Source organism: Collinsella sp. BA40, assembly GCF_008014645.1.
Lineage (GTDB): Bacteria > Actinomycetota > Coriobacteriia > Coriobacteriales > Coriobacteriaceae > Collinsella.
Window position 1 is genome coordinate 173014 of record NZ_VOWY01000002.1, and the last position, 57671, is coordinate 230684.

The 57671-nt window shown below is 64.7% G+C and carries 28 protein-coding genes and 1 tRNA gene (2 of these 29 only partly in view); 23 read left to right on the forward strand and 6 right to left on the reverse strand.

Features of this window, described 5'->3' with window-relative positions; translation table 11 throughout:
- The 7 genes from E4J93_RS01835 to E4J93_RS01865 form a co-directional block, all read left to right on the forward strand.
- Positions 1 to 750: the 3' portion of an aminopeptidase gene (locus E4J93_RS01835; RefSeq protein WP_147587772.1), read on the forward strand. The gene continues 531 nt to the left of window position 1, outside the view; only the last 750 of its 1281 coding nucleotides appear in the window; its start codon lies off the left edge, out of view; its stop codon occupies positions 748 to 750.
- Positions 751 to 806: 56 nt separating this feature from the next.
- Positions 807 to 882 (forward strand) — tRNA-Lys (locus E4J93_RS01840).
- A gap of 309 nt (positions 883 to 1191) precedes the next feature.
- Positions 1192 to 2886, forward strand: a complete 1695-nt coding sequence (locus E4J93_RS01845; protein WP_147587773.1) for a phospho-sugar mutase — start codon at positions 1192 to 1194, stop codon at positions 2884 to 2886.
- Between the two features lie 307 nt (positions 2887 to 3193).
- The gene (locus tag E4J93_RS01850) at positions 3194 to 4669 is read left to right on the forward strand and encodes a prealbumin-like fold domain-containing protein (RefSeq protein ID WP_147587774.1); all 1476 of its coding nucleotides are present in this window, start codon (positions 3194 to 3196) and stop codon (positions 4667 to 4669) included.
- 115 nt (positions 4670 to 4784) lie between these two features.
- A complete protein-coding gene (locus E4J93_RS01855) occupies positions 4785 to 6389 on the forward strand; it encodes an isopeptide-forming domain-containing fimbrial protein (protein ID WP_222705672.1) in 1605 nt (534 codons plus the stop codon).
- 93 nt (positions 6390 to 6482) lie between these two features.
- Entirely contained in the window at positions 6483 to 7373 is an 891-nt protein-coding gene (locus E4J93_RS01860) for a sortase (RefSeq protein ID WP_187231560.1), read from the forward strand.
- A 13-nt stretch (positions 7374 to 7386) separates the two neighbouring features.
- Positions 7387 to 17886, forward strand: coding sequence for a Spy0128 family protein (locus E4J93_RS01865; RefSeq protein WP_147587777.1), 10500 nt, complete (start codon positions 7387 to 7389; stop codon positions 17884 to 17886).
- Between the two features lie 1110 nt (positions 17887 to 18996).
- Here the strand turns inward: E4J93_RS01865 and E4J93_RS01870 are convergent.
- The 3 genes from E4J93_RS01870 to E4J93_RS01880 all read right to left on the reverse strand — a co-directional run bounded on the left by E4J93_RS01870 (position 18997) and on the right by E4J93_RS01880 (position 26921).
- Positions 18997 to 24813 (reverse strand): alpha-N-acetylglucosaminidase TIM-barrel domain-containing protein, encoded by a 5817-nt coding sequence (locus tag E4J93_RS01870; RefSeq protein WP_222705673.1) that lies wholly within the window; start codon positions 24811 to 24813, stop codon positions 18997 to 18999.
- Positions 24814 to 25137: 324 nt separating this feature from the next.
- Entirely contained in the window at positions 25138 to 26373 is a 1236-nt protein-coding gene (locus tag E4J93_RS01875) for a cysteine desulfurase family protein (protein WP_147587778.1), read from the reverse strand.
- 182 nt (positions 26374 to 26555) lie between these two features.
- On the reverse strand, positions 26556 to 26921 hold the full coding sequence (locus E4J93_RS01880; protein WP_147587779.1) for a hypothetical protein: 366 nt from the start codon (positions 26919 to 26921) through the stop codon (positions 26556 to 26558).
- Positions 26922 to 27225: 304 nt separating this feature from the next.
- Here E4J93_RS01880 and E4J93_RS01885 point away from each other — a divergent pair, with 304 nt between their 5' ends.
- Positions 27226 to 27660 carry an Hsp20 family protein gene (locus E4J93_RS01885; RefSeq protein WP_147587780.1) on the forward strand — a complete coding sequence of 145 codons (435 nt, stop codon included), beginning with the start codon at positions 27226 to 27228 and terminating at the stop codon, positions 27658 to 27660.
- A 497-nt stretch (positions 27661 to 28157) separates the two neighbouring features.
- On the opposite strand, the gene E4J93_RS01890 is transcribed toward E4J93_RS01885, so the two are convergent.
- Positions 28158 to 29027, reverse strand: coding sequence for an MBL fold metallo-hydrolase (locus E4J93_RS01890; protein ID WP_229056395.1), 870 nt, complete (start codon positions 29025 to 29027; stop codon positions 28158 to 28160).
- 46 nt (positions 29028 to 29073) lie between these two features.
- Here E4J93_RS01890 and tilS point away from each other — a divergent pair, with 46 nt between their 5' ends.
- The 7 genes from tilS (at position 29074) to E4J93_RS01925 (ending at position 38220) form a co-directional block, all read left to right on the forward strand.
- The gene (gene tilS, locus E4J93_RS01895; RefSeq protein ID WP_187231561.1) at positions 29074 to 30636 is read left to right on the forward strand and encodes a tRNA lysidine(34) synthetase TilS; all 1563 of its coding nucleotides are present in this window, start codon (positions 29074 to 29076) and stop codon (positions 30634 to 30636) included.
- 132 nt (positions 30637 to 30768) lie between these two features.
- Positions 30769 to 31317 (forward strand): hypoxanthine phosphoribosyltransferase, encoded by a 549-nt coding sequence (hpt, locus tag E4J93_RS01900; protein WP_147587782.1) that lies wholly within the window; start codon positions 30769 to 30771, stop codon positions 31315 to 31317.
- 166 nt (positions 31318 to 31483) lie between these two features.
- Positions 31484 to 33577 (forward strand): ATP-dependent zinc metalloprotease FtsH, encoded by a 2094-nt coding sequence (gene ftsH / locus E4J93_RS01905; protein ID WP_255431869.1) that lies wholly within the window; start codon positions 31484 to 31486, stop codon positions 33575 to 33577.
- A gap of 448 nt (positions 33578 to 34025) precedes the next feature.
- Complete coding sequence (locus tag E4J93_RS01910) at positions 34026 to 34856, forward strand: hypothetical protein (RefSeq protein WP_147587783.1); 831 nt, start codon at positions 34026 to 34028, stop codon at positions 34854 to 34856.
- A 74-nt stretch (positions 34857 to 34930) separates the two neighbouring features.
- Positions 34931 to 35758 carry a phosphatase gene (locus tag E4J93_RS01915; RefSeq protein ID WP_147587784.1) on the forward strand — a complete coding sequence of 276 codons (828 nt, stop codon included), beginning with the start codon at positions 34931 to 34933 and terminating at the stop codon, positions 35756 to 35758.
- Positions 35759 to 35865: 107 nt separating this feature from the next.
- Positions 35866 to 36462 carry an FmdE family protein gene (locus tag E4J93_RS01920; protein WP_147587785.1) on the forward strand — a complete coding sequence of 199 codons (597 nt, stop codon included), beginning with the start codon at positions 35866 to 35868 and terminating at the stop codon, positions 36460 to 36462.
- 345 nt (positions 36463 to 36807) lie between these two features.
- Entirely contained in the window at positions 36808 to 38220 is a 1413-nt protein-coding gene (locus E4J93_RS01925) for a lipase family protein (RefSeq protein ID WP_255431866.1), read from the forward strand.
- A 568-nt stretch (positions 38221 to 38788) separates the two neighbouring features.
- Here E4J93_RS01925 and rlmD read toward each other — a convergent pair.
- A complete protein-coding gene (gene rlmD / locus E4J93_RS01930) occupies positions 38789 to 40009 on the reverse strand; it encodes a 23S rRNA (uracil(1939)-C(5))-methyltransferase RlmD (RefSeq protein ID WP_147587818.1) in 1221 nt (406 codons plus the stop codon).
- Between the two features lie 487 nt (positions 40010 to 40496).
- On the opposite strand from rlmD, the gene E4J93_RS01935 reads away from it, so the two are divergent.
- On the forward strand, positions 40497 to 42899 hold the full coding sequence (locus tag E4J93_RS01935; protein ID WP_147587786.1) for a M48 family metallopeptidase: 2403 nt from the start codon (positions 40497 to 40499) through the stop codon (positions 42897 to 42899).
- A 178-nt stretch (positions 42900 to 43077) separates the two neighbouring features.
- Complete coding sequence (locus E4J93_RS01940; protein WP_147587787.1) at positions 43078 to 45144, forward strand: translation factor GTPase family protein; 2067 nt, start codon at positions 43078 to 43080, stop codon at positions 45142 to 45144.
- Here the strand turns inward: E4J93_RS01940 and E4J93_RS01945 are convergent.
- Positions 45141 to 45356, reverse strand: a complete 216-nt coding sequence (locus E4J93_RS01945) for a hypothetical protein (protein ID WP_147587788.1) — start codon at positions 45354 to 45356, stop codon at positions 45141 to 45143. The genes E4J93_RS01940 and E4J93_RS01945 overlap by 4 nt on opposite strands.
- Positions 45357 to 45434: 78 nt before the next feature.
- On the opposite strand from E4J93_RS01945, the gene E4J93_RS01950 reads away from it, so the two are divergent.
- The 6 genes from E4J93_RS01950 to E4J93_RS01975 all read left to right on the forward strand — a co-directional run.
- Positions 45435 to 50588 carry a beta-N-acetylglucosaminidase domain-containing protein gene (locus E4J93_RS01950; protein ID WP_187231562.1) on the forward strand — a complete coding sequence of 1718 codons (5154 nt, stop codon included), beginning with the start codon at positions 45435 to 45437 and terminating at the stop codon, positions 50586 to 50588.
- A 757-nt stretch (positions 50589 to 51345) separates the two neighbouring features.
- Positions 51346 to 51723 (forward strand): GntR family transcriptional regulator, encoded by a 378-nt coding sequence (locus E4J93_RS01955; RefSeq protein WP_147587790.1) that lies wholly within the window; start codon positions 51346 to 51348, stop codon positions 51721 to 51723.
- Between the two features lie 2 nt (positions 51724 to 51725).
- The gene (locus E4J93_RS01960) at positions 51726 to 52679 is read left to right on the forward strand and encodes an ABC transporter ATP-binding protein (protein ID WP_147587791.1); all 954 of its coding nucleotides are present in this window, start codon (positions 51726 to 51728) and stop codon (positions 52677 to 52679) included.
- Complete coding sequence (locus E4J93_RS01965) at positions 52679 to 53389, forward strand: ABC-2 transporter permease (RefSeq protein ID WP_147587792.1); 711 nt, start codon at positions 52679 to 52681, stop codon at positions 53387 to 53389. Before E4J93_RS01960 ends, E4J93_RS01965 begins: the two co-directional genes overlap by 1 nt.
- A 504-nt stretch (positions 53390 to 53893) precedes the next feature.
- Complete coding sequence (locus E4J93_RS01970; RefSeq protein WP_147587793.1) at positions 53894 to 56359, forward strand: metallophosphoesterase; 2466 nt, start codon at positions 53894 to 53896, stop codon at positions 56357 to 56359.
- 362 nt (positions 56360 to 56721) lie between these two features.
- A protein-coding gene (locus E4J93_RS01975; RefSeq protein ID WP_147587794.1) for an FprA family A-type flavoprotein crosses the window boundary here: on the forward strand, positions 56722 to 57671 show its 5' portion. The gene runs 235 nt beyond the window's last position; 950 of the gene's 1185 nt are visible here — the first part of the coding sequence; it begins with the start codon at positions 56722 to 56724; its stop codon lies beyond the right edge, outside the window.

The following is a 57671-nucleotide window of genomic DNA, read 5'->3' on the forward strand; positions in this document are numbered from 1 at the left end:
GTTGCCGTCTACAAGCTGTGGCAGGCCATCCTCTCGGTGGCGCGCGCGGACGGTCCCGATCCGCAGAGCGCTTGGGAGCTGCATGATGCAACCTTCGAGAAGAACCTGCGCCTTATGAACGAGCGCCACTTCGACGCGTTGCGCTACACGGCCTCCAACGGCACCGACATCACGATCGGCCTTACAAGCAAGCACCTGTGGGCGGGCGGTAAGTGCGAGACGCCCGACGGGCATCCGTTCTTCCCCAACATCCCCACCGAGGAGATCTTCACCTCGCCCGACTGCGAGCGCGCCGACGGCATCGTGTACTCGGCGCTGCCGCTCATCCGCCACGGTAACAAGATCGACCGTTTCTGGCTGCGTTTCGAGAACGGTAAGGTCGTCGACTTCGACGCCGCCATCGGCCGCGATACGCTGGCGAGCATCCTCGATACCGACGAAGGGGGCCGCAGACTGGGCGAGGTGGCGCTCATTTCCAAGAACACCCCTATCCGCGAAAGCGGTCTGCTGTTCTTCGATACGCTCTACGATGAGAACGCCAGCTGCCACTTGGCGCTGGGCTCGGGTTTCAGCGAGTGCTACGAGGGCGGGTACGAGATGTCCAACGATGAGCTGCGTGCTGCCGGCATGAATATCTCGGCAACGCACGTGGACTTCATGATTGGCACCGATGACCTTGCGATCACGGGCATCGATGCCGACGGCAACGAGGAGCCGGTGTTCGTGAACGGTCAGTGGAGCTGGGAGTAAGGAGTGCCGCGTTCCTGGACCCTTGCTGCGCGTGACCGTGGTACAATGCCTGCTGCGGGCCGTTAGCTCAGCTGGCAGAGCAGGGGACTTTTAATCCCAAGGCCCAGGGTTCGAACCCCTGACGGCCCACCATCGCATGAAAACGCGAGGACGCATTCGTCCTCGCGTTTTTGTTTTTATATGGCGCTGCTCGTTGGGCGGGGCGCGTAGCGGTTTTGGGCGCAGGTGGCCTGCCTCTTGCTGCACCATCTGGTTGCGCAGCGGCCTTACCTGCCGACAACCTACCGATAACGTAACAAATAAAACGCCTGCGAGGACGCCGGTCCTTCATGGGATGCGTTGCCGTATCATCAAAAGCATGGGTGCTTGCGCATTCGGCAAAACCGCTGTCGCCTCTGCGGCGGCGATATGACTTTGGGGAATGAAGGGAAGGCAAAAGCTATGGTAGATGTGCATGAACTGCTTGATACCTGGATCGCTCACGTAACCGACGAGGAACTCCTTGCCGAGCTTCGCGCCATGAAGGAAGCGGGCGACGAGGACGCGATCACGGATGCGTTCTTCCAGGACCTTGCGTTCGGTACCGCGGGTCTGCGCGGCACCATCGGCGCCGGCACCAACCGCATGAATATCTACACGGTCGGCCGCGCTACCCAGGGCTTCGCTGACTACCTGGTCAAGAACTTCGAGAACCCTACCGTTGCCATCGCTCGCGATAGTCGCAACAAGGGCGAGCTCTTTGTAAAGACCACCGCCGCCATTCTGGCCGCCAACGGCGTGACCTCCTATGTGTATCCCAAGATCTCTCCGGTGCCCACGCTGTCCTGGGCCACCCGCTATCTTGAGTGCTCCGGCGGCATCTGCATGACGGCCAGCCACAATCCCGCGCCCTACAACGGCTATAAGGCGTACGGACCGGATGGATGCCAGATCACCAGCGAGGCTGCTGCCGCTATCTCCGCAGCTATGGAGGCATGTGATCCGTTCGCCGACGTGAAGACCATGGACTTCGATGCCGCAGTGGAGCAGGGTCTGGTCAAGTGGATCGACGACGAGGTGCTCGACGCTTACTACGACGCGGTCCTCGCGCAGTCCATCAACAACCTTACCGACGAACAGATCGCGGCCGCACCGCTCAAGCTCGTCTACACGCCGCTCAACGGCACCGGCCTCATTCCGGTTACCACCGTGCTCGCCCGCGCCGGCGTGACCGATGTGACCGTGGTTCCCGAGCAGCGCGACCCCGATGGCGACTTCCCCACCTGCCCGTATCCCAACCCCGAGATTCGCGAGGCCATGCAGAAGGGCATCGACCTGTGCGATGAGGTGCACCCGGACCTGCTGCTGGCTACCGACCCGGATGCCGACCGTGTGGGTGTGGCCTGCGCCGATGGCTATGACTACACGCTGCTCACGGGCAACGAGATGGGCGTTCTGCTGCTCGACTACATCTGCAAGATGCGCGCCGAGCGCGGCGAGGACCTCTCCAACAAGGTTGCCGTGACCACCATCGTTTCCTCCGCCATGGTGGATGCTTTGGCCGATGAGTACGGCTTCGAGCTGCGCCGCTGCCTTACGGGCTTCAAGTATATCGGCGATATCATCACGAGCCTGTCCGACGCCGGCGAGGTGGACCGCTACATGTTCGGCTTCGAGGAGAGCTACGGCTACCTGTCCGGCGACCATGTGCGCGACAAGGATGCCGTCAACGCGTCGCTGCTCATCTGCCAGATGGCCCAGTATTACAAGCTGCAGGGCAAGAACCTGGTTCAGGCCATGCGCGAGCTGTACGAGAAGCATGGCTTCTACCACAACCGCACCATCTCGCTGAGCTATCCCGGCGCCGACGGCGCAGCCAAGATGGCTGGCATCATGGCGGGCCTGCGCGAGAACGCCCCGGCCGAGATCGCCGGTTCGAAGGTCGAGGCCGTGGTCGACTACGCTACGTGCGTGAACGGCCTGCCCAAGGCCGATGTCATCGAGTTCGACCTCGAGGGCGGCAACAAAGCTATCGTACGCCCCTCTGGCACCGAGCCCAAGATCAAGCTGTATGTCTTCGCCAAGGGCGAGGATGCCGCTGCCGCCGATGCGTTGCTCGACGCGATCGAGGCTTCCGGGCGCGAGCTGCTGTCGTAAGGGAGCGCGTCTGATGCCTGCATGCGCGCTCGCGGCGACGGCGCGGTGTTGTAGCGCGTACTGCTATACAGGGTCCACCGAACTGGTGGGCCCTGTATTTTTATCCAATTGTTAAGGCTTGATGGAGGATCGGGCCTGAGCGGTAAAAAATCGGTACCGAATGGTTATTGCGGTTTATTTTCCGCATAACCCAGACGCTACCCCCTTCCCCCTCACCAAATGATATTGAAATTGTTTACTTATATCTGATACTGTCATGCGTAAGACAAATGAATCTGGAGAGCTCTAAGCTGTGAGGGGATGGCTTATGAAGCACTTGAGAAAGATCGTCGCCGTTGTCGCTGCAACGGTGATCGGCGTCGCGGCGCTTATCGCCGCCCCCGCCCCCGCGCGCGCCGGCGCGGGCTCGCTATACATCACGTCATCGCATGGTGGCGATGCGGCTGTCTACGATGCGTATCGCATCGCGGATGATGCCGCATTGCCCGATAACGCTCAATTTAATTGGCCTGGGCTTTCCGGCGTATCGCTCGACGGCTACGAAACGTACCCGGCGTACGACCCCGCATCTCCGAACTCTGCCCGGGATGGCCGCGCGTTGGTGGAGCGTGTGAGCGCAGACGTATCGGTGGACAACGCCGGCGTCCTCGCCCATGCGCTTGAGGGGTATGTGGTGCCCGGGGCCGCGCCGGTAGCGCGCGTGAAGGCTGATGGGCCTGCGGTTGCGGTACCTGACGGATGGTATCTGCTCCGGGCACATGGACGCCGCACGCTCTTTGCGTGGGTGGACGGCGGTCCTGTCGAGCTGGGCGATAAGTCCGATACCCCGGTGGTGGGCAAGCAGGTGAGCTCCGGCGCCGGCTGGGGCCGCTCGGCTGTTGCGGGCTCGGGCCGCGTCGTCTCCTTCCGCGTCGATGCCGCGCTGCCGCTGTCCATGGAGGCCGCCCGCGCCTATCCGCTCGCCATCGACGACTCCTGGGACGAGGGCCTCGTCCTCGATACCGATAGTATCCGCGTGGAGCTGCTGGCCAACGACGAGCCCGCCCGCGACCTGACGGACGCCGTCGAGGTCGAGGTATCCGATCGCTCTATCCGCGTGGGCTCCGATGATCTGCACGCCCTGGGCGCCGAGCCGGGCAACGCGCTGCGTCTCTCCTACAAGATGACCATCGCTCCCGGCGCCAAGGTCGGCGCCGCCGGCCTCTCCAACTCGGCCCATGCCGGCTACGAGGCCTGGACGGGCCACTGCCAGACGCCGGCCGCCGCGGCCCGCGTCTTCGCGGCCAACCTCAAGCTCTCCAAGGTCGACGCCTCCGGCGCCCCGCTCGCGGGCGCCGTCGTCGCGATCCGTCGCGGCGGCGAGTGGTTGCACGCCGACGGTTCCTTCGGCGCCGAGTCCGCGCGCCTCGAGCTCGCCTCGGGCGAGGACGGCGCGTTCCCCGCGCTGCCCGTGCTCTCGGACGGCTCCTACGAGGTGGTCGAGCTCTCCGCACCTAAGGGCTACCGCGCTGCCGATCCCGCCATCTTCCAGTTGGGCGTACACGCCGGCGAGGGTGACCTCACGCTTGACGCCTGGGCCTCCAAGCCGCTGCGCGTGGCCGGCGTGGACGCCGAGAGCGCCACGGCGAGCCTGGAGCTCGTGAACGAGAAGGCCGCCTCCGGCTGGCCCGGCTTCATCCCGCAGACCGGCGATACCGCTTGGTGGCTCGTTGCCGCCACGCTGGTCGTCGCTGGCGCCGCGGTTCTGGTGGCCGGTGCCCGCCGCAAGTGCCAGAGGGCGTAGGGGCGTCCTTCTATATACGGTGTCAGACGCGGATCGTGCTGTATTCCGCGTGGCATATAAGGTTCGGTACATCACTATCTCGAAAGGGGAGAAATACGTGATGGAGAAGTGCACGATGAATGGGTTGAAGCGCCGCGCCGCGGTGCTGGCCGTTACCGCCGCTCTGGGCGGTAGCGCGCTGCTGGGTGCCGCTGCACCCATGACCGCTTGGGCTGCCGGTGCGACCGGTACAGTGACGATCCACCCCGCTGCCGGCAACGAGAAGACGAGCTATCAGGCGTACCGTCTGTTTACCGCCGTGATCAATGACAAGGACAGCGCTGCTTCCAAGGTTGATTGGGATGCTTCGGTGGATGACGGTAAGAAGGATGCTCTCATCGCCAAGATCAACGAGCTCACCAAGAATGGCTATGACCAGTGGGTTGCCAACAAGGGCGACAAGAAGCTCGCTCAGAACGTGCTCGAGTACATCAGCGGGCAGATCACTGCTTCCGACAAGGTCGACATCAAGGGCCAGGGCTCGCTTACCGCTGGCACCTTCGGCATGAAGCTTGCGACTTGGATCGCCAACGAGAGTGGCATTCAGCCCGTTGCCGAGGTCAAGCCCGACGCCGCCTTCACCAATGAAGAGGGCTACTACCTCTTCGTGACCAAGGCTGCTTCCGGCGCTGTTGCCACGTCCCCCATCTGGTTCCCGCTCGGTGGCCGTGCCAACGAGGTCTTCGAGAAGGCCAGCGTCCCCACCGTCGACAAGACGATGGGTGGCGCCGAGGCCGGTTCCGGCCAAATCGGCGAGGAGCTGCCGTTCGTCGTTACCGCCACGCTGCCGGGTAACTACAACTCCTACAGCTCTTACGCCATGACCATCAAGGACACCCCCACCAACCTCGCTATCGTCGAGGGCTCGGTCGTGGTGAAGTCCGGCGATAAGACGATCACCAACGCCGAGGGCGTTTCCGTGAGCGTGACCGGCACCGGCATGACCGTGAAGATCAACGACCTTAAGAAGGCTGATCCCACTGCAACCAATGCTACAAAGGTTGTCGTCGAGTACAAGGCTAAGCTCACGCCCGCAGCCAGCAACAAGCCCGGCGCAAACGCGAACAAGGTCGAGTACGAGTACTCCAGCAACCCCGGTGTGACCACCGAGACCATCACCACCGCCGATCCCGAGGGCGCTGTGCCCGTGTACACCTTCCTGCTGAACCTCTCCAAGAAGGACAAACACACGGATGTGAATCTGGATGGTGCAGAGTTCATCATCAGGAACGAGGCTGGTAAGTATTACGACAAGGACGCAAAGACCTGGTCGCTCGACGAGGCCGCTGCCAAGGCCAAGCCGCTCACCACGTCCAACGGTACCCTGTCTGTTATGGGCATGGACGAAGGCACCTTCACCCTCACCGAGGTCAAGGCCCCGGAGAAGTACGAGCTCCCCAGCAATCCCAGCGTCACGATCAAGGTGACTCCCGACTATAACTTCGACGGTACCCTCAAGTCGCTCGCCGTCGAGGCCAAGGGTGACATCGTGAGTGCCAAGGACGAGGTCGTTGCCGACAAGGCCGAGGGCACGCTGTCCGTCACCGCCGTGAACGACAAGAACGTTGCGCTGGCTATGACCGGTGCCGAGGGTGTTGGCATGGCTGGTGCCGGCGTCGTCGCGCTCGGCCTGGTGTGGTACGCCGTGCGCTCGCGCCGCGATCGCGCCAACCAGCAGTAACGGAAGCCATCGAGTGCAATGGGGTATCAGGCTCGGCATACGCGGTATGAATCCGGAGCGGCATCGCATGGCGATGGCGTTCGCCGTGATGCGGTGAAGCGACCCTGCTCGGGTCGCCGCCGGCTGCTGCCGGTATTGGTGATCGTGGTTGGCGTGCTGATGTGCCTGGCCCCCATTGCGACCGATCTGTATTTCCGCCTTACCACGGAGTCCGAGGTCACTCAGATGACGGATACGGCGGGAACCGTGCCCTCGGAAGAGAAGGAGCGGCTGCTCGCCCAGGCGCGTGCGTACAACGCGCGCCTGGGCGGCTACGTCGATGAGACCGCTGCGGGTGTTACCGATATCCTGCCCTATGAGGAGCAGCTGTCGCTGAATGGCGAAGAGGCTATGGGCTGGATCGAGATTCCGCGTGCCAACATCCAGATGAAGGTGTACCACGGCGTTGGCGAGCCCGCGCTCTCCGCGGGCGTCGGCCACCAGCCCGAGACGTCGCTGCCCGTTGGGGGCGCTCGCTCGCAGTGCTTCCTTACCGGCCATTCCGGTATGCAGCAGCACCGGATCTTCGACGGTATCCGCGCCCTCGAGGCAGGGGACGTGTTTGCTGTGCATATCCTCGATGAGGTCTTTGCCTATCGCGTGACCTCGTGGGAGATTCTCGATCCGGGTTCGGTTGACGTGACGCCCCAGGACGGCGATCGCTGCACGCTGGTTACGTGCACCACCACTCCCGACGCGCTCAATCCCAAGGGGCGTATCGGCGTGAACGACAAGCGCCTGCTGGTATATGGAGAGCGCTGCGAATATGATCCGGCTGAATTCGAGCAGACGCAGCCGGATGTTTCGGCATATGTAAATGACAACACCAGGCCGGCTCTTGTGGGCGCCTGCCTGATCTTGGCATTTGCTGCCATGTTGCTTATTGGACGATGGATGCGCAGGACGGGCCGCGGCGGCTCGGCCGATCGCGCAGAGGAACGGTAAGGCGAGGTACCGTATGAAGAACGAGAAGAAGCAGCTGGAAGCTCCGTGGCGCGTGGCGATTTCGCGCGCGATGGGTGCGGCCAAAGACGGCGCCAAGCGCTATGCTCGGCCCGCGCTGAGTGGCTTTTTGGCGCTGACCATGGTGATCGGGTCGGTGCCCGCGCCCGCATACGCCGAGATGATGGACGAGGCGGCTCGCTCGATCGCGCTTATGGCGCAGGACGACGAGGACGCGCCGGCTGCAGCTGAGCGCGCGGATGATAAAGGCGCATCGACGGTTCAGGATACGAGCGAGCAGCCCGGCGCTGACGACCCGGGCGAGCGAGCCGCCGCAGATGAACCTTCCGTGAGCGCTCCGGCGGCGGACGCTGCTGCCGATGTTGCTGCGGATGAAGCGCCTGCAGCGCTGTTTAGCGCAAGCGACGACCTTAAAGCCGTTACCGTGGGCGGAGACGCGCTCGCCTCGCGTGCCGCCGCGGTCGACTCGCTCAAGGCCGTCGGTGTTTCGGCAAAGGACGCCGAAGAGGCTGCCGCCTCTGTAGATGCCGCCATGGATACCTTGCTGGCTCCCGCCGCCGGCAACCGCGCCACCGCGGAGGGTATTGTCTTGGAGTGGCTGAGCGAGGGCGACGTTCCCAGCGGTGACGCCAGCCAGCTCGTGTTCAAGCCGAGTGATGACGACGCGGTGTCCATGCGTTTGCGCCTCACCTACGCCATCATGGGCGAGCGCGAGCACCAGCCTGGCGAGGTTACCATCGTGGTGCCCGCGAACATGTTTATCGACCGCGCCGGCAAGCCCGAGGGCGGCATGGCGCTCGCAGTGCCGGCCGAGCCCGTCGAGACGGCGGGCTGGAATTACCGTCTGGTCATGAACGGCAGCGTTGCCGAGTACCATATCGTGAACACCAAGCGCCTCAATGCCGCCACGCAGGGCTTTATCGATTTCGAGATCAAGGACGTCGAGCCGATCACGCAGGTTGACATGAAGCCGAGCGCTCCGTTCGGGGTGAAGCTGCAGGTCGTTGAGTCCGACGGCTCGGAGAGCGCGTTTACCAGCAACGAACTCACCGCGGTGTTCGATACGCATGCCACGTTGAAGTACGCGACCAAGGGCGCGTCGGATAATCCGTACTACGTTGATGCGGCGGATGAACGCGTGGCCATCGCGCACGCCGCTTTCCCCAAGGCCGAGGGCTTCGTGGTGGTGCCGTGGTACTTGAGCGCCCGCATCGATGCGAACCAGCCGTTCGGCCTTACGTTCAACGACCAGCTTGCCGGCACGCTGGAAGGCGTGATCCTGCACGAGAACGCGACCGACAATGGACGCGCGGTCGAATTCAACCAGGGTGATGGACTGCTTTCCTTCCAGGTGGGCACCGTGCGACTGGAATCGGCCTATCCTGTGGAGCAGTTCGAGGAGAACGGCGAGTACGTTTTCAAGAACAAGGTGACCGCCGCGATTCGCGAGTCCGACGAGAGCCAGGACGGCACGCCCAAGCCCGAGCAGACCGATGATTACCTCGCCGAGCGGCGCTGGACGTTCCATAAGCCGCAGTTCGTCGATCCCAAGGACCTGTTCGAGCAGGTGCATATCGGTAACGACAACAAGGTGTATAGCGGTGACAGCTACATAACCCACGGTCGCGGCTCGGGTTCTCCTTACGGCGATCTTGACGCCTTGGATTATTCCTACGACGGCTACTACGGCCTGTACGGCAGGGGCCTCAATGAGCTTCGTGCCGGCCGCGACCTGGAGATCTCCTACACGTTCGGCATGGATGCCCGTGTGCTTCCGTGGACCTACGAGGCTCCTGGAGGAGCGGTCGAGGGCAACCCGTTGGGCGTGCTGGACAATTATAGTAAGAAACCGGTGACCGTTGCCGTTGAGGAGCAGGAGCTCCGCTTTGGCGATAAGGCGCTCGTCGCGGGCGAGGATTTCGACTACGCCTCCGTTGCCCTTCCTCGAATGCCGAGGGTATACCGGGCGAAGGCGATCAACCTGAAGCCCGATGGCACGGTTGACTTCAGCCAGCGCAAGGACGGTACGGTTTCATACGAGACCGATGATGTTGCCACGCATATTCCGACCGTCGGCATCGAGGTGAAGACCAAGGGCGACGCCGCTTGGCGTCCCTATGCCGTGGCGAACTGGACCAGCGGCAAGCTGGAAGTGAGCTTCGCCGATGGCGGCACGCAGTCCGATGCCGTGGTGGCGCTACCAGCGCAGACCGTGGGCGTGCGCTTCGCGAGCACCTCGAAGGCGGCCGCGCTGAGTTTTATGGGCCGCGTGGGCGTTCGCCTGAAGGCCGATGGCGCCTTGAAGCAGCTGGTTGAAGATGCGTTCGCGAAGAGCGAGAACCCCAGCCTCGAGCTTGAGGCGCTGGCTTCGATGGCCGTGAGCAACGCCGACGGGGCTTCGGTGTATAGCGATTCCGCATGGGCGACCGATCGCCTTATGGGATTCGTGGACGATATGCGCGCGTCGATGCGCACGGGAGTGAAGCGCTTCACGGCCGAGGATGTGGACAAGGCGAACAATCGCGTGAAGGTGACCTTCACGGCCCAGGTGCACAAGCGGAGCGTCGTGGAGGATGAGGACATCTACAAAGAGGCGCTCGAGAGCGGCGAGCTGAGCGCCGAGCGTTCGGGTGTGTGGTACGACCTGCTTCCCGCCGGCATGACGCCGGTGCTTGACTCGGTGAAGCTGCGCTGGGATGACAGCATTCGTTCGGTCAACGCGATCGAGGACTTCCGCGGTACGGGTCGTACGCTGCTGGTGGTCGAGGCTGACCTTACGCCTTTCGCTCAGCCATATCAGGCCGAATGGGGTCAAACGAAAACGACGTACTACGAAGATGTGCCGCGCATCACGTTCGACGCGTGGTACGGTTCGGGCGATATTGCCGATTTCGGCCGCGACTTCCATAACATCGCGATGTATCGCTCGGCTAACGAGGAGATCGGCACTGTTGACGGCTATCGCGGCGAGGCCGACGACCCGCGCGGTACGCAGAACAAGGGGACCGCAGGCGCCTTTACGGGCGAGGATGAGTCGGTTCTGGACGCGCTTACCGATATCGACGGGGTACAGCCCGAACACAACAGCATGCTTTACGCCGGCGCCAACGGCGAGGTCGATCCGCTGGAGCACGGCAACGTGGGCCTTACCAAAGCGGTTTCGGTGAACGCCGAGGATACCTGGGGCACGGGTAACAACGGCGACAAGGCGCGCAACGTATATGGCGGCGGCACGTATACGTACCGTCTCTCCACCACCACGTCGGATACCATGACCATGAAGGGCATCGTGCTGTACGACGCGCTTGAGAGCTATAAGCCGGGCGAGGATGCCGATGCCGCCGATAAGGAAGCCCCGCGTTGGCGCGGCACCTTCAAGAGCATCGACGTGTCGCAAATCGAGCGCCTGGGCGCGAAGCCCGAGGTGTACTACAGCACGGTGCGCTCGCAGGACGGCTGGGGCCCCGAGCTCTCCCAGGGCGACGGCGCCATCGTGGAGAACATCGATCAGACCGACCTCGGCAACACGGCGGTGTGGACCAAGACCACGCCCGCCGCGCTCAACGCCATGACGCCTGCCGAGCGCGAGCGGATTTCGGCTATCGCGGTCGATGCGACCAAGAAGGCCGACGGCTCCGAGTTCGTGCTTAAGGGTGGCGCGACGCTTTCCGCGTTCATTCGCATGGAGGGGCCGAGCATCGAGGAGGCCGATGCGCTCATCGCGTCCGGCGCACGTGCGCTCAACTGCGTCCACATGGCGAGCCAGGAGAAGATCGCTTCCGAGAAAGAATGGTCGGAGCGCCGCTTCGTGCGCGAGGGCTACACCACGGTGGGCGTCAAGCCGTACATTCTCTCGGTTTCCAAGACGTGGGAAGACGATGGCGACCGCGACGGCATCCGTCCTACCGAGGTGGGCATGCAGCTTGTGGCCAACGGCGAGGACGTTGCTGGCCAGCGCGTTATGCTGAACGAGGCGAACAGCTGGACGGCGAGTTTTAGCACCCTGCCGTATGTGGACGAGCAGGGCAAAACGATTATGTATACCGTGCGCGAGGAGCCCGTGGTCGCGGGCTACCGTGCAAGCGTGGCGTTCGACGGCGAGACGTTTGCGGTGACAAACGAGCATGGGCCGGAGCGCACGACGATCTCTGGCCATAAGGTCTGGAGCGGCGACAACGAGGACGTGCGCCCGCGCAGCATCGAAGTCGAGCTGCTTGCGAACGGCAAGCGTGTCGGCAAGCGCACGGTCCGCGGAAACGATTGGGCGTACTCGTTTGGGGACCTGCCCGTCTACGAGGGCGGTCGGCCCATCGATTACCAGATTCGCGAGGTGGCGATCGGTAACGATGCCTACATCACGAGCGTCGAGGGCACCGATGTGGTGAATACCTATCATCCGTACGGCGACCTGGTGATTTCGAAGAACCTGAAGAACGAGGAGTCGCTCGTGAGCGACCCCGACTTTACGTTCAAGGCGACGTTCGAGCGCGATGGCGAGCCCGTGTTCGACGAGCTCTCCTACGAGGTGACGGGTCGTGGCATCGATCCCGCCGCGCCCCGCACGGGCACCATCGCTACGGACGGGACCTTTACACTGAAGGCCGGCCAGACCGCGCGTATCAAGGACGTGCCCGCAGGCGTGTCCTATACGGTGCGCGAGATCGAGCTGCCCGCCGGCTACTCTGCGGTGGGCTCTTCTACCGCCACCGGAACGATCAGCGCCAATACGGACAACGAGCGAAACTTTGTCAACGAGTACGAGGCGCGCGCGACCGTGCAACTGGGTGCTACCAAGCGCCTGGTTGGCAAGGCCATGAAGAACCGTGACTTCGTGTTCGAGCTGCGCGACGAGACCGGCGCGCTGGTTCGCACCGCTGCGAGCGGCAGACCCGGCGAGCCGGTGCGCGATGACGCGGGCAACGTCGTGACCGAAGCGAGCGTTCGCTTCGGTGCGCTGCAGTTCGACGAGAGCGATAGCGGCACGACCTTCGTCTACCAGATGACGGAGGCCGATGGAGCCATGCCTGGCATGCAGTACAGCGATGCGGTCTACACCGTGCGCATCACGCCGCACGACCAGGGCGATGGCACCATGACGACCGACGTGGTGATCGAGGATGCCGAGGGCGTTGAGCTGACGGCCGATCAGAAGCCGCTGTTCGAGAACGTGTATGTCGCTACGGGCGAGGTGGCCATCCAGGCTTTCAAGAAGCTGAAGGGCGGTAACCTTGCCGACGGCCAGTTCGCCTTCGATCTCGATGAGGTTGTAACCGCCGAGGACGGCTCGACGTCGCTTGTTTCCGTGCAGCGTGGCGTTACGAACAATGCAAAGGGCGCCGTGGCGTTTGCTCCCATCGCGTTTGATCAGACTGCCATCGACTCCACGCATCTCTATGCGATCCACGAGGTCGATGCCGGCGATACGTCGATTGAGTACGACGTGCATTATGCGCTCGTGCAGGTGAGCGTTGTGGACCAGGGCGACGGTACCCTGGGCTTCGATATGGCCTTTGACGGTTTGAGCTGCCCGTGCTTCGTGTGCGGCGGCGATGGTTCGCTGGAGGACGGTGCCGCTTGCGCTGCCTGCGACAAGGGCGAGATCACATCGAACGCCGACGACCTCACCTTTGTGAACAGCTGGCGGCCCGCGGGCCTGGACATTCAGAAGACCTGGGCCGAGGGCTCTGGTGCCACCGACCCCAAGCATAAGTTCGAGTTCGAGCTCGAGCTCACCAACGAGCAGGGCGAGCCGGTCGAGGGCCTCGACTTCGAAGGCGCCCAGATCGTGCCCGTTGCGAATGCGCAGGGCGAGGGCGCCGCTGCCGGCGGCGCGGCCCCCGCGGTCGCCGCGGCCTCTGGCAAGGATGACGCACAGGCCGTCGACGAGCCCGCCAACAATCCCATCAGCGCGTTCGGCACCTGGGCGCTCGACGCCCTGGGCTCGCTGTTTGCTCCGCAGGAGGCCCATGCCGCCGAGCCGCGCGAGATCATTACGGGCGACGAAGGCGACTGGCACTGGAGCCTCGATACCGAGACGGGCGTGCTTACCATCGGTGGTACGGGCATCAGGCCCTCCAGGTGGTACAACAACGTGATCAACGCGGCGAGGAGCGTGGTCTTCGAGCCCGGCTCCGTCGCGGTGACCCTTGGCGGCAGCTACGGAGGCCTTTTCTACAAACTGGGGAATGTCACGTCGATTGACTTCACCGGTCTCGATACCTCTCAGGTGACGAGCACGGAGAGCTTGTTCGAGGGTTGCGCCAAGCTTACAACGATCAACTGGGCATCGTTCGACACGTCGAACGTCACCAGCATGGTGGAAATGTTCTACCGCTGCAAAGCGCTGAAGACGCTCGACCTTTCGAAGTTCAACACTTCGAAGGTGACTAACATGAATCGGATGTTCGCGGACTGCTGGGAGCTTGCCGAACTCGACATCACCGGCTTTGACATGACGAAGGCCGCGAATGTAACAAATATGTTCTATAGCTGTAAGGCACTTACGGCCATAGACCTGTCGCCGCTTGCATCGATGGCAGCGACGGACGTGACCGGCCTGCTGTCGGGCTGCGCATCGCTGCAGACGGTTGACCTTTCGCCGCTGAGCGGCATCGCCCTCACGGGCGTGAGGTCGCTCTTCGCCGGCTGCTCGGGTTTGAAGACCATCGATTTGTCACAGCTGAACACCAAGAATGTTAAGAGCATGGACTCCTTGTTCGCTGGTTGCAAGAGTCTGGAATCGCTCGATCTCTCTCTGCTCGACACCAGTAGCGTGACGATCATGTCTAATATGTTTGGTGGTTGCACGGGCACGGTGCCCATCGATTTGTCGCCGCTCGACACCAGCAAGGTCGTGGACATGGGCAGCATGTTCTCTCGCGCGAACCTCGACATTTTCAATGTGTCGGCGCTCGATTTCTCAAGCGTGACCGATGTAGACCGGATGTTTAATGGAGCAACAAAGACTGGCACGTTCGTTCTTAAGATGGACGCCCCCAAGCTTGTAGAGGGGCGGGAGATGTTCCGAGAGACGAATCTGACCTCGGTGGACCTTACGTTGAACGCAGCATCGCTGGATTCGCTGTGGATGATGTGCTGTGATTCCCCGAATCTCGAATACGTCAAGCTACAAGGCGATGTGCCGAAACTGAGGACAATCAATCAGCTGTTCAGGGGTTGCCCGAATTTGAAGACTATCGATCTATCGCAGTTCCGTGCCACAAGCCTTGTAGACATGGCGAGCATGGCGAGGGGCTGTGGATCGCTGACACAGGTTGATCTGGGCGGTATCACGTCCGACAAGCTCGAAGATCTTGATATGGCGTTCCAGGGATGTAAGAAACTGGCGTCCATCGATCTTTCTCGTTTCAACACGGTGAGCATGCTGTCGATGGATCGAATGTTCCAAGACTGCGCGAGCTTGACCGCGGTCGACTTCTCGCATTCAAGCATGCCCAAGATTTCTAGTTTCGATTACACGTTCTCGGGATGCACGGCTTTGACCTCCGTTGTGTTCCCCGAGAAGATGGACGGCGGCGGCCGCAAGATCAGTGGTTTCATCGAGACGTTCAAGAACTGCACGAGCTTGAAAGAGATCGACCTTTCCTTCCTGGGGCATGTTGCACCGAGGTATTTCGATGACCCCATCGAGGGCTGCACGAGCCTGCAGAAGATCGATGTGTCGTCCATCGACACCTCGAATGTCTACATTGGTAACTTCGGCTACATTCAAAATAGTCAGCTGTACTCCGTCACGCTTTCCGAGCATTTCAACTTCAGGAAACCCGAGTGGATTAACATTCCGGATGATCCGTCTGACAGGGGCACGATGTGGATCAGGGTTGATGAGGGCGGAAACCCTGTTGGCCAGTCGTTGAGCACCGATGCTCTCGAGGAGAAATACCCCGGCTGCGGCGTTGGCACGTACCAGTGGGATACCTTCAGGACCATCAAGTTCGAGCTGAATGGTGCTTCTGGTTCGGCGCCCGATCGCAAGGTGAATATCTCGGGTGACATCGAGTTCACGGTTCCCGAGACCGTGTACCCGGACCACCGCTTGGTGGGTTGGACGTATAGGAACACGACGATCCCGGTTGGCAAGGACGGTGTTGCGCGCCTGTCCAAGGAAGAGGCGCAGAAGCTGTTCGGTAAGAACAAGACCATCACGCTGGTCGCTCAGTGGCAGGAGGTCTTCGAGATCACCGAGCCTTCGCGCGGTGTGTATCGCTTCAAGGTCCCTGCCGGCCATGTGCTGCACCTCCCCGACGTCATTCCGTCGGGCACGAGCTACACCGTGCGCGAGCTCGGCGAGGCAGGCTATAAGCTGGTCGAGTCGTCTGGTACGACCGGCATGGTGAGCGCTGCGGCCGGTAACAAGCCGGTGGCTGCCTTCGTCAACGTCGAGCTGGACCCCAGCGAGGCTCCGTCCGCGCGCGCCGAGGTGCGCGTGGCGAAGATGCTCGACGGCGCTGCCGCTTCGGCTGCGGATGCCTTCCAGTTCGAGATGGCCGGCTACGACCCGGCGGCGAATGCCGACAACGGCTCTTGGACCGCTGCGGTTGCCGATGGCGGCCAGGTGCTCTTCCCGGCGCTCGCCTTCGATGCGGGTGACCTGGCGGGCGAGGCTTCGAAGCAGTTCGTCTACACGGTCCGCGAGGTGGCTGGCGGCAACGACGCCATTGCATACGACAACGCGACCATCACGGCAACCGTGACGGTTACGCAGGGTGCCGGCGGCGTGCTCTCGACGTCCATCGCGTATGCGAAGGATGATCAGCAGGTTGAAAAGCCCGTCTTCAATAACGTCACGAAGCCTGCGACACTCTCGATTTCCAAGGCCGTCGAAGGCGCGGCTGCGCCGGAGGCTCCCTTCTCGTTCCGCGTGCTGGTGAACGGCATGCCGTATGAAGGCGCCTATAGTGTCGACGGCGTTGTCGAGCAGGCAGCAAAGGGCGTCGTAAAGGTCGCGGGCGGTAAGACCGCGGTGGTCGAGGGCCTTCCCGCCGACGGAACGTACGCGGTGGAGGAGATAGATCTGCCTGCGGGCTGGAAGCTTACGGGTGACGCTGCTAACAAGGCGGGCCAGCTTGTTGCGGGCGCGACCGCAGAGCTGCGCTTTACGAACACGTATGGCTTTACCGCTGCAGGGGCGGCGCAGCTGGTTGCTCACAAGTCGTTTGCGGGCGGCCGCCTTGCCGACGGCATGTTCTCCTTCGATCTGTACAAGGGCGCATCTGTTGCTGACGGCGTTCTTGTGGGCAGTGCGGTGAACGGACCCGTTGACGTTGCGGACCAGGTGATGGGGCCGGATGGCACGCCGGTTGCCAATCCGTATAAGGGCATGGCCCCGGTCTATTTCGGCGAGCAGCTGTATACGGCGCCGGGTGTGCATGAGTACACCATGGTCGAGCGTGTGCCCGCTGATGCGGTGAACGCCGAGGGCGTGCGCTATGCCGACGCGATGGACGAGCAGCGTGCCGCCGGTGGCTTCGCGCTCGACGGCGTGGTGTACGACTCCACGGAGCATCATGCGACCGTGACGGTGTCCGATAACGGCGACGGCGCCCTGGCGTGCGATGTTGCGTATGCGGCTGGCGCAGGCGCTGCGCTTGGCGCGGAGCCGGTGTTCAGGAACACGCCGCAGCGGGTGGGCCTCGAGCTCATCAAGAAGGTTGCCATCGAGCTGCCCGAGGGCAGTCCGGCGCGCGATGCGATCTTCACCTTCGATATCCAGCTGAAGGATGCCAGCGGCGCGCCGCTGCGCGATCAGGTGTATCGCATCATCGCTGCGGACGGCACGCAGAGCGAGCCCATGTTGGTGTCCGATGGCGGCACCATCGAGCTGCGCGCTGGCGAGCGGGCGCTGTGGACCGAGCTGCCGTTTGGCGCTTCGTATTCGATTGCCGAGCGGCCCATGGCTGGCTGGGTGATCGACGAGTCTGCAAGCAGCGGCGATCTTGCGGGCGCGCTTACCACGGTTGAGAAAACGGCATCGGTCACGGTGGCGAGTATCTACCGGGCGGAAGGCACGGTTCCGGTGCGAGCAACCAAGAAGTTCGATGGCGCGTTGGTCGACGACCAGTTCGTGTTCGATATCATCGAGGTCCGAGCGGGTGGCGAGCGCAAGGTGGTGGCCACGGCTCGAAACAAGGCCGACGGCTCCATCGATTTCGGCGAGCTTACGTATGTATTGGAAGATGTTGGCCATCGCTATGCATACGAGGTGATGGAGCGCGATCTTGGCGAAAAGGGCGTTGTGTACGACGACACGGTCTACAACCTTGAGGTCGTGCCGCAGGACAACGGAGACGGAACGCTCACATGCAATTGCACGATCATGTGCAATGGCAAGCGCGTCGACCGCATCGTCTTCACCAATAGTCGTACCCTTGAACTTCCCTTTACGGGCGGTGCCGGTACACAGCTGGTGGGACCGGCCGTCCTCGCTCTTGGCTGCATGCTGTATCTGGTTGATCGCCGCCGCAGGGCGCGTTAGCGTTGCGAAGGTAGCGGCATATCGCCGTGCGGCGCGCGCGTGGGTTCGCGCGCCTGCGCAGCCAGCCTCCGAGATTGGCGGCAGCGCTGGATAGGGGGTTTGCCGCCCCTGCAGTAAGAAACGCCCGAATGTCGCACGCGACATTCGGGCGTTTTTGTTTGGGAGTCGCCGGTGTCGCGGATGCGGATGCTCGCAACGCGAGAGAGTCCCAGCGTGGTGAGATGTATTGGTCTTAGGAGGCCAACTGGGAAAAACAGACGTAAACTGGCATCATCATGAAGACGGCCTTATCCTTCGCTACGATGGGCTTGCCGGATTCCCAAGGTAGGATGCGCATGCATCGTTGGTAGCCGCTGATCACACGCCCCTGCAGGCCATCGACTTTCGGAGGCGCTCGTCCGTTTGGGTCCAGGCTGTGCCGCGAGTGCGGTGTGGCGAGCGGCTGGTCGCGGGCGGCTGGTCGCGGGTGGCTGGTCGCGGGCGGCTGGTCGCGGGTGGTGACGCCTATCCATTATGTATCTGGTTTGAATGAACATCGAGACGGCATCCAAGGCGCCAGCGCGACACATGGACGTGATCCCGACCGTAATCGAGGAAATCGCCTGACGGGATGGACGCGATGGCAGAGAATGCAAGTTTTGAGTCTTTCGCTTCCTCGACAAAGATGATGCATAAAGAAGATGCGCGTCACATGTCCAGTAAATGGGGTAAAAGCGGGGTTTAGTTGATCAAAAATCAGAACGGGATGCCCGGTGTGAAGTATGAACTATGTTCAATCTGATAAATAAGCACCGCCAGACGCGGCCAATAGGCTTGAAAAGACTCAAAAACAGCATTTGGTGCCAAAGGTGCGCCGTCAACGCCGTCGTGATCGAAGCGCGGCAAAAATGCTATGCACACGTGCCTTCAAAGTATGCAATTGAAGCACTGACAGGGTTCAATGCAGCCGGTTAAGGTGATCAAGGACGGTCCGGCTTGGTGCAATATGCGATTGTCGGCGTGCATGGATATGAGAAGCGCCCCGTGATACGGGGCGCTTCTGAGGGATGCTGCGGTAGCGGTTGCACGCGCCGCAGCGTCTTGGTATCGGGGGTGCGTCAGTCCGATGCGCTACTGCTTGCGGCGACGGAACAGGCCGGCGAGGGCGGCGGTGAAACCGCCGGCGCCGAGCAGGCCTGCAATTGCGGTGGCGTCGCCGGTCTGGGCAAGGTTGCCGTTGCCGCCGGAGCCGTTGCTACCGGTACCGCTGCCGGAGCCGCTGCCGTTGCCGGAGCCGCTGCCGCTGCCAGAGCCGCTGCCGCCCTGCTCGGGCGTGTTGGGCTGCTCGGGCTGCGGCTGCTCGGGATCGGGCTGGCCGGTGGGCTCCTTCTTCAGCCCGTCGATCGCGTCGGCAAGCGCCTTGGCGGCATCGTCGAGGTCGGCCTGCGTGGTGGACGTGGCGGCGTGGACCTTCTCGGCATCCGCCAGGGTCTGCTCAAGCTGCTTCCAGCTGTCGGCCGTGTAACCTTCGGGCGCAAGCGCCTGGGCGCGCGCGATCACTTCGGCCAGTGCGGTGCGGTCGAGCACGTGCTGCTCGAGCTTCTCGATAGCGGCGTCGAGCTCGGCTGCCTTCTTGTCGAGGTCGGCCTGGCTGATCTTGTTCACATCGACCTTCGCCACGGCGTCGCGCACGGCGGCGAACTGCTTCCATGCATCCTTGTCGTAGCCGATCTCGTCGAGCGCCTGTGCGCGGGCCACGCCGGCCTCCCAGGCGGTCGTGTCGATAACGACGACGCTCTGGGTGAAGGTCTCGGTCGCGGCCTCAAGCGCTGCGGCGGCCTCTCCCAGCTTGGCGGGGTCGTTGGCGTGGTCCGTCAGGGCCTTCTTGGCGGCATCGATGCTCACCGTGAGGGCATCGGCGGCAGCCTGCGGGTACTGGCCGTTGAAGTCGCCCACGGTGGCGCCGTCGAGCAGCTTGGCGGCGGCGTCGATGGCAACCTGCATGCGGTCGCGGGCGTCAAGCGAGCTGCTTGCGCTTTCGAGCGCGGACTTGAGGGCGGCGGTCGCCTCGTCGAGCTGCGCCTGCGTCACATCGCCGTAGCGATCGGCCACGGACTTGGCAGCCTTGATGGCTTCGCCGAGCGACGACGCCAGGTCCTGGTGGCCGTTCTTCTCCAGCGCGCCCCTGAGGGCCTCGGCGCGGTCGATGGTGCGGTACAGCGGGACTCGGTCGATGGTCACGAACGCGGTGTTCCAGAACGTGCGCTCGGCCACCTTGAGCTGCGTCGTCCACGTGGCGGCCTCGGCCGAGTTCATGCCCTGCTCGATGGCGGCCTTGGCCTCGTTGACCTTGCCCATCAGCAGGTCGCGGGCATCGGCGCGGTAGTTGCCGGCGAACTTGCCGAAGGTGAGCTTGCCAAGCTTCTTCTCCAGGCCGGAGATGTAGCTCGAGAGCTCGGCGGTACCGTCTGCCTGGTACAGGTAGACCTCGTTGAGGGTTACATCGCCCTCGTTGAGAATGTTGATGCGCACGGCATTCACCAGCACGGCCTCGCGCAGGCGCGCGAGGATCTCGCCGGCAACGCGCTTGTTGGCGGAGTAGTCGGCGATCTGCTTCCAGCTGTCCTCGGCACCGTCCTGGCCGGGCACGAGGCCCTCGACGGTGAATCGCAGCGGCTGCTGCAGCGGTTGGAACAGCAGGCCGATGGCGTTGATGTCGCGCGCCTTCTCGAAGGTGAAGGTGAGCTGCTTGTCGGCCGCGGCGGACAGCGTGACGCCCGTGGCGGGATTGCCGTCCTTCAGCGCATCGAGTTTGTCCTGGGCGAGTGCGGAGCCCTGGGCGGCGCTCACGGTTGCGTGCGACGCGGCGTTATCGGGCGTGCTGTACACCTCGATCTCGCGGACGAGCGGCCATGCCTTCTGGCCGGACGACGGGATGCGGGCATCCTTGATATCCATGCGGATGGATTTGACGGCGCGGCCCACGGGCACGTTGATCTCGATGCCCTGCTCCTTCTTGAGGTCCTCGGCGCTGCGGGAGTACACGGTGGTCTTCTCGCCGGCGGCGTTGGTCACCACCAGGTCGAACTGCATGCTGCGGTCCTTCTGGCCCTTCTCGAAGCACAGGCGGATGGAGTCCACGTAGCGCTCTTCGGGCAGGTCCAGGTTGAACCACGCGGGCACGGCGCCGTTGTTGGAAACCCAGGCGGTATCCTTGCCGTCTACCAACGCGGCCTTATCCTCGGGCGCGGGCTTGGTCGCGGAGGAGGTGATGGTGGCGGTGGCGGCGATGTTGGCGCCCGTCATGCTCTGGCGCTCCTCCTGGAGCAGGTCGAGCTCGGCCAGCGCGGGCCAGGCGGTGCCGCCCACGGAGCCCACGAAGTCCACGCGCACGGCTTTGACCTCGTAGCCCAGGTCGGCGGTGTATGCCTTCTCCAGGCTGCCGGCGTTGTTGGACTGGTCGACGAGTACGCGCTCCTCGTTGTTCGGCAGGATCGCGGTGACCTTGAACTTGAACTGGCGGCCGGCGTCCTCGAACAGCAGGCGCACGCGGTCCACGCGCTGCGGCTGGCTCAGGTCGACCCGGTACCAGTTGGGATCGCTGCCGTTACCGACCCACAGGGTCTTCTCGTCGCCGTCGATGCCGGCGTTGAGGTCGCGCCCGGGTTCGGTATTCTGCGCCGACGCCTTCGCGCCCCGCGACAGGTTCTTGTAGCTCACGGTGGGCGCGTTGGCCGCCATGACGCTCAGCTCGTAGATGCCGGTGAGGTTTTCTCCGTCGGTGGAGTTCACCTTGAAGCGCATCTTGCTCGCCAGCACGTCGCAGGTGATCTCGTTCTTCGAGCTCACATTCTGCGCCGTGCTCTCGCCGACCTTCACCCACTCGTCGCCCACCAGCGCGGTGATCTCGTAGCGCAGGGGGAAGTCCGCGGCGATCTGCTGCAGCGTGATGCCAGCGCCCTTCACCGCGTAGGTGCCGCCCAGGTCGATCTCGAGCGTGGCCTCCTGCTTGCCGGGCGTGGTCCAGCCGGAGTCGGTGTTGCCGTCGGTGAGGTTATCGACCTTCTGCTGCGTGTCGACATCGGTCACGACCTTGCCGCGCGCGAGGTTCTGCAGCTCCTCGGCCTGCGCGTCGCCCACGATGCCGTCCATGGCGGTCACGGAGTAGCTCTTCATGATCTCCTGGGCCAGGGCCTTGGGGTCCTCGGCTGCGGGCTTGGTGGCGAAGCCGTCCTTGTCCTGGTCGCTCTTGCGGTTGGCCCATTCCCAGCCAAAGGTGAACCAGTTGAGGTCCTGCGCGCTACCGCCGTCCTTGAGGGCCTTCTTGCGGGCGTTGGCCCAGGCCTCCCAGCGCGGCTTGTAGTAGCTGCCCGTAAGGCCGGACCACTGGCGGTTGGAGTAGTCGATCAGCGAGCCGTTCTTCTCCAGGCCCCAGGTGGTGATCAGCGAGCGCGCGTTGAGCTCGAAGAGGTCGGCGGTCCAGTCGTCGGCGTCCGTCAGCAGGGTGCGCGCGTTTTCGATCCACGTGCCCAGCATGAAATCGCTGGACGTGGACAGCATGCGGTCCTGCGCGTCGAGCATCTTGAGCATCTGGTTGGCCAGCAGCTCGAAGCGCTCGGCGTTGCGCTGCTTGTAGGCGTCGCCGGCGAGCGGCTGGTACTCCTGGAACGCGTTGGCCAGCACTTGGCGCATCACGTCCACGAAGTCGTAGCGGAACGCCTCGGAGTCCTTATACGTGTCGTAGCTCTCGATGAAGAGCTGCGCGGCGCGCTCGAACTCCTTCTTGTCGTAGTCGATGTCGCTGTGGCCCCAGGTGGAGGCGGCGTTGATCTTGTTGTCGGACGGGCGCGCGTTCATGATGGACTCGCTGGCGCCCTGGTAGTACTCGCCGTCGACGTGCTTGTAGGCGGTGTCGAGCAGGATGTCCCAGGCTTTCTGGATCTTGGCGTCGGTGCCGCCGTAGCGACGCTCGACGTAGCTGCGCGTCCAGGCGCGGTAGTCCACGGGGTCCTGCTCCCAGGTCATGTCGAAGAGCAGCTCGTAGACGATGGGGGAGTTGTCGATGGCCTCGGGCGTGATGCCGATGCCGCGCATGTACTTGTTGGAGTTGTATGCCTGCGGGATCTTGGTGGCCAGCACCTCGGGCACGCCGTCCATGCCCATGCGGCCGCCGAAGTTATGCAGCATGTTCCATACCCACGGTACGTGCTGGTTCTCCATGGGGCCCGCCTGCGAGCGCAGGTCGCTCTGCAGGTCCAGGACGAGCGCCTGCTCCTTCTTGGCGAGGCCGGAGAGCTTGTTCTCGTCGATGCCCCACTGCCACTGCTGCATGACCCAGACGGCCTGCGGGTCGTAGTCGAGCATCTTCTGCTGTACGGTGCGGTAGATGTCCACGATGTTGAAGCCCTGCGGCACGGTGCCGCCCTCGTGGAACGGATCGACGGCGTAGAAGTGGGAAACCTTGCCGAAGATGCGCTCCTGCGCCTCGTAGAACGTGGTGCCCACCTTCTGGAAGTAATCTTCCTTGCCGGCGGCGCGGTCAGCGTCGGTGAGGTAGGTCTTGATCATGTAGGGGCGCGCGAAGCCCGACCACGAGCCAGAGGACGCGGCGACGGAGTTGGGGTTCTTCTGCTGGAAGTCCGTGGGAACCTGGCCGCCGAAGCCCTGGATGACCGGGTCGATACCGTAGGTCTGCATGCGGTCGTGGATCCGGCGCGCCAGCTCGACGCGCTGCTCGAACCACGAATCGGGCAGCGGGCCGCCCACGGAGTAGAGGTTCTGCATGTAGAACCAGGCGAAGTACGCGGGGCCCGAGAGGTACTCCTGGACCTCCTCGTTGGTGTAGTTGTACTGCAGCAGCGTCTGGCGCAGGACCTCTTCCTGGCCCACGATGTCGAGCACCAGGTTAACGCCGTTCATGGCGCACCAGTCCAGGAAGGGCTCGTACTCGTCCCAGTTCCAGAAGGCCATGGTGTAGGAGTAGGTGCAGAAGTTGAGCGCGTAGCGGTACTCGTAATCGGTGAACTTGAGGATGCCCTCGCCCACCGAGGGGAGGGTGGCGGGCATGTCGAGCTGCGAGCCGAAGAGCGGGTTGTAGTCAACCTTGCAGAAGTTGCGCAGGTAGCAATTGAGGCCGGAAGCCAGCGAGATGCCGTCGTTGCCGCGGACCTTGATGCGGCCGTCGCCGGCGTCGGCGATCTCGAAGACATCCTTGCCGTCGAGCTGGTCGCGCAGCTCGAACACGAACTTGTCGCGCCACTCGGCACCCAGCACGCGCTCGACCAGGTTGCCGGCTTCGTTGACGACCTTCTTGTTGGCGTAGGCCTTGTCGGTCTCGAAGCGGTTCCACTCCTTGCCCCACGTGCTGGCGGCGAAGTCCTGGACCTCGATGGCCGGCTTCTTGGCCACGGCGTTAGAGACCTTCTCGCCCAGGAACGAGACCTCGGCGATGTTGACCTGCTGCGAGCCGGAGTTGAAGCTCACGCTGATGCGCGCGGCGCACGCCTCGGTGGGCTCGATGTCGAGCTGATCGGCGTTGGCGGTGGCGGGGTTGTTGTTCGCCTTGTAGGCCACCTTGTTATACGTGGAGCCATCCTGGCTCAGGTAGACCTCGTAGTGGTAGTACGAACCCGGGACGTTCTGCAGGGAGATGCTGCTGATGCGGTACGTGCCGTCGAAGGCCACGTCGATGAAGCGGCGGTAGTCCTGCATGGAGTTCTTGTCCGGCGACTGCCAGTAGGTGTCGGCGCGGCCGTCGACGGCGAGCGCGGCCTCGTGGCCCGAGGCCGAGGCGGCCTTCACGGTGAGGCCCGTGAGCTGCTGCGGCGCCGCGAACGCGATCGACGGGTACGCGAGCGCGCCGCAGGTGACGGCTCCAGCCGCGCCGGCGAGGGCGATGAGGCGGGCGGCCTTGCGCCACACGCGTTCTACGTGGATGGGGTGGGTCATGTAGTGTCCTTTGTTCGATGCCCCGCCCCGTGGCGGGGTGTCCAATATGGCCCGTACCTGCAGCGATGCTGCAAGCTAGGTGCGACTCGGCAGAATCGCACATAACGAACTATTTTACGGTGCAACCTACTGGGAAATGGGGGAGAAAAAAGGACGAGAGGACCCGTTTGCTCATGCAAGGCCGCCGTGTTGGGGCGCATGTTGCGAGGGCGGGCATGAGGGCGTCGGCGTGCGCGCGGGCGCGGGCGCACGCAGGTGGAGCACTCGCTTGCGAGAAGTTCTGGTGCACGCGCCCCAAGTGCCGCCCGGGGCGGGCGCGCGCCGTTAGCGCATGCTGCTGATGAGGCGCGCGCGGCGGATGCAGGCGGGGACGCGTTCGAGCAAGAGGTCCACGTCGGCCGCGGACACATCGTCTGCCAGGGAGAAGCGCACGCTCCCGTGCGCCCAGGTGGGGTCGGCTATGCCCAGGGCCGTTATGACGTGCGAGGGCTCGGTGGAGCCGGTGGCGCAGGCCGAGCCCGCGGCTGCGGCTACGCCCGCGCGGTCGAGCAACATGACGAGCAACTCGCTATCGCAGTCGCGGCAGACGAAGGACGCGATGGAGGGCAGGCGGTGCTCGCTCGGCGCAGGCCCGGTGAGCTGCACGTTTTCGCATGCGTCTAGGATGCCTTGGATAAAGGCGTCGCGTAGGGCCGCCACGTGGGCGGCTCGCGGCTCAAGGTCCGCGCAGGCCTCTGCGAGCGCGGCCGCCATGCCCGCGGCTCCCGCAAGGTTCTCGGTGCCCGCGCGCAGGCCGCGCTCCTGGGCGCCGCCGGTGATGAGCGGCGGGATGGAGAAGCCGGGGCGCAGGTAGAGCGCGCCTATGCCGCGCGGTCCGTGGAACTTGTGGCCGGAGAGCGAGAGCGCGTCGACGCCCAGGGCCCGTGCGTCTACCGGGATGTGGCCCACGGCCTGCACGGCATCCGTGTGGAACGGGACGTCGAATTCGTGGGCGATGGCGGCGAGCTGCGCGATGTCCTGCACGGCGCCCACCTCGTTGTTTGCCAGCATGATGCTGACCAGCGCCGCGGGGGGCGCGTCGACGCCGGCGGCATGGTCGGCGGCGCTGGCATCCCGGAGCGCACGCCGCAGGTCGGCGGGGGCTACGAAACCCTCGGTATCTACGGGCAGGTGCATGATCTCGACGCCCGCGCGCTCGAGCTCGTCGCAGCCGTGCAGAATGGCGTGGTGCTCGATGGCGCTTGTAACGACGCGCACCCGCGCGCCGGCGCCGAATTGGTCGCGAAAGCGCTGGACCGCGCCGTGAAGCACCCAGGTGTCGGATTCCGATCCGCCGCTGGTGAAGAAGATGTCGTTAGGGGCTCCGGCGCCCAGGCAGGTTGCGATGCGCGCACGGGCGTCGGCAAGCGCATCGGCGGCTTCGCGCGCCACGCGATGGATGCCGCTGGGGTTGCCGAAGGTGCTGGTGAGGAAGGGCATCATGGCTTGCAGGGCGGCGGGCGACAGCGGCGTGGTGGCGGCGTTGTCGGCGTAGATGTACGGCTCTGCGGAAGCAGGCATGGTTGATCCTCCGGATGGGCGCGCGGGCCGTGACGCGCGGCCGGCGGGTGGATGGGGTGCGGCTCGGGCCGTTTCGCGTCCGCTGCCCGCGTGGGGACCGGGGGCGTGTCGCTGCGACGCGGGCGGTTGGCAGTCCGGGTAGTCGGCAGTCCGGGCGTCGCGCGTATCGGCCTGGATGCGGGTTAGCGCAGGAACAGGAACCAGGCCGCGGCGGCCAGGATGAGGGCGATGACCGCGACGACCGCTATGGTCTTGGTGCGCCGGCGACGGCGCTCGTACTTCGAGGTGAAGATGGTGTGGCCCGGTTTAGGTGTTTGCAGGTAACGCTCGGAATGCTGAAGGCCCTTGTAGCGGCCTCCCGTCGCCTGCGGGTGCTGGGCTCGTTCTTGCTGCTGGCGCTCGCGTGCCAAGGCGCGCTCGCGGGCCTGCTCTTGCGGGGTGAGGGGCAGGTACGAGGGATCGGACGTGGCCGTTCCCATATGACGCCGCCCGTGCGGCTGTTCGCTGGCGTCGCGCGTGGACGGCGACGGTTCGTCGAATGCGGTCATGATGCCCCTTATCTAACAGGCGAGATTGCAACCATTGTACGTGTGCCGTCCGCGACGCGTTTTTCTTTCGTGTAAAACCCGAGGCGTCTCCATATCCGTATCACAGCTGGATGTGAATGGCTCGACCTGCCAGAATCCAACAGATTGCTAACATCTTAGTTAGATGCACTTAGATTTGATGAATATATGACGCTTAGAAAATATGAGGGATTCTGTTTATCGGCGTGGGAGCGGGGAATAAGAACCCTGTCCAAAGAAGACCGGGCCCCATGCAAGGCCCGGCAATCACAGAGGAGTGATTCATATGGCTAGCATGGTTCCGTATCGTTCTGTTTTCGGCGTTCGCCCCGTTGTCCCCGCCTCGCTGTTCGACGCGTTCGACGACATGATGGATTTCTCCAACAACGCCATGGCGTCCAAGGCGTTCCCTATCGACGTCGAGGATCAGGGCGATGCCTACGAGGTGAAGGCATATCTGACCGGCGTGAGCAAGGACGACATCGATGTCGAGCTCAACGAGGGTCGTCTCTCCATCTCCGTGAACGTGGAGGAGTCCGAGGAGAACAAGGATAAGAACTATCTGCAGAAGGAGTTCGTGTCCTACTCGGCAACGCGCGGCGTCTACCTGAAGGATGCGGCGTGCGAGGGCCTGACCGCCCGCTACGCCGACGGCGTGCTGACGGTTTCCGTTCCCAAGTTCGTGGAGAAGAAGAACGTCACCAAGGTTGCGATCGACTAATCTGCACAACCAGACGCTCCCGGTCATAGAGCACGAGGGCTCCGGCGCTGATGAACTGCCTCCCATTTCTTGGACACGAGAAATGGGAGGCACTTCAGACGCGTCGGAGCCCTCGTTTTTGATATGGAATGCGTGGATGCGGGCGAACGCGCGCGAGGGGGCATTTTGTACGTATGGGTTTGTGACGCTTAGCGGGCCAATGGCGCCACAAATTCATACGCACAAACGCCGCATGTGGCAAAAACCATACGTATGCGCACAAATGGTGCGGAAACCATACGCACGAGCGCTGTACAGGGCGAGAACCATACGCACAAACGCCGCATGTGGCAAAAACCATACGTATGCGCACGAATGGTGCGGAAACCATACGTACAAACACCGTTCGCGGTGGAAGCCATACGCACAAACACCGTACGGGGCAGAAACCATACGTGCGGGCACGAAGGCGCGTGCACACGGCCAATCGGGCGCGAGACCGCGGGGACGGCCGTGCTTCACGCTACGGTGAGGGGGCGATTTTGGCCCGCGGGGCGGATGGAGAGGGTCGAGCCGTCGGCTCGTGTCCGGACGGCGGCGGTTCCGAGCTGGTCGATCAGCTCGGCATCCAGGCCTGCAGCCAGCGCACGCACGGCGAGGCTCGGGCGGTTGTTTTCCTGCGAGATGTGCATGGCGACGAGTTGCTCGGTCGCGCCGGTTACGAGCTGCCGCGCGGCCTCGGCCGACTGCTCGTTCGAGAGATGACCCTGCGCGGAGGCGATGCGATCTTGTAGGGAGAGCGGATAGGGGCCGTGGCGCAGCAACGCGGGATCGTGGTTGGATTCGAGGGCGAGGATGCGCGCGCCGCGCAGCAAGCGCCCCGCCTCGGCGGGCATGACGCCGGTGTCCGTCATGAAGCCGATGGCGTCGTTTTGACCCTCGATGAGCAGGCCCACGGGATTTTCCACATCGTGCGAGGTGGAAAACGCGGTGATGCGCATGCCGGCGAGCTCGAGCTGGTCGCCGGGATCGAACTCGTTGGCGGCAAGGTCGCGCGTGGCCGCTCGCGCGGCGAGCGTGCCGCGGCTTGCATAGAGCGGTGCCGGGAAGGCTCGGAGCCATACGCCCAGGCCCTTCGTGTGGTCGCCGTGCTCGTGCGTGACGACGACGCCCCGTACGAGCTGCTCGTCGAGCCCCAGCTCCCGCATGCGGGCGCGCGTCTCCTTGCGCGACAGGCCGTTGTCGATCATAACGAGGCCCTGGCCGCTCTCGACGATAGCGCAGTTTCCCTTTGATCCGCTGGCTAGCACGTGCAGGCGCAGGCGGCCGTGCATGGGTGCGGCGCCGGTGCGGACGACTGCGGGTAATGTGGGCGGGGTGGCGTGCATGCGGCTCCTTATGGATACAATGACAACGTGATAACAAGGAGGTCGTATGCCCACGGTTGCCCAGTATTGCGCACAACACAATGGAACATCCCGCAAGCCCTCGCGCCCGAATGGCGGCGAGCGCAGCGCTCCTGTGGTGCTCATGGTATCAGGCGGCGCGGACTCCACGGCGCTGGTGCTGATGGCCTGCACGTCGAAGCTGGATATCGCCGACGGCCGCGGCGTCGCGACGATCGCTCGCGAGCGGCTGCACGTGCTGCATGTCAACCATCATCTACGCGGCGCGGCGTCCGATGCGGACGAGGCGTTCGTCCGCGACCTGTGCGAGCGCTACGGGTTGCCGCTGTGCGTGGAGCATGCGTCGTTCACCGAGCTCGACGGCCAGAATCTGGAAGCTGCCGCGCGCGAGGTGCGCTACGCCGCCGCGCGCCGGTTGGTGAACGACCTGTCGCGCGAGATGGGTACCGCGCGCTCGGCGGCACGCATCCTTACCGCGCACACCTCGAGCGACCGCACGGAGACGTTCTTCATGAACGCCATCAAGGGCTCGGGGCCCGCGGGCCTGTCGAGCATCCCGCGCCGCCGCAATATCATCGTGCGCCCGCTCATCGACAGGACGCACGAGGACCTCGTGCATTACCTGCGGGTGAACGACCAGGCGTGGCGCGAAGACGAGTCCAACCAGGACACCGCCTATCTGCGTAACTTCATCCGCCACAACATCGTGCCGCTGGCCGAGGCGTGCAACGCCAACCTCGAGCGCGCGGTGTGCGCGTCCTGCGACATCCTGGGCGACGAGGACGCGTTCATGTCTCAGCTTGCGGCTACGGCGCTGCGCGTGTGCATGATCCGGACGCAGGAGGGGCTGCTGGTACTGGACGGTAACAAGCTGGCGGCCTCGGAGGTGGCGGTGGCTCGCCGCATGGTGCGGCGCGCGGTGGGCATGCTCGACGCCGACGCGCGCCTGGAGATGCGCCACGTCGAAGCCGTGCTCGCCCTGGTGGGAGCGGGCTCGGGCTCGACGACGTTGCCCTGCGGGATCGATGCGCGCATGGAGTTCGGCGCGCTCTCGCTACGCACGCGTGCCGCCTGCGAGGAGTTGGCGGCCGGTTGGATCGAGCTGGACGAACCCTTCGCCGTTGCCAACGGCTGCTTGCTTTCGGCGCGTGTCCGCCGCATCGTGCCAGGTGACGACCCCGTGGCGCTGGCGCGCGAGGCCTCGGCGGACGAAGTCGGCGCGCTTGGCGGGGCGGCCTCGGTGTGGGTCGACGCCGAGTCGCTCGGCTACGCCGAACGCGACCTTGAGGGTCTGTGCGGCTCCTGCCGCAGCGCCGTGCCCGTGGCGCATCGGCCGCGCCTGTGGGTGGATGCGCCGGCTGCGGGCGACATCATGTGCCCGTTGGGCATGAGCGGGCGTACGAAGAAGCTCTCGGATATCTTGGGTGCCGCCAGGATTCCGGTTGCGGAGCGTCCGCTCGTCCCGGTGTTGCGCACCACGCCGCAGGGCGCCATCGTGTGGGTTGCCGGGGTGCGTGTGGACGAGCGATTCAAGTGCACGCCCGCCACGCGCTATGTGCTCCAGCTGGAGATGCGCCGGGTTATCGCGTAAGCGTGGCGTTTTGGGCCATTGTTTCATCGAGCCTGGTAGAATTGGACAATTACGCTACGGTTGTAGCTACTGCCCCGCTGCTGGACGGCAGCGAGCGTAAGGCAGCAGTTGAATCACACAGAAAGGGTTGCCATGGAAGCACTGCATCCGGACGTTGAGGAAGTACTGTTCTCCCGCGAGGACATCGCCGCTATGGTCAAGCGCATGGGCGAGGAAATCAAGCGTGACTACGAGGGCAAGGACCTGGTGCTGATCGCCGTGCTCCGCGGTGCCGTCGTCTTCATGGGCGACCTCATGCGCGCCATCGAGGCGCCGCTCGCCATCGATTTCATGGCCGTGTCGAGCTACGGCGACGGCGTGAAGTCCTCGGGCGTGGTTCGCATCGTGAAGGACCTCGATATCGATATCAAGGGCCGCGACGTGTTGATCGTCGAGGACATCCTGGATTCGGGCCTCACGCTCAAGTACCTCATGAAGAACCTGGCCAGCCGCCAGCCCGCCTCGCTCGAGGTGGCCGCCTTCCTGTGGAAGGATGTCGAGGGCCGCACCACGGCCGTCGAGCCGAAGTATGTAGGAACGCACTGCCCCGACGCGTTCGTGGTGGGTTACGGCCTCGACTATGCCGAGCGCTATCGCAACCTCCCGTACGTGGGCGTGCTCAAGCCGGAGGTTTATTCGTAATATGTCGGAATCGTTCAATCGAGCGAGTGAGGGCGTCGTGCTGCGCGCGCAGGACGGCGAGCAGGACGAGCAGGCGGAGCGCCAGAAGCCCGAGCAGGGTGCACCCGGTCCGGCCGATCGCAAGATGATGGGCCCCAACCCCGATGGCGGCCAGGGAGGTCCCGGCATGGGCGGCTTCGGCGGCCCGGGACGCCGCGGTACGGGTCCGTCGCGGGCCAACTGGCTTTACTTTCTGGTTGCTTGTGCGCTGCTCGCCTACGTGTTCTTCAGCCTGGGCAGCAACGCGCGCGGCGTGAAGAGCTCTGTCGAGCTTCCTACCAGCGAGTTCGTTTCGGCTGTGGAGGACGGCCGCGTGGAGAGCGCGACCTACACGGTGATGGACGGCAAGCTGGCCGGTTCGTTCTGGGAAAAGAAGAAGGACGTAGGCGACGAGAAGAAGGCGACCGCCTTCACCTCGACCTATGTGGGCAACGACTCGCTGTCCGAGCTCATGGCCAAGCATCCCGAGACGAAGTACGAGGTCGACACCAAGGACCCCGATTTCCTGGCCGACCTCCTGATGGGCCTGCTGCCCACGGTGGTGCTGGTGGGACTCATGTTCTACTTCATGCGCCAGATGATGGGCGCCAACAACAAGGCCATGCAGTTTGGCAAGACCGACGCCAAGACCACCGCGGCCACGCGTCCCAACGTGAAGTTCAAGGACGTGGCCGGTATCGACGAGGCCGTGGAGGAGCTCGAGGAGATTCGCGACTTCCTGTCCGAACCCGAGCGCTTCCGTAAGCTCGGCGCCAAGATTCCGCGCGGCGTGCTGCTGGTGGGCCCTCCGGGCACCGGTAAGACGCTGCTGGCCAAGGCGGTTGCCGGCGAGGCGGGCGTGCCGTTCTTCAGCATCTCCGGCTCCGATTTCGTCGAGATGTTCGTGGGCGTGGGCGCGAGCCGCGTGCGCGACCTGTTCAAGAACGCCAAGGAGCAGTCCCCCTCGATCATCTTCATCGACGAGATCGACGCCGTGGGTCGCCAGCGCGGCGCCGGCCTGGGAGGCGGCCACGACGAGCGCGAGCAGACGCTCAACCAGCTGCTCGTCGAGATGGACGGCTTCGAGGACTCCGAGAACGTCATCTTGATCGCGGCCACCAACCGCCCCGACGTCCTCGACCCCGCCTTGCTGCGTCCGGGTCGCTTCGACCGCCAGGTCACGGTGGACCGCCCCGATGTGAAGGGCCGCGAGCAGATCCTGCGCGTCCATGCCGCCAACAAGCCGTTGGACGAGGACGTGAAGTTCGACAAGCTCGCCCAGCTCACCGTGGGCTTCACCGGCGCCGACCTGGCCAACCTGCTCAACGAGTCCGCGTTGCTGGCGGCGCGTCGCAACCGCAGCCTCATCTCGATGGACGAGATCGAGGAGTCGATGGAGCGCGTGATCGCCGGACCCGAGCGCAAGGGCCGCGTCATGAGCGAGCACGAGCGCACGACCATCGCATACCACGAGAGCGGCCATGCGTTGGTGGGCCATGTGCTGGACAACGCCGACCCGGTGCACAAGATCTCGATCATCAGCCGCGGTCAGGCGCTCGGCTACACGTTGCAGCTTCCCGCCGAGGATCATTTCCTCAAGACGCGCAACGAGATGCTCGACGAGCTCGCCGTGTTCCTGGGCGGTCGCGTCGCCGAGGAGCTCATGTGCGACGACATCACGTCGGGCGCGAGCAACGACCTCGAGCGCGCTACCAAGATGGCGCGCGAGATGGTTACCCGGCTGGGCATGAGCGACGAGCTGGGAACGATGGTGTTCGGCGAGGCCAAGCACCAGGTGTTCCTTGGTCGCGATTACGCCGATCACCAGGATTACTCCGAGGAGACGGCGCGTCGCATCGACATCGAGGTCCAGCGCATCATGCGCGAGGCGCACGAGCGCGCGGTTCGCATTCTGGAGGCCCGTCGCGATCAGCTCGACCTGATGGCGCAGGTGCTGCTCGAGCGCGAGACCGTCGAGGGCGATGCGGTGACGGCCCTGCTCGACAACGAGTGGGATAGCTATCTGGAGCGCGAGGTCGATATTCGCGCTGCGAAGGAGGAGCGCAACGCCGCCGCCGCGCGCAAGCCCAAGCAGGGCGACGAGGAGATCGCCGCCGACGCAGCCGCGTACGCCGAGGCCGCCGTTGCCGCCGAGGCCGAGCGCGATGCCGAGGCCGCCCGCAAAGATGGGGCCGCGGCCGATGGCGGAGATGCTTCCGTCGACGCCGGGGACGAGGCGTAGCCCGGGCTTGCGTAGCTGCTAGCCTTACGGCGCTGTCGGTCTAACGGCCCGTTCAAGAACGACGTGCTGGAACAACGCCGTATCGGAAGAGTGCTGCATCGGAAGAACGCTGCAGTGGAACAATGCTGTATCAGGGGATCCCGCTCTTCGCGAGCGGGATCTTCCTTTTTTAGAGCGGTTTCCAGTCGCTTACCGGGAGGATTTTCGTTCGAGGACATGGTGGCCGCGGATTTCTGACGGCTGGGCTGCGAGGCCGCGTTTCCCGACGAACGGGCTTGCGCTCGCGGCGTTAACTTGTGCGCATTTCAGCAAGGCTCTTCGTCCAACCGCGGCGGGGCGGGTATAGTGGGATGACGTTGCGCTGACGCTGGCTTGTTGCTACGCGTCGACGGGCTCGTCGGGCCCGCGGGGCGCGCGTTGTTGTCAATCGTCATCGAGGAGGACCGCTGTGGCCGGATTTATCTCGCGCGCCAAAGAGGTTATGCACCGCAAACGGGTCGAGGAGCCCAAGGTGTTCATGCTGTATTTCCTGCTGAGGGCATTGGTGCTCGTCACGCTTGTGCGCTCGGCGTTCCTGGGCCACTACGAGCATATGATGCTGTGCGTGCTCACCCTGCTCCTGCTGTTGCTGCCGTCTCTTATCGAGCACACGCTCGACATCGAGCTGCCCGACCTGCTGGAGTCCATCATCCTGCTCTTCATATTCGCTGCCGAGATACTCGGCGAGATCGATGCCTTCTATATCCGCATTCCGTTCTGGGACACCATCCTCCATACCACCTGGGGCTTCCTGTGCGCGGGCATCGGCTTTGCGCTGTTCGACATTCTCAACCGCAGCGATTCATCGAAGATCAAGCTCACGCCGTTGTACATGGCGATTTCGGCTATCGCGTTCTCGATGTGCATCGGTGCCTGCTGGGAGATCTTCGAGTACTTCGCCGATTGCTTCATTGGCGTGGACATGCAGAAGGACACCTTGGTCCAGGGCATCAACACGGTGTGGCTGGATCCCACGAACTCCAACATCACCATTCCCGTGCGCGATATCGTGTCGAGCCAGATCAACCTGGCGTCGGGCGAGGTTATCCCAATTCCCGGCGGCTACCTGGATATCGGCATCCACGACACCATGGCGGACCTGATCGTGAACCTTATCGGTGCGCTGGTTTTCGCGGTGCTGGGTTTCGCGTACGTGAAGACGCGCGACCACAATTCGTTTGCCGCGCGCTTCATTCCGCGGGTCCGTCGCGCCCGCGCTCACGAGAAAGCCGGCCGCTAGGGTCGGCGCCGGCCGACCACGCGGCTGCGGTGTATCCCCGCCGCCCGGTATGCCAAGAAAGGGGCTGCAACCAGATGACGTATGAGTTTCGTTGCGACGCGCATACGCATACGCTGTATTCGCGCCACGCGTATTCGACAATTATGGAGAACCTGCAGGCAGCGCGTGCTGCCGGCCTGGAGCTGCTGGGGTCGGCCGACCATCTGAGCGGGATGCTGTTCCCCACATCGGACATTCGTAACTACCAGTTCTTCCTCAACATGGACGTGTGGCCGCGCGAGCATGACGGGGTCGTGCTGCTGCGCGGTGCCGAGGTGGATATCCTGGGCTTGGATGGGCGGTTGTTCGGTCAGGACATCCCGGTCGACGCCAGCATTGTCGGACGTCTGTACAAGGAGGAGAAAAGCCTGTTCGAACGGCTGACCGAGCCGCTCGATTACGTGGTGGCGAGTGTGCATAACAACGCGTTCGCGGACGGGGCCACGATGGACGAGACGACGCAGATGTATCTGAACGTGCTGGCGCAGCCCAAGGTGTTCATCCTGGGCCATGTGGGGCGCTCGGGCGTGCCGTTCGATCTGGATACGGTGCTTGCCGCCGCGCGCGACGCCCATAAGCTCATCGAGATCAACGAGCACAGCTTGCAGCGCGGGGCGACGAGCGGCGCTTATCGGAGGTGCCGCGATATCGCACGCCGGTGCGCCGAGCTGGGAGTGGGCATAACCGTGTCGACGGACGCGCACATCGCGTGCGACATCGGTCGCATGCCGGCGGCAGCCGAGATGCTCGCGTCGATCGACTTCCCCGAGGAACTGGTGATGAACCGCAGCGCTGCCGCGTTCTTGGGCGAGCTGGCGGCGGCCGGCGTATGCGACCTGACGGAGCTGGCACCGAGCGCGTAGCGCGGGATCGCCGGGTGGCTGTAAGGCTAACAGACGACCTTGCGCCTGCGCGCGGCCTCGCGTAGCATCGTTCGCATACAAAAGCACCCAGCGAAAGGAGCTGCCCGATGTTGAAACGCACCTTGCAGGAGGACCTCGATCGCGCCATCGCCTTCCACGGCCATCTGTGCGGCGGTCAGATGATCGGCACCCGCATGGCTCGCCTGGCGCTCGAGTACTTCCATATCGAGGACCCCGATACCTATCGCGACTTGATCGCCTTCGTGGAATGCGACCGCTGCCTGGCAGACGCCGTGATCTCGGTGAGCCATTGCCATCTGGGCAAGCGCCGCCTCAAGTGGTACGACTACGGCATCATGTCGGCAAGCTTCTACGATATCGCCAGCGGCAAGGCGATTCGCATCTCGCAGCGCCAGGACGTGCCGCGTTGCCCCAAGGGCGAGGACGTCGTCGCGTTCTTCAACCAGTATTCCGATACCGAGCTGTTCCATGTGCACGAGGTCGAGCTGCCCGATATGGACGAGTGCGACCTGCCCGGCAAGCCGCGTGTGACGCAGGTCTGCGAGGCGTGCGGCGAGCGCGTGCACGACGGCCGCGGCGTCGAGCGCGACGGGCATGTGTATTGCAAGCGGTGCGCGGGCGAGCACGTCTACTACGTCGAGGGCGCCGAGCTGACGCCCGAGCAGATTGTCGCCGGCGCCTAGCCGGTTGTTTTGGGCGCCGGCCGACGGCTTAGCCCGGAGGGCGTGCGCGAAATGCAGCGGCTCGCTGCGTCCATGGTAGAAAAGGCGGCGTGGCCGGGGCGGGGATCCCGGTCACGCCGCCTTTGCGTGTGCGCGAGCTGCTGATCGGCGGCGTTCGCGCGAAAGCTGGCGGAGCGCGGCCGGCGGCTGCGGCGGCGATACCGGCGCGCGGCTCGGGGCGGCGGGGAGCTCGCCCGAATGCAGCCCGCGCCGGGGTTTCTTATAAAAATGTAAGCAGGTCATCATAGCGGCTTCACGAGCGCCCGTTATCCTCGGGTGCACACAAGGCAGGAGAGGAGGCCGCGCGTGATCGACGTTCGCGGTATGAGGCGACTAACATGGACGGGCATCCGGCGCGCGATCGCGGTGGTGCTGGTCTTGCTGGGCACGGCGGCGGCATCTGGGTCGGCCGTGCTCGGTATTCGACATGGTCAGGAGCTGCGCGGTGCCGGAGCGGTCGATTCCCCTGCGATTCCGGATACGGCGTATGCCGGCGAGCTGCCGCGCGTCGGCCGCTTCGAAACGGATGTGACGTATAGCTGCTACGGGATGGCGGGCAACGGCGAGGTCTCTTCGCATATGCTGTGGGACGATGCATGGTTTGACGGCGACCCTCGGGTGTACAACCACGATCTTGCTCGCGCGAGCTCGGTGCTCGCCGCGCTGGCGTACGCGGAGTCGGGTTTCTACCAAAGCGGTTCGAAGACCCCTCCCTACATGGAGAACGTCCTTCACCAGCTGGGGTTCGATATGGTCGAGACGGGGTCGTATCGTTTTCGCAGCGAGGTTGTGGACGAGGTGCTCGACGTGATGACGCAGCAGTCGGACGGCGTGGCATACGGGCTGGCCCGCAAGGAGCTGATGCCGGCTCCGGACGGCACCCCGCGCGAGCTCATAGCAGTCTCGGTGCGTGGAAGCTACGGATCGGAATGGCTCAGCAACTTCAACCTGGGTGCGGGCGAGGCCGCTGCGGCTGCCGAGGCGCTGGCAGATGAGCGGTCGCACGACCATACGGGGTACCAGGTTGCGGCTTTGGAGATCCTGGGCGAGCTCGATGCATGGGTCGACGAGGCCGACGCGCGCGGGGCCGAGGTGTCGGTGCTGCTCACGGGGCACAGCCGCGGCGGTGCCGTGGCGGGCTTGCTAGCTGCGATGCTGGACGATCGGGCGGCGGCGGGTACGGGCGAGGATGCGCGGACCGAAGCGGACGCCGCCGCGCAGGCTCCCATGCAGCGTGCACCGCGGGTTTTCGCCTATACGTTCGCGTCGCCGCGGACGACGCTGAACGCGCGGGGAAACGACGCTCGGTATGGGAACATCTTCAACATCGTGAATCCTGCCGACTTGGTGACCAACCTGCCGCTTGAGAGCTGGGGTTACGTGCGCTACGGCGTCGACGTGCCGCTGCCGTCGCTCGATGACGAGGGCTTCGGCGAGCGGTTTGCCGCCATGCAGGACGCGTTCGAGCACCTGACGGGCGGCCGCGATTCGTATGATGCCGAGGCCGAAACGGCGATCGATGGCGTGGTAGCGGAGCTCGCGCGTACGGTGCCGACGGCCGGTGCGCTGATGACGCCCCGCGGCGTGGCCTCGGTTGCCGCCGCATGCGCGCTGCGCATCAACCCGACGCGCATCCTGCGCGGTCACTATCCAAGCGTGTATATCGCCTGGATGGAATCGCTGCCGGGGCTGGCGGTTGATGCCGGCCGCCCTGCATAGCGTTCCCAAGGTGCGCGCTGCCAGATTCGAGCCGCCGCGAGCATCGCGGGATGAAAGCGTTTGGGATGCCCCCGTTCACGCGGTTTTTCGACACGGCCAGGGGGCTGCGGCGCTTGCGGTTGGTCCTATCGGGAGAAACTCGGCTGCTCTTCCTTGGGTGCGCGGATTCCTGACGGTAGGGATTGGTGATCCGGTGCTGCCGGGAGGTTTGCGGCGCATGCCTGCACGTTGGCGTGGATTCCTGACGGTGGCGGGCGGCAACCGCGGATTTCTGACGGTAAAGAGGCTGATTTCGCCACGTAGGCGGGAGAAAACCGCGGCACCCGCGCTTGCTGGGAGGAATTCGAGCCGAAGTCCATCTAGGCGAGTTTTTCTGACGGCAAAGAAGGGTTGTCCGGCGCAAGGCAGGTCGACAGGCCGGTCGGTCTGGCAGGAAGGCCGACGGTCGGCAGGCGAGGCAGCCCATCGGACGGGCCAACAGGCAGGTCGGAGCGACAGGCAGGTCGGTTCGGCAGGCAACCCACCGACAGGCAGCCCGCCGGCAGGCAACCTACCGACCAGCGGCCTTCTAGCCCCGGCGCTCGAGCACGGCGACGGTTTCGACGTGCTCGGTGTGCGGAAACATGTCGACAGGGGTGAGTCGCAGGAGCTCGTAGCCGGTTGATAGGAGCTGTTCCAGGTCGCGTGCCTGCGTCTCGGGGTTGCAGCTCACGTAGACGATGCGGCGCGGTGCCAGCGCCGCGGCGGCGCTGAGGAACTCCGGCGTGGAGCCCGCGCGCGGCGGGTCGATGGAGAGCACGTCGACGCGCTCTCCTCGCGACGCCGCTTCGAGCATGTAGTCGGTGGCGTCCCGGGTGAGGAACTCCGCTGCGTTCGATAGCCCGTTTAGCTCCGCGTTGCGTCGCGCGTCGGCGATGCCGGCGGGGTTGCGCTCGACGCCCAGCAGCCTGATGTCGCGACCACGCTCGCGCGTGGCCGCCGCGGCGCACAGGCCGATCGTGCCGCTGCCGCAGTACGCGTCCATGAGAACGTCCCCTGCACGCAGGTCCATGCCGTCGATGGCGAGTTGGTAGAGCACCTCGGTCTGCTGGGGATTCGTTTGGTAGAACGCGGTTGGCGAGATGCAGAACGTGCAGCCCAGGAGGCTGTCGGCCATATGGTCGGGGCCGCGCAGGATGCGCGTCTCGCCGCCCAGGATGGCGTTGGTGACGCGCGGGTTGACGTTTTGGGCGACGACGGTGATACGGGGGTCGATCTGCTGCGCGCGCTCGGCGAGCTCGTCCAGATGCGGTACGTCGCGCCTGCTCGTGACCAGCGTGAGCACGCCCTCGGCCGATTTCCAGCCGAGGCGCAGGACGGCGTAGCGCAGCAGGCCCTGGTGGGTGTCCTCGTTGTATGCGGAGATGCCCAGATCCTGCGCCGCCGCGGCCACGCCGTTGAGGATGGCGCGCGCACCGGGCGCCTCTACCGCGCAGGAGGGCACGGCCACGATGTCGTGGGTGCCGCGGGCGAAGAAGCCGCAGGAAACGCCTCCATCCGCGGTGGGCGCGAAGGGGGTCGCCGCTTTGTGGCGGAACGCGCGCGGGGCGGGCAGCTTGCCGTCGTCGCAGGTGCCGCCCATGCCTCGGATGGGGTCGAGCGCGAGCTCCGGAGCGTGCGCGGACAGCAGCGGCGCGAAGAGCTCTTCCATGGCCGCCTGCTTGCGCGCGAGCTGCTTTCGATAGGGCAGGTTGAGCCATGCGCAGCCGCCGCATGCGCGCATGACGGGGCAGGGGCCGTCGCCGCGCATCGGGGTCGCGGCAGGCGCATCGCGTTTTTTGCGGCAGCGCGCCGGGCGCGGATCGCCGCCGCGGCCCACGGCGCGGCGGTCGCGGTTCGCGTTGCGGTTGCGGGCGCCGCGGCGCGCTCGATCATGTGCTGGGGAATGCTCGTAAGTCACCGGGGTGTGCTCCCTCTAACGTGCTCTGGCGGATGGTTGCTCGGGTGTTTCACGGTCTGCATCGCGTTTCCGACGCGCCTGCCCCGCGGCCTGGATCGCCGGTGCGTGCCGGGCGCTCGACGCCGTATTGCCGGCGCGCGGGCCGCTGTCCGCGTCGCGCGCTGCATCGCGCCCGCCGCGGTAGGCGTAGGGGCTTCGGCGGCGACCCGCCCGAACGGGATTCAAGCATAGCAAACGCGGGCCGCCCGCCGAGTGCTCTCCATCGTGTCCGCATGCTTTGATACGATGGAGCGCAACCATAGGAAGCCGTTGGCGGCAAGGCGCGGGAGGGATGCATATGGCGGCGGGCGATGACGGGAAGATCATCAAGCTATCGTTGTTTTCCAAGGTGAGAAACCTCAAACCTCTGCCAGGCCAGGAACGGGGCCGTGTGTTCGCCCTGGCCGATTGCATCACGCCGCAGCCCCAGAAGGGCATGGGCTACCTGGTGGAGGTGGTCGCGCCGCGCCGCGTGAAGGTGGTGGCCTGGCTGGCGCTGGGAGGCAATATCTTCGCGTGCGACGAGCCGGTTCCAGACTGCCTGAATCGCGAAGCTGCGTGCGGCCTCACGCGAAGCGACGATAACGTGGCGTTTTACGTGGACGCGGACGGACGCGTCGCCCTGACCGCCCGTTTCGGCCAGGACGAGAAGACCGGCCGCCTTACCGTGAGCAGCAGCAGGCACGATATGGGGCCGTATGCATCGGGCTCGTACGACGTGGACGAGATGGGCGCCGCGTGCTTCGTGGCGCACTGGCTGCTGCCACGGGAGCGCGGCGAAGCGTTGGTCTTGGAGACGGTGGGCGATGTGCTCGACGAGCTCATGGGCGCGCCGTATGCCGATTCGATCGACGCCTTGATCTACCGGGGCGAGAAGGATGACGCGAGCGGATTCGAGCGCTTCGCCGCCCGGTCCCTGCTTGCGGCGGGGGCCGAGTACGTGCGCCCCATCGCCGCGACGCACGAGATCGACCTGCGCCGCCTGGCTTCGACGGGCATGTTCTGGACGGGCTACAGCCGTGAAAACATGGTCGATCGCGAGGTCGATACCCTGCAGGCGGTGGAGGGCGCGCTCAACCGCCTGGTGTTCATCGACCGGATGCTCTCCGACGACGACGGCGCTTCCCCGTTCACCAGCTCGCTGAGCGAGGACGCTTGCGAGGCCGTGGCCCGCACCGCGCTGTGCGCGTTTCCCTCGGGCGCCGAAACGCGCCTGCGGGGGTGCGAGGAGGCGAGCCCGTTTTCCGAGGTCGCCGGCGCCGTGGCCGCGCGCGGTGGCGAGTGGGACGTACGCACGCGCTTCGCTGCGGGGGCGGAGGGCCTGCGCACGCCGTTCGGGTTCGATTACACCTTCGACTGCGATGCCCGCGCCGGGCTGTTTGCGATCGACGCCACGGTGCCCGCTTCGAGCGCCTGGCCGTTCGAGCACGACGGCGAGCGCGTGGAAGCGCGCCGCTGCTATGCGCTGCGCCTTTCCGTATTGCTGGCGGCGGTGGCGTTCGGGGCGGGCGTTGGCGTGACGCGCGTGGTGCTGACGCTGCACGAGCGCCTGCTGTCGGGCGGCGCCGTACTCACCATCGCCTACGACCGCCGGCCCTTCGCCATGGGCGTGCTCCCGAAGGTCGCCTCGCATGCGCTGCTTGAGGAGAAGCTGACGTCCGCCGCCCTGATGGAGATGGTCTCTCCGCGCGCGCATCGCTTTGCCACCGAGCTCGACGGCGTGTTCGAGGGCGTGGATCCGCTTGATCCCGGCATCCCCTGCCGTATGGTGCCCACCGCCGAGGACGACCGCCCGCTGCCGCCGGCGCTGGCCACGTTCCTGCGCGCCGATCGCGTGTGCGACCTGGATGTATACGGATCGGGCGACGACCCGCTTCGCGAGCGTTTTCGCGAGTTGCTCGCGCGCGAGGAGGACGGCGATTCGTCGGTGCTCAGCGAGGTGGCCGATCTCGTTTCGGCCTACGATGCCGCCGATGCGCTGCAGGGCGATGACCGCGTGCCGCTGTATTGCTGCAACATGGCATCGCGCGTGCTGGCCGGCGGCCTGGAGCTCGAGGGGCAGCAGCGGTTCCGCAAGGTTCCCGACTCGGCGTTCGACGCCCGCTCGGTGCTGTGCCGCATGTACCGTGAGCGCGACAATCTCGAGGACGCCCTGCAGCTGGCAATCGAGCTCGTCGGCCTGGCACCCACGTCGTTCAACGCCTACCATTCGCTGGCGCTCGTCTATCGCGATATGGGCAAGATGCCCGAGGCGGTCCAGGCGCTTATCGAGGGGTTGAAGGTTGCCTCCGTGCCCACCGATGTGGCCTGCTGCTACTATCGCCTGGGGTATTTCTTCTGGCAGATGGGGCAGCCCCAGCTCGGCCTTGCCTGCTACGCGCTGGTGCGCCGCGATTCGATCTTCTACGGCGAGGCCCAGCAGGAGATGGACGAGCTCATGCGCGAGAACCATCTAAGCCGTAAGCCCGCGCGCGACGAGGCGCAGGCGATCGCACGTGCCGAGGGCGTGCCGCTGGCGCCGGTGTCGTCGCTGGTAGAGGCTGTGGCCACCGCGGCGTTGGGGCTGGTTGACGCCGGCTGCTTCGATGCCGCGCTCATGCTCGTCCACTTCCTGTCGTCGACGGACGTAGGCCCCAACAGCTACGACGTGCTCGCCTCGGTCACGCGCTCCCTGCAGGGGGTCGGCCGCCCCGTGCGATAGCCGCCGGCTGCCTGCCCGCCCTTTACCGTACGCGAGCGCGCACTGGGCGAAAGCGGGCGGTTACCCCTTGCGCGGAGGGGTAGGCTCGGGTCATACGGCTGTCGTGCGGGGTTGCACAAGGCACCTCGTCACGCGTTTTCGGCGCGCATCGCTGCGTGCCGGGAAAGGGAGGTGTCCCATGGGTGCGCCCAAGACTGGCAATGTGAGGAACGTGGTGCTCGTAGGCCAAGGCGGGGTGGGCAAGACCTCGCTCGCGGAGGCCATGCTCCACCTGTCCGGCAAGACCGCTCGCCTGGGCGGTCACGGTGGCACCAAGCCCACCCTCGATTACGACGCCGAGGAGGTCAAGCGCGAGTTCTCGATTTCGACCTCCATCGCGCCGATCGACTGGAAGGGCGCCCGCATCAACGTGCTCGACGCCCCCTGCTACCCCGATTTCATCGGCGATGCCTACGCTGCCATGAGCGTGTGCGAGAGCGCGCTGTTCGTGGTGGACGCCGCCGAGGGCCCGCAACCCACCACCGTCAAGCTGTGGTATGCGGCCGAGGACCTGCGCCTGGCGCGCGCGGTGTTCGTCAACCGCGTGGACAAGGAGAACGTCGACTACGCCATGTGCATGGAGATGCTGCGCGAGCGCTTCGGCATGCGCCTGGGCGCCGTGACCCTGCCCTGGGGCACCGGTCCGGATTTCCATGGCATCATCGACCTGGTCCGCATGAAGGCTCGCCAGTGCGACGGCACCGCGCAGACCGAGTTCGACATCCCCGAGGAGCTGCGCGCGGAGGCCGAGGCCGCGCATGAAACGCTGTGCGAGCTGGTTGCCGAGGCCGACGACGAGCTTATGGAGAAGTATCTCGAAGGCGAGGGCCTCACGCAGGAAGAGGTCGAGAGCCTGCTGGCCACCGCCATCGCCAAGCGCCTGTTCGTCCCGGTGTTCGCCGGCAGCTGCACGCAGGAGCAGGGCGTCAACTCCCTCATGGACGATATCGCCACGTACTTCCCCGCGCCCACCGATTACGGCGAGATGCCGCTGATCGACGGCGATACCCTCAAGATCTCCTCCGATGACGACCGCCCGGTGGTCTTCGTCTTCAAGACCTTGAACGACGCCCAGCAGGGCCGCATCTCCTTCATCAAGGTGCTCACCGGCACGATCGAACCCGGCATGGAGCTCGTGAACGCGCGCACGCGCAAGGGCGAGCGCCTGACGCACCTCAACGTGATGTGCGGCCGCGAGATGACCGAGGTCGGCCATGCCTACGCCGGCGACATCGTGGTGGTGCCGAAGCTCTCCGCCGAGACGGGCGATACGCTGTCCGTCTCCGGCAAGGTCGAGGCTGCGGCGTTCAAATTCCCCAACTCGCAGTACCGTATCGCCATCGAGGCCGAGAACCGCTCCGAGGAGGACAAGCTCTTCACGTTCATCGAGAAGGCGTGCGAGGCCGATCCCACGATGAAGATCGAGCGCGACGAGGAGACCGGCCAGACCGTGGTGTCCGCCGTGGGCGAGGCCCAGGTATCCGTGCTGCTCAATCGCCTGGAGGAGCGCACCAAGGTCGAGGCGCACATCGTGCCGCTGCGCATTCCGTATCGCGAGACCATCCGCCGCGTGGCGAGCGCGCAGGGTCGCCATAAGAAGCAGACCGGCGGCGCCGGCCAGTTCGGCGACTGCTGGCTGCGCGTCGAGCCGCTGCTCGACGGCACCGAGTACGAGTTCGTGGACGAGGTCGTGGGCGGTCATATTCCGCGCTCGCTCATCCCCGCGGTTGATAAGGGCGTGCAGGAGACCATGAAGGACGGCATCATCGCCGGCTATCCGCTCACCGGCCTGCGCGTGGCCTGCTATGACGGCTCGTATCATCCGGTCGACTCCAACGAGATGGCGTTCCGCACTGCGGCGCGCATCGGCCTGAAGAAGGCATGCGAGGATGCCGATCCGGTGGTGCTCGAGCCCATGGAGAACATCACCGTGACGATTCCCGAGAGCTACGCCGGCGCCGTGATGGGTGACGTGTCGGGTTCGCGCGGCCGCGTGACCGGCATGGAGACCAACGACCGCGGCGACACCGTGATTACGGCCACCGTACCCTATGCCGAGCTGGTCGACTACGCCACGCGCCTGCGCTCACTCACGCGCGGCACGGGCGACTTCGTGATGGAGCCCGCCGGCTACGAGCAGGTTCCCTACGACGTGCAGCAGAAGCTCGTGGACATCTACGAGCACATGCGCGCCCAGGGGCGCTAGGCATCCCGGCGGCCCCGGTTCCTTGCGAGCCGGGGCCGCCGTGCGAAGGCGTCGCGCGCGGTGATGCCGTTCGCGGAATTGCCCGCAGCCGGGGCGGTTTCCCAAGTACCCGCTTTATCTGCAGGGATGGCTTGCGCCGCCGGTGTCTGGCTCATTTCGCGGAGCCGTTCGCGGGCAAGTGTCCGATAGAGCGGCTTGTTGGTATGCAACATCTCATACCATTTGATACTCAGGAGGCGCGCCAGGTGCGCCCTTCTTTTTATTGGAACCCGTAGGAAGGGGGAATGTACATGCATTCCACAGGTATGAAGGGGAGGGGAATCCGCAAGGCGCTCTCGGCGGCGTTCGTCGCGCTGGCGGCGGCGGCCATCGCTGCGCCGGCGCCGGCACGGGCTGCCGAGCAGGCCTATAAGGTCTATCCCACTCCGCAGGCGCTCGAATACGGTACCGGCGAGGTGGTGCTGCCCGAGACGGTGAACGTCGTGGTCGAGCCCGGTATCGACCAGGAGACCCAGCGCCGTCTCGACGAGACGCTCGCGTTGAAGGATATCGCCTCCAAGAAGGTCGAGCAGCCCGGAACCGACGCCGCTGCCACCGAGGTGCTGGTGGGCATCAGCGGGTCGAAGGGCGCGGTCGACCAGCTCGTCACGGCGGGTGCCGTGACGCCGAGCACCGAGCTCTTCACCAAGACCGACGCCTACCATCTTGCCATTCAGCCCAAGACCGATGGGGCCCCTGCGCGCATCGTCGTCGTGGGTCGCGATACCGACTCGGCATTCTACGGCCTGAGCACGCTCTTCCAGATTTTCCAGCAGGCTCCGGCCCGCTCGGTGCGCGCCCTTGCCGTGAATGACTGGGCCGACGTGGAGACCCGCGGTTTCATCGAGGGCTACTACGGAAACCCGTGGAGCACCGAGGACCGCGTCGAGCTCATGCGCTGGGGCGGCTATTACAAGCAGAACGCGTACGTCTACGCGCCCAAGGACGACCCCAAGCACAACGCCGAGTGGCGCGAGCTGTACTCGCCCGATGAGATCGCGAAGATCTCGACGCTGGCCAAGGCGGGTAACGATTCGAAGTGCCGCTTCGTCTACGCGCTGCATCCGTTTATGAACCAGCCCCTCTCCTTCTGGGATTACCAGAAGGACCTCGAGGTGCTCAAGGCAAAGTACCTGCAGGTCATCGATGCCGGCTGCCGCCAGATCATGCTGAGCGCCGACGATGCGCGCGACCAGGGTTCCAGCAACTACACCAAGCTGCTGAACGATCTCACCGCATGGCTGCATGAACTGCAGGCGATGAAGAACGAGGACGGTACGCCGAAGTACCCCGGCCTTAAGGACACCATCCCGTTCGTCGCCGCCAACTACGCGCAGGCGGGCGAGTACTGGTACAACCAGCTTCCCAAGAACGTGAAGCCCATCATGACCGGAACCCGCGTATGGGGCAAGGCCGATCGCTCGACCATCGCCACCTTCACGCGCAAGGCGGGCGTCGCGCCGTTCATGTGGATCAACTGGCCCTGCACGGACAATACGCGCGATCACCTTTCCATGGGCGGCTACGAGAACGCTCTGGGCGCCGACGTCACCCCCGGCTCGCTCGTGGGCTGCGTGATCAACCCCATGCAGCAGTCCGAGCCCAGCAAGGTCGGCATCTTCCTCAACGCCGATTTTTCGTGGAAGAACTGGACGAGCTACGAGCATGCCGACGAGGTGTGGCGCGATTCGTTCAGCCACGTGGACAACGGCACGCCGGCTGCAAGCGAGGCGTCTGATGCGCTGCGCACGCTGTCCGAGCACATGAAGTGGTATCAGGGCGGCGGCGTGACGTTCGAGTCGCGTGAATCGGAGTCCGTGAAGCCCATGCTCGACGCCTTCCGCGCGAAGGTCGAGAACGGGACGGTCAAGGTCGAGGATATCGACCAGGTCGAAGAGCTGTTCGGCCAGATCGCCGCAGCCGCTCAGACCTATCGGTCGTCTGCGGCCAACAAGTCCATGGCCAAGCAGATCGAGCCCTGGCTCGGGTTCTGGTCGGACGGCATGGGCGCGGCCCAGCATTATCTCTCCGCGCTCCGCGCGCGCCTGACGGGCGACAACGACGCGCTCGTTATCGAGTATACGCAGGGTAAGGAGCAGTTCGATAGCGCGCTGCTGCACAGCTATCCCTATGTTGCCGACATCCAGTACGCCCGCGCCGGCACCCGTGCGGTGTGGCCGGTCGTCGAAGCGCTCGGCGAGTACCTGCGCCCCATCGTGGGCGAGGTGACCGGAACGGTCGACGTGGTCACGTCCATCGAGCTCAAGGGTCTGGCCACGAGCGGCAACCCTGCCAACGTGATCGACGGCGATCCCGCAACCTACGCTCATTTCTCTGGTAGCAACCCCACCACCAACGTGAACGTGGGCGACTCGTTCACCATTACGTACGAGCCGTATCAGCGCGCCGACAGCGTGAAGTTCGTGCAGTCGGTGCCCGCGTCGCGTCCGCAGGACGTGCTGCGCGATGCGTTGGTGGAGTACACCACCGACGGTACGACCTGGGTCGAGCTCGGGCACGTGAACGGCGATGCCGAGCAGACGCTCAAGTTCGCCAAGGCCATGGACCTCAAGGGCCTGCGCTTTACCAATAAGTCCTACTACAACGGCTACTGGCAGGTGAACGAGGTCGCCACCTCGGTGTCCGCGGCCAAGCCCTACGAGGCGTTCGCAAGCGTCGAGCCCGCGGCCGGCGACGTGTCCGCTATCGTGGACGGCGACGCTAAGAGCGGCGTCAGCTTCGACGTGAAGGACGAGGGCGCCCAGGCGGGCCTGACCTATATGAAGACGACCGAGGTCGGCGTGGTGACCGTGGTGCAGGGCGCCAACGCACGCGCCGGCAAGCTTGAAGTGCTCACGGGCGGCACGTGGACCGCTATGGGCGACGTGGCCGCGAAGGCCGAGCAGACCATCACGCTCAGCTCGAACGTCGCCGTGAACGGCGTTCGCATCGCGGTTCCCGATGCCGGCGCATGGGACCTCAACGAGCTTACGGTTCGCCGCCTGCCCAGCAGGGTGTCCCCTGCTATGGATGCGGGCATGTCCGCCTACCAGTGGTATACGCTCGACAAGATCGCCGATGGCAACCCTTCGAGCTACGCGCACCTCAAGAACACCGAGCACAACAACATCCGCGCCAACGACTGGGTGGGCCTGACCTTCGAGCCCGCAGCGCGCATCGGCAAGATCACGTTCGTGCAGGATAACGATGGCGGAGACGTCATCGTGAAGGGCAAGGTCGAGTACCAGGCCAAGGATGGCAGCTGGCACAAGGTGGGCGAAGTGACGTCGGCTAAGACGCAGACGTTCGAGTTCGCCAACGTGAACGCCCTGGCTATCCGCGTGACCAACCTCGAGAACACCGCAAAGTGGTGGAAGGTCTTCGAGCTCACCGCCGAAGAGGGCTACGAGAGCCCGGCCGGCGCCGTGGTGAGCGACATCGAGGGCCTGACGCTCGCCGGTGCGGCCGATAACGCATCGGCTACGATCTCGGGCGGCAAGGTCGTGATCCCCGCCGGCTCGTATGTGGCCATCGACCTCGCGTCGGTTCAGGCGAACATCACGGTCGATACGGAGACGGCTGCCGCCGTCGCAAAGGCCGGCTTGACGGTCGTTGGCTCTGTGAATGGTCTGAGCTGGGATGCTGCTGGTGAGTCCGGCATCGCCGCCGCTCGCTATGCGGGTCTGCAGAACAAGACCGACAAGCCGATCGAATTCGATTTCTCGGCAACGCCGTTCAAGGTGCTGTATCCGGGTCTTGCCGGTGACTTCACTTCTACGGCCCAGCCGGTCGACGAGGGGCATGCGCCCGAGGCCATGCTCGATGGCCGCATCACCACGTACTGGCGCCCTGCTGCCGAAGCGGGCAAGCTGACGTATCACGTTTCGGATCCGCTGACGGGCGACCTGCCGCGTGACGGCGTTCGCGTGATTTCTTCGGGCGTGCCGAACGGCGCCAAGGTGAGTGCCACCGTATACGACGCCGCCGACTATAGCTCGACGCGCGAGGTCGAGCTCGGCGTGCTCGACAAGCCCGTGAAGGACTTCGTGTTCTCGAAGGCCGCGGGCGGCGCGTTCTTCGGCGTGAAGGATCTCCATGTAAGCTGGGAAGGCGGGAAGGTTCCGTCCGTGGCCGAGCTCGCGCTGCTCGACACCGCGTTCGAGCCCGCTCCCCAGCCCAAGGAGTTCACCGTCACCTTTGATTACGGTTACGAGGGCGCCGAGCCCGCGACCGTGAAGGTCGAGGACGGCAAGCAGGTCGAGAAGCCGGCGGACCCCGTCCGCGAGGGCTACGTGTTCAAGGGCTGGTTCAACGGCGAGGAGGCGTACGACTTCGCGGCCGCCGTGAAGGCGGACCTGACGCTCACCGCCAAGTGGGAGAAGGCCGTCGAGCCCGAGCCCGAGGTGAACAAGGCCGCCCTCCAGGCCAAGTACGACGAGGTCAAGGACATCAAGGCCGACGGCTACACCGCCGACTCCTGGAAGGCCTTCGAGTCCGCCCTCAGGACCGCGAAGACGGTCCTCGAGAGCGACAAGGCCGGCCAGGCCGACGTCGACCTCGCGTTGCAGATGCTCGCCGACGCCCATGCCGCTCTGAAGAAGGAAGAGGCCCCGCAGGTCGACAAGGCGGCCCTCGAGGCAGCGGTCGAGGAGGCCCGCGCCCTCAAGGCCGAGGACTACAAGACCATGACCTGGCACCCGTTCGCCGACGCCCTGAAGTCCGCCGAGAAGGTCCTGGCCGACGAGAAGGCCGACCAGAAGACGGTCGACGCCGCCGCGAAGGCCCTGGCCGACGCCCGCGCCGGCCTGAAGCCCGTCGAGAAGGTCGCCTTCGTCGACGTGGACGAGGACACGTCGCACAGGGCCGAGGTCGAGTGGCTGGCCGCCAACGGCGTCAGCAAGGGCTGGGATAACGGCGACGGCACCTTCGAGTTCCGCCCCTACGCCACGGTGAAGCGCGCCGACATGGCCGCGTTCCTCTACCGCCTGGCTGGCGAGCCCGCCTTCGACGCCGAGGACGTCGCCTTCACCGACGTGGACGAGGACACCCCGCACCGCGACGCCATCCTGTGGCTCGCCGCGGAGGGCATCTCCACCGGCTGGAAGGGCGCCGACGGCAAGGCGGAGTTCCGCCCCTACGCCGAGATCACCCGCTGCGACATGGCCGCGTTCCTGTACCGCATGGCCGGAAAGCCCGAGTTCGAGGCCAAGGACGCCTTCTCGGACATCGCGAGGGACACGCCGCACCGCGAGGCCGTGCTGTGGCTGGCCGCCTCCGGCGTCTCCACCGGCTGGACCGCCGGGGACGGCACCAAGACGTTCCGCCCCTACGACCGGATCGTCCGCTGCGACATGGCCGCGTTCCTGCAGCGCATGGCGGAGAAGGACCTGGTGGACCTGAAGTAGGCAACGCCCTCTCAGAAAAGGGACAGGCACTTTTCCGAGAGGGGCGCGCGCTCGGAAAGGGGACAGGCACCTTTCCGAGCACGGGGCCGCTGCCGAGCGCCGCCCGCGCCGCCGGGGGTCGCGGTCCCCGGCGCGTGCCGGGGCGCTTCCGCCGACATATCCCCGACGCGAGGGGGCCGGCTTCCGGGCCGGCCCCCTCTTCCATGCCGCGGCCCCTCGGTGCCGCCTTATCGAGAGGAAAAGCCGCTCCATTCGGGAGCTCTTCCGGAAACCTGACGCCGGCGGCCCGCGCCCGCGCTTTCCTGACGCCATCGGGCCCTTCCGGGCCCTCCGGGCGTCAGGAAGCCGCGGTCCCGCGTCCTTGTCGGGAGCGATGCGCGCGGAGGCGCCCGCGGCCCGCGGAAAACCTGTCGGGGAGGCCCCCCGCCGCGCCCCGCCGGGAGGAATCGTCGCCGAACGCCGTCCGCGCGCGGAATCCTGACGGGAAGAGCCCCCGCCGCGTCGCTGCGGGTAAGCCTGCGGCGCCATGCTGGATCCAATCGAATGACCGTCTCCTCAATGGGCCGGGCGACGTGCCCCCCATCGTGCAGTCTTCTCGTTTCACTTCAAAAAGCCTTGCGCTGTGTATAGGTGTATATACTGTATCTATCGAGTATATACACCTATACTCGGTCATGGCGCTCCTGGGACGTCAAGGGGCGCTGTGCGGGCCGGCATAGGGACGCCTTGCCGGCGCAGTAGGGAAGGATTCAATTTCGTGGAAATCATCATTTCGAATTCGAGCACGAAGCCCATCTACGAGCAGATTTCCTCGCAGGTGAAGGAGCAGATCATGTCGGGGGCCCTGGCTCCCGCCGAGCAGCTCCCTTCGATTCGCGCATTGGCGAACAGCTTGCGCGTGAGCGCAATCACCACCAAGCATGCGTATGCGGACCTAGAGGCCCAGGGCTTTATTGAAACCGTACAGGGCAAGGGAAGCTTCGTTGCCGGTGGAAACGCCGAGCTGCTTCGCGAGGAGCGCTTGCGTCAGATCGAGGACAAGCTGGGGGCTGCCATCGATATGGCGCGCTCGCTCGACCTGCCGGATGACGAGCTCATCGAGATGATGAGAACCTTGTTGGAGAGTGACGACTAGCTATGGAAACAACGGTTTACGGCGCTCCGCTCATCGAGGCGCGCGGCGTGACGAAACATTACGATGGTTTCACGTTAAACGACGTGTCGCTCGCAGTTGAGCCGGGGCAGATCGTGGGCTTCATCGGTCAAAACGGCGCGGGAAAGTCCACGACGATCAAGGCGTTGCTGGGCCTCATCTCGATGGATGGGGGCGAGGCGCGCATCCTGGGCGTGCCGGCATGCGAGCTGAAGGGCGCATCGTCGCGCATCAAGGAAGAGGTCGGCGTGGTGTTCGATACCGTGTCGGTGCCCCCGCACCTTACGGTTGCCGAAGTCGGCAGGCTCATGGCATGTGCATACACCACCTGGGATGCCGCCGCGTTCGAGCGCTATCTGGGCTGCTTCAAACTCGAGGGCGCCAAAGCGGTGAAAGGACTATCGCGCGGCATGGGCATGAAGCTCAGCCTCGCCTGCGCGCTCGCGCACAGCCCGCGCGTGCTGATCCTGGACGAGGCGACCGCCGGGCTCGACCCCATGGCGCGTGACGAGGTGCTCGATATACTGCGCGCCTTCGTGGCCGTCGAGGATGCCGAGGGCCGTCTGCGCAACGCCATCCTCATGAGCAGCCACATCACAAGCGATCTTGAGAAGATCGCCGACGAGGTCGTCTGCATCGACGAGGGGCGCATCGTGTTCAGCTGCGCGAAGGATGAGATCACGGACCTGATGGGCGTGGCACGTTGCCGCGCGACCGAACTCGAGGAAATAATGGCGGGGATGCAGGCTCCGGCCGTCCTGCGTGCGATGCGGCACGAATACGGCATCGACGTGCTGGTCCCCGATCGCTTCAAATTCGCTCGCTCCTTCCCCCAGATTCCGTGCGACCGGGTGACGATCGACGATTACATGATGCTTTCGCTCAGGGGCGAGGAGCTCGAGCTGCGCGGTGCGGCGCTGAAGGGAGGCGAGCGGTAATGCTTCGTATGATGAAGATGGAGTTCACGATATTCACGCAGTACCTCAAGACGATGCTGTTCACGATGGCGTTCACCATGGCGTGCATCGCGGTGGGCATGGGTACGGTTACGGCGCTGCCGTCCATTGCGTTCATCATGATGATGTTCGGCATGTCGACGACAGGCTCGGCATATGACGAACAGAACGGTTGGGGTGCGTATCGCCTGGCGCTGCCCGTGTCGCGTCGCGATGTGGTGCTGGGCCGATACGCGTTCAACCTGATCGTTGCGATCGCGGCTGCCGCGGTCACGTCGGTGCTCGTCGCCCTGCTGGTAGGGTTCGGACAGGCGGCGCCGCTTACCGGGCGTCTCGCGGAGATGCTGTCGTGGGGCGACGAGGGGATCATGCCTTCTCTTGCGGGGCTGCTTGCTTGTGCGTGCATCGGCTTGGCGTTGAGTAGCGTGACGCTGCCGGCGTACTTCAAGTTTGGACAGACCAAGGCGACGCAGTGGCTGCCGTTCATCATGCTGTTGCTGAGCGTGGCGCCGTTCGTCGTCATCGGCCTCATGGGCGGCGAGGCGGCGGCGCTGCTCGACCGGGCCATGATGGCGTCGCGGCAGACGGGCGGTTTCGGCGCGCTGGGGCTGGGCGTTCTCGCTATCGCCCTGGCGGCGTATGCAGCGAGTGCGTTTGTTTCGGTCAGGCTCTACGAGGCGCGCGACCTGTAGCGCCTATGGCGACGGACCGAGGCTTGCAGTTCGTTTGCTGCTGGGTCGACTGCCATAGCGCGCCGGGACCGCGCGTGGGAAAGCGGAATACAGCGGGGCGTTTGCCATAAGGCGGGCGCCCCGTTGCCGTTGCATCGGATTTTCGCATCGGCGTTGCCCGGCGCGCACCAATCGCCGTGGTCGTTTGCCAGGGCTTTCTTCCTGCGGTCGCGTCGCCTTCATCGGCCCCGCCGGCTGTAGCCGCTCTGGCGGCGCGCCCCGCTCCACGGTCATCTTCGCCCACGATCCGCTTGTGCCGTTTCCGTCCCGCTCGCCCCGCCCTAAACACTGGATTAGAAAACAAGACGAAGCGCTTACATCGCGCACGATGGCCTAACAATTCTTACAAAGAACTCGCCGAGGCTTAACAGCGGCCCACCGAGGCGTTAACACGTGCTCCCCATACTTGTGTTGCGGCCGCATTGCGGTCGTTTTGCTTTCAATACGTGATAGGAGCCAGTGTTTATGACACAGCATGCGATGAGCCGTCGTAACTTCGTTCGCTTTTCCGTGGTGGGTGCGGGAGCCGCAGCTGCAGCGTGCTCGATGCGCCCGGCTACGGCCGCTGCCGCCACAGCCGGCGCAGCGGAGTACCCCAGCAAGATTAAGATCGCCCACATCTCCGACCTGCATTATTTCTCCAAGACCCTGTGGTCCGATTGCCATGACTTCATGATCGCCGAGAACTCCGACCGCAAGATGCTCCGCGAGTCCGGTGCGATCATCGACAAGGCCATGGACGAGATCGTTGCCTATCAGCCCGATATCGTGATCGCATCGGGCGACCTCACCAAGGATGGCGAGCTCACCTGCCATCGCGAGCTGCACGAGAAGTTCATGGCCGCCCGCGACGCGCTGGCCGCCGCCGGCAAGAACACCCTGTTCTGCGTCATCAACGGCAACCATGACATCAACAACGACGACAACGGCCGCGACTTCTCCAGCGGCACCGCCGAGCACACCGACCTGGTTGATCCGCTCGCGTTCAAGGAGCTGTGGAAGGACTGCGGCTACGACGCGGCCATCGCCAAGTTCGACGAGGGCGGCGAGCGCGGAGGCAGCCTCTCGTACGTCGTGCGCCCCGCCAAGGGCATCACGATCATCGCCGTCGACTCCTGCAAGTACTCCACCGACCAAAACGGCCTGGACCGCGACGAGCACGTGACGTCGGGCGTGGTGGGCGAGAAGCTGCTGTCCTGGGTGGAGAACCAGGCCAAGCAGGCCCGCGCCGCCGGCGACATCGTCCTGGCCACGCAGCACCACGGCGTCGTTCCCCACTTCGATATGGAGCCGCAGCTGATGGGCGAGTATCTGGTGGACAACTACGAGGAGTGCCAGCGTCGTTACGCCGACGCCGGCATTTCGGTGGTGTTCACGGGCCATATGCACGCCAACGACATCGCGAGCGTCACGACGAAGGCCGGCAACGTGTTGTACGACGTCGAGACCTGCGCGACCGTCACGTATCCGAGCGATATCCGCTTCGCCGAGCTGTCGTGGAAGCGAGTCGCCGGTACCGCCGACGTCGATGTGACCCTGTCACTGGAGAGCCACGCGCTCGGCTCGGTCGATTATCACGACTTCGCGACGGGCGCGCTGCAGCGCATCGACGATATCACCGCTTACGGCGACGAGCGCCTGCTGTCAGTCGAGGTTGTGAAGACGATGATCGCCGACGCCCTGGTGGCGCCCATGCTGGATGCCGCGGCCGATAACGGCGGCGTGAAGCCCTTGATCGCCAGCCTGCTGTCCGGCATGGGCGTGGGCGACGGCACCGCCGAGGCGCTCGACCCCGCGCTGTTCGCCATGGTGCACGGGATGCTGCCCCAGTCGCAGGATGCGGCCATCATCATCGAGCTGCCCATCATCGGCAGCGCCGGCATCTGGGCGAATCCCGAGAACCAGCGCGTGATGGTGCAGAAGATGGAAGCGGGCGCCGGCGTCGAGCCCATCGCGCTCACCTTCGATAGCAAGACCATCGCCGCTCTGCGCGTGGCGCTGGTGAGCGAGCCCATGGCTACCGCGGCGGGCTGGTCGTACTACATCACCGCCGAGTCGCTGGCCAAGTTCCTGAGGCCCGTGTACGAGGGCATCGATTCCCAGATGCTGGTGGACGGCAAGGAGAACGCGCTCGACCTGCTGCGCAGTCTGGTGGAGGTTCTCGTTACCCAGAACGCCTCCGACGGCAAGACGCTGTTCGACCTCATCAAGTTTGCCTACGGCGACCACCTGTTTGGCGATGAGACCTGCCCCGCATGGGTCGAGGCCGCTACGGCCAACATCAAGCTGACCGGTGCCGATCAGGATGGCAATCCCGTGTCGGACGGATCGCTCATCAGCTTCCTGCGTGCGACGATCAACGATTCCAGCAACCTGGGCAAGCTCAACGCCCTGCTGGCGAAGATCAAGATCAAGTTCAGCGACCTGTTGGTGAAGGAGAAGGGCAACATCGCCATCGATATCGCTCTGGGCGCCATCGGCAGCCTGAGCGCTATCCTGGGCCTGCTGGGGGAGAGGCCGGGCGACATGGTTCCGAATATCCCGTCGCTGGCGGAGCTTGCTCATGGCGCGCTGTATACGCTCACGCATGATGGCAACATCACCGCCGACCGCGCGTTTGGTTTCGGCGCCGCGCTGGTTGATCCTGATTGGGTGCCTGGCGGTGCCGGCGGTTCGGGCGACGGCGGCCATGGCGGCAGCGGTGGTAGCGGCAACAACGGCGGCGCTGCCGGCAATGGCGGCGCTGGCTCGACTGGCGGCGCTGGCTCGAAGCCGTCCCCGCAGCGCCCGGGTGCTGCGTCCGGTGGCGCGCTGCCCAAGACGGGCGATGCCAACCTGGCCGGTGCGGCCGCCCTGCTGGGCATGGGCGCCGTTGCGTGCGGTGCCTACGGCTACAAGATCGCCCAGGACCAGAAGGAGTCCGAGCTCTAGGAACGACGCCGGGCCTTGCGCCGAACGACATACATTTCGATGGGAAGGGGGGCACCTTGGTGCCCCCCTTCTTCGTGTCGCAGTGCCTCGGATCGGGGGGGCGGGCGCGTATTTTGAGGCTGCGCGCACCTTGCCGTCCCGAGCGCCTTTTAGTCGGGTCCCGCCTGGTCGGCTTCTGCCTCAGAAACGTGCCTGTCCCCAATCTGTGCCGGCGTCCTGCGTGTCGGCTGGTATTTTCCTACCAGCGAAGGGGGAGATAAATAGGCGTGTTCCCGTTGGAGTCAAAAGGGCGCGTGCTATCATATGGGCAGTTCATATGGCGCCCCTGCGCTTTTGCTCGAGGCATGAGAGAGGACAACAACATGCTGAACGCGATTGAGATTTCGCCTAATGTCTGGTGGGTCGGCGGCATCGACTGGAATGAGCGCCTGTTCCACGGCTACACCACCGAAGCGGGCATCACCTACAACGCCTACCTCATCATGGACGAAAAGATCACCCTGATCGACACCTGCAAGGCCACGTTCTCCGACGAGCTCGTGCAGCGTATCTCCCAGGTCGTCGATCCGTCCAAGATCGACGTCGTCATCACCAACCACGTGGAGATGGACCATTCCGGCTCTCTGCCCGTCATCCATGCCATCGCACCCAACGCGCAGATCTACGCGAGCGCCGGCGCCGGCGTGAAGGAGGTTTTCGCCCACTTCGGCATCGAGGCCACGCCCGTGAAGAGCGGCGATACCCTGTGCATCGGCGAGCGCACCCTCACCTTCGTGACCACGCCCATGGTTCACTGGCCGGACAACATGGTCACCTATTCCGACGTGGACCAGATCCTCTTCTCTAACGACGCCTTCGGTCAGCATTTCGCCACCACGAAGCGCTTCGACGACGAGAACGACCTGTGCGAGATCATGAAGCAGGCCAAGAAGTATTACGCCAACATCGTGTGGCCCTATGGCATGCAGGCGGGCAAGGCGCTGGCCGCGGTGAAGGGCCTCGATCTGAAGATGATCGCCCCGAGCCACGGCTGCATCTGGCGCTCCCATATCGATAAGATCCTGGCTTGCTACGAGGACTGGACTACGTACAAGACCGAGGAGAAGGCCGTCGTCGTCTTCGACTCCATGTGGCACTCCACCGAGAAGATGGCGCGCGAGATCTGCGACTCGTTCATCTCCGAGGGGATTTCGGCCAAGCTTATCGATGTCAAGGCAACGCATATCTCCGACATCATGACCGACATGTGCGACGCCCGCTATGTTGCCATCGGCTCGCCCACGCTGAACTCCAACATGCTGCCTACCGTAGC

Excerpts from the sequence above, each read along its gene's own strand:
- E4J93_RS01965 (WP_147587792.1), top strand. The coding sequence starts at position 52,679 with ATGCTTCGTATGATGAAGATGGAGTTCACGATATTCACGCAGTACCTC.
- E4J93_RS01890 (WP_229056395.1), bottom strand. The coding sequence starts at position 29,027 with ATGCACGCCACCCCGCCCACATTACCCGCAGTCGTCCGCACCGGCGCC.
- E4J93_RS01915 (WP_147587784.1), top strand. The coding sequence starts at position 34,931 with ATGACGTATGAGTTTCGTTGCGACGCGCATACGCATACGCTGTATTCG.
- hpt (WP_147587782.1), top strand. The coding sequence starts at position 30,769 with ATGGAAGCACTGCATCCGGACGTTGAGGAAGTACTGTTCTCCCGCGAG.
- E4J93_RS01940 (WP_147587787.1), top strand. The coding sequence starts at position 43,078 with ATGGGTGCGCCCAAGACTGGCAATGTGAGGAACGTGGTGCTCGTAGGC.
- E4J93_RS01880 (WP_147587779.1), bottom strand. The coding sequence starts at position 26,921 with ATGACCGCATTCGACGAACCGTCGCCGTCCACGCGCGACGCCAGCGAA.
- E4J93_RS01855 (WP_222705672.1), top strand. The coding sequence starts at position 4,785 with ATGAATGGGTTGAAGCGCCGCGCCGCGGTGCTGGCCGTTACCGCCGCT.
- E4J93_RS01870 (WP_222705673.1), bottom strand. The coding sequence starts at position 24,813 with ATGACCCACCCCATCCACGTAGAACGCGTGTGGCGCAAGGCCGCCCGC.
- E4J93_RS01950 (WP_187231562.1), top strand. The coding sequence starts at position 45,435 with ATGCATTCCACAGGTATGAAGGGGAGGGGAATCCGCAAGGCGCTCTCG.
- tilS (WP_187231561.1), top strand. The coding sequence starts at position 29,074 with ATGCCCACGGTTGCCCAGTATTGCGCACAACACAATGGAACATCCCGC.
- E4J93_RS01920 (WP_147587785.1), top strand. The coding sequence starts at position 35,866 with ATGTTGAAACGCACCTTGCAGGAGGACCTCGATCGCGCCATCGCCTTC.
- E4J93_RS01845 (WP_147587773.1), top strand. The coding sequence starts at position 1,192 with ATGGTAGATGTGCATGAACTGCTTGATACCTGGATCGCTCACGTAACC.
- E4J93_RS01875 (WP_147587778.1), bottom strand. The coding sequence starts at position 26,373 with ATGCCTGCTTCCGCAGAGCCGTACATCTACGCCGACAACGCCGCCACC.
- E4J93_RS01945 (WP_147587788.1), bottom strand. The coding sequence starts at position 45,356 with ATGTTGCATACCAACAAGCCGCTCTATCGGACACTTGCCCGCGAACGG.
- E4J93_RS01865 (WP_147587777.1), top strand. The coding sequence starts at position 7,387 with ATGAAGAACGAGAAGAAGCAGCTGGAAGCTCCGTGGCGCGTGGCGATT.
- E4J93_RS01935 (WP_147587786.1), top strand. The coding sequence starts at position 40,497 with ATGGCGGCGGGCGATGACGGGAAGATCATCAAGCTATCGTTGTTTTCC.
- E4J93_RS01960 (WP_147587791.1), top strand. The coding sequence starts at position 51,726 with ATGGAAACAACGGTTTACGGCGCTCCGCTCATCGAGGCGCGCGGCGTG.
- E4J93_RS01850 (WP_147587774.1), top strand. The coding sequence starts at position 3,194 with ATGAAGCACTTGAGAAAGATCGTCGCCGTTGTCGCTGCAACGGTGATC.
- rlmD (WP_147587818.1), bottom strand. The coding sequence starts at position 40,009 with ATGCGCGGCGACGGCCCCTGCCCCGTCATGCGCGCATGCGGCGGCTGC.
- E4J93_RS01885 (WP_147587780.1), top strand. The coding sequence starts at position 27,226 with ATGGCTAGCATGGTTCCGTATCGTTCTGTTTTCGGCGTTCGCCCCGTT.
- ftsH (WP_255431869.1), top strand. The coding sequence starts at position 31,484 with ATGGGCGGCTTCGGCGGCCCGGGACGCCGCGGTACGGGTCCGTCGCGG.
- E4J93_RS01970 (WP_147587793.1), top strand. The coding sequence starts at position 53,894 with ATGACACAGCATGCGATGAGCCGTCGTAACTTCGTTCGCTTTTCCGTG.